Annotated in this window: 58 protein-coding genes, 2 tRNA genes and 1 pseudogene; 56 read left to right on the forward strand and 5 right to left on the reverse strand. The window is 40.8% G+C overall.

What is annotated here, in order from left to right; all coding sequences use genetic code 11:
* Positions 1 to 231: hypothetical protein (locus KP78_RS20395; RefSeq protein ID WP_041085286.1), on the forward strand; the 231-nt coding region annotated here is incomplete at its 5' end.
* A gap of 279 nt (positions 232 to 510) precedes the next feature.
* Here the strand turns inward: KP78_RS20395 and KP78_RS20400 are convergent.
* The gene (locus KP78_RS20400) at positions 511 to 735 is read right to left on the reverse strand and encodes a hypothetical protein (protein WP_235420788.1); all 225 of its coding nucleotides are present in this window, start codon (positions 733 to 735) and stop codon (positions 511 to 513) included.
* 81 nt (positions 736 to 816) lie between these two features.
* Positions 817 to 1,089: a hypothetical protein gene (locus tag KP78_RS20405; protein ID WP_235420789.1), complete on the reverse strand. Its 273-nt coding sequence runs from the start codon at positions 1,087 to 1,089 to the stop codon at positions 817 to 819.
* 687 nt (positions 1,090 to 1,776) lie between these two features.
* On the opposite strand from KP78_RS20405, the gene KP78_RS18845 reads away from it, so the two are divergent.
* The 11 genes from KP78_RS18845 (at position 1,777) to rsmI (ending at position 9,858) form a co-directional block, all read left to right on the forward strand.
* Positions 1,777 to 1,926, forward strand: coding sequence for a sigma factor G inhibitor Gin (locus tag KP78_RS18845; RefSeq protein ID WP_157841408.1), 150 nt, complete (start codon positions 1,777 to 1,779; stop codon positions 1,924 to 1,926).
* Positions 1,927 to 2,055: 129 nt separating this feature from the next.
* Complete coding sequence (locus KP78_RS00120; protein ID WP_052474419.1) at positions 2,056 to 3,516, forward strand: aminotransferase class I/II-fold pyridoxal phosphate-dependent enzyme; 1,461 nt, start codon at positions 2,056 to 2,058, stop codon at positions 3,514 to 3,516.
* Complete coding sequence (tmk, locus tag KP78_RS00125; RefSeq protein WP_041085288.1) at positions 3,513 to 4,139, forward strand: dTMP kinase; 627 nt, start codon at positions 3,513 to 3,515, stop codon at positions 4,137 to 4,139. Before KP78_RS00120 ends, tmk begins: the two co-directional genes overlap by 4 nt.
* 646 nt (positions 4,140 to 4,785) lie before the next feature.
* Entirely contained in the window at positions 4,786 to 5,115 is a 330-nt protein-coding gene (locus tag KP78_RS00130) for a cyclic-di-AMP receptor (protein ID WP_041085290.1), read from the forward strand.
* Between the two features lie 21 nt (positions 5,116 to 5,136).
* Positions 5,137 to 5,577, forward strand: coding sequence for a YaaR family protein (locus KP78_RS00135; RefSeq protein ID WP_041085292.1), 441 nt, complete (start codon positions 5,137 to 5,139; stop codon positions 5,575 to 5,577).
* A 13-nt stretch (positions 5,578 to 5,590) separates the two neighbouring features.
* On the forward strand, positions 5,591 to 6,595 hold the full coding sequence (gene holB / locus KP78_RS00140) for a DNA polymerase III subunit delta' (RefSeq protein ID WP_041085294.1): 1,005 nt from the start codon (positions 5,591 to 5,593) through the stop codon (positions 6,593 to 6,595).
* Positions 6,588 to 7,415, forward strand: a complete 828-nt coding sequence (locus KP78_RS00145) for a PSP1 domain-containing protein (protein WP_041085296.1) — start codon at positions 6,588 to 6,590, stop codon at positions 7,413 to 7,415. Before holB ends, KP78_RS00145 begins: the two co-directional genes overlap by 8 nt.
* 13 nt (positions 7,416 to 7,428) lie before the next feature.
* On the forward strand, positions 7,429 to 7,806 hold the full coding sequence (yabA, locus tag KP78_RS00150) for a DNA replication initiation control protein YabA (protein ID WP_041085297.1): 378 nt from the start codon (positions 7,429 to 7,431) through the stop codon (positions 7,804 to 7,806).
* A gap of 172 nt (positions 7,807 to 7,978) precedes the next feature.
* Entirely contained in the window at positions 7,979 to 8,722 is a 744-nt protein-coding gene (locus KP78_RS00155) for a tRNA1(Val) (adenine(37)-N6)-methyltransferase (RefSeq protein WP_041085298.1), read from the forward strand.
* A complete protein-coding gene (locus KP78_RS00160; RefSeq protein ID WP_041085299.1) occupies positions 8,706 to 9,002 on the forward strand; it encodes a GIY-YIG nuclease family protein in 297 nt (98 codons plus the stop codon). Before KP78_RS00155 ends, KP78_RS00160 begins: the two co-directional genes overlap by 17 nt.
* Positions 8,953 to 9,858 (forward strand): 16S rRNA (cytidine(1402)-2'-O)-methyltransferase, encoded by a 906-nt coding sequence (gene rsmI / locus KP78_RS00165; protein ID WP_041085301.1) that lies wholly within the window; start codon positions 8,953 to 8,955, stop codon positions 9,856 to 9,858. The genes KP78_RS00160 and rsmI overlap by 50 nt, the downstream gene beginning before the upstream one ends.
* 58 nt (positions 9,859 to 9,916) lie before the next feature.
* Here the strand turns inward: rsmI and KP78_RS00170 are convergent, their stop codons facing one another.
* A complete protein-coding gene (locus KP78_RS00170) occupies positions 9,917 to 10,204 on the reverse strand; it encodes an AbrB/MazE/SpoVT family DNA-binding domain-containing protein (protein ID WP_200889191.1) in 288 nt (95 codons plus the stop codon).
* Between the two features lie 452 nt (positions 10,205 to 10,656).
* Between KP78_RS00170 and metG the strand changes: the two genes are divergently transcribed.
* The 28 genes from metG to KP78_RS20410 all read left to right on the forward strand — a co-directional run bounded on the left by metG (position 10,657) and on the right by KP78_RS20410 (position 37,960).
* The gene (gene metG / locus KP78_RS00175) at positions 10,657 to 12,645 is read left to right on the forward strand and encodes a methionine--tRNA ligase (protein WP_041085304.1); all 1,989 of its coding nucleotides are present in this window, start codon (positions 10,657 to 10,659) and stop codon (positions 12,643 to 12,645) included.
* A gap of 460 nt (positions 12,646 to 13,105) precedes the next feature.
* Positions 13,106 to 13,870 (forward strand): TatD family hydrolase, encoded by a 765-nt coding sequence (locus tag KP78_RS00180; RefSeq protein ID WP_041085306.1) that lies wholly within the window; start codon positions 13,106 to 13,108, stop codon positions 13,868 to 13,870.
* 244 nt (positions 13,871 to 14,114) lie between these two features.
* The gene (locus KP78_RS00185) at positions 14,115 to 15,359 is read left to right on the forward strand and encodes a G5 and 3D domain-containing protein (protein WP_235420791.1); all 1,245 of its coding nucleotides are present in this window, start codon (positions 14,115 to 14,117) and stop codon (positions 15,357 to 15,359) included.
* Positions 15,360 to 15,767: 408 nt separating this feature from the next.
* Positions 15,768 to 16,328, forward strand: coding sequence for a ribonuclease M5 (gene rnmV / locus KP78_RS00190; protein ID WP_041085307.1), 561 nt, complete (start codon positions 15,768 to 15,770; stop codon positions 16,326 to 16,328).
* Entirely contained in the window at positions 16,321 to 17,199 is an 879-nt protein-coding gene (gene rsmA, locus KP78_RS00195) for a 16S rRNA (adenine(1518)-N(6)/adenine(1519)-N(6))-dimethyltransferase RsmA (protein ID WP_041085308.1), read from the forward strand. The genes rnmV and rsmA overlap by 8 nt, the downstream gene beginning before the upstream one ends.
* A gap of 136 nt (positions 17,200 to 17,335) precedes the next feature.
* Positions 17,336 to 18,196: a sporulation peptidase YabG gene (yabG, locus tag KP78_RS00200; protein WP_041085309.1), complete on the forward strand. Its 861-nt coding sequence runs from the start codon at positions 17,336 to 17,338 to the stop codon at positions 18,194 to 18,196.
* Between the two features lie 147 nt (positions 18,197 to 18,343).
* Complete coding sequence (veg, locus tag KP78_RS00205) at positions 18,344 to 18,613, forward strand: biofilm formation stimulator Veg (RefSeq protein WP_041085311.1); 270 nt, start codon at positions 18,344 to 18,346, stop codon at positions 18,611 to 18,613.
* A 97-nt stretch (positions 18,614 to 18,710) separates the two neighbouring features.
* Positions 18,711 to 18,890, forward strand: coding sequence for a small, acid-soluble spore protein, alpha/beta type (locus KP78_RS00210; RefSeq protein WP_041085313.1), 180 nt, complete (start codon positions 18,711 to 18,713; stop codon positions 18,888 to 18,890).
* Between the two features lie 679 nt (positions 18,891 to 19,569).
* The gene (ispE, locus tag KP78_RS00215) at positions 19,570 to 20,439 is read left to right on the forward strand and encodes a 4-(cytidine 5'-diphospho)-2-C-methyl-D-erythritol kinase (RefSeq protein ID WP_041085315.1); all 870 of its coding nucleotides are present in this window, start codon (positions 19,570 to 19,572) and stop codon (positions 20,437 to 20,439) included.
* A gap of 62 nt (positions 20,440 to 20,501) precedes the next feature.
* A complete protein-coding gene (gene purR, locus KP78_RS00220) occupies positions 20,502 to 21,347 on the forward strand; it encodes a pur operon repressor (protein WP_041085359.1) in 846 nt (281 codons plus the stop codon).
* A 24-nt stretch (positions 21,348 to 21,371) separates the two neighbouring features.
* Positions 21,372 to 21,749 (forward strand): RidA family protein, encoded by a 378-nt coding sequence (locus KP78_RS00225; protein ID WP_041085317.1) that lies wholly within the window; start codon positions 21,372 to 21,374, stop codon positions 21,747 to 21,749.
* 294 nt (positions 21,750 to 22,043) lie between these two features.
* The gene (gene spoVG, locus KP78_RS00230) at positions 22,044 to 22,340 is read left to right on the forward strand and encodes a septation regulator SpoVG (RefSeq protein ID WP_041085319.1); all 297 of its coding nucleotides are present in this window, start codon (positions 22,044 to 22,046) and stop codon (positions 22,338 to 22,340) included.
* A gap of 253 nt (positions 22,341 to 22,593) precedes the next feature.
* Positions 22,594 to 23,967: a bifunctional UDP-N-acetylglucosamine diphosphorylase/glucosamine-1-phosphate N-acetyltransferase GlmU gene (gene glmU / locus KP78_RS00235; protein WP_041085321.1), complete on the forward strand. Its 1,374-nt coding sequence runs from the start codon at positions 22,594 to 22,596 to the stop codon at positions 23,965 to 23,967.
* A gap of 13 nt (positions 23,968 to 23,980) precedes the next feature.
* Positions 23,981 to 24,940: a ribose-phosphate diphosphokinase gene (locus KP78_RS00240; protein ID WP_041085322.1), complete on the forward strand. Its 960-nt coding sequence runs from the start codon at positions 23,981 to 23,983 to the stop codon at positions 24,938 to 24,940.
* Between the two features lie 507 nt (positions 24,941 to 25,447).
* Entirely contained in the window at positions 25,448 to 26,068 is a 621-nt protein-coding gene (locus tag KP78_RS00245) for a 50S ribosomal protein L25/general stress protein Ctc (protein ID WP_041085324.1), read from the forward strand.
* Between the two features lie 113 nt (positions 26,069 to 26,181).
* Positions 26,182 to 26,745 (forward strand): aminoacyl-tRNA hydrolase, encoded by a 564-nt coding sequence (gene pth / locus KP78_RS00250; RefSeq protein ID WP_041085325.1) that lies wholly within the window; start codon positions 26,182 to 26,184, stop codon positions 26,743 to 26,745.
* Between the two features lie 67 nt (positions 26,746 to 26,812).
* The gene (locus KP78_RS00255; protein WP_041085326.1) at positions 26,813 to 27,043 is read left to right on the forward strand and encodes an anti-sigma-F factor Fin; all 231 of its coding nucleotides are present in this window, start codon (positions 26,813 to 26,815) and stop codon (positions 27,041 to 27,043) included.
* A 63-nt stretch (positions 27,044 to 27,106) separates the two neighbouring features.
* Positions 27,107 to 30,655, forward strand: a complete 3,549-nt coding sequence (mfd, locus tag KP78_RS00260; RefSeq protein ID WP_052474420.1) for a transcription-repair coupling factor — start codon at positions 27,107 to 27,109, stop codon at positions 30,653 to 30,655.
* Positions 30,656 to 30,980: 325 nt separating this feature from the next.
* Positions 30,981 to 31,517 carry a stage V sporulation protein T gene (gene spoVT / locus KP78_RS00265; RefSeq protein ID WP_041085328.1) on the forward strand — a complete coding sequence of 179 codons (537 nt, stop codon included), beginning with the start codon at positions 30,981 to 30,983 and terminating at the stop codon, positions 31,515 to 31,517.
* A gap of 144 nt (positions 31,518 to 31,661) precedes the next feature.
* The gene (locus KP78_RS00270) at positions 31,662 to 33,269 is read left to right on the forward strand and encodes a putative polysaccharide biosynthesis protein (protein ID WP_162835559.1); all 1,608 of its coding nucleotides are present in this window, start codon (positions 31,662 to 31,664) and stop codon (positions 33,267 to 33,269) included.
* Between the two features lie 72 nt (positions 33,270 to 33,341).
* Positions 33,342 to 34,808, forward strand: coding sequence for a bifunctional methyltransferase/pyrophosphohydrolase YabN (yabN, locus tag KP78_RS00275; protein ID WP_041085332.1), 1,467 nt, complete (start codon positions 33,342 to 33,344; stop codon positions 34,806 to 34,808).
* Positions 34,809 to 34,823: 15 nt separating this feature from the next.
* Complete coding sequence (locus KP78_RS00280; protein ID WP_041085334.1) at positions 34,824 to 35,090, forward strand: RNA-binding S4 domain-containing protein; 267 nt, start codon at positions 34,824 to 34,826, stop codon at positions 35,088 to 35,090.
* A 99-nt stretch (positions 35,091 to 35,189) separates the two neighbouring features.
* On the forward strand, positions 35,190 to 35,480 hold the full coding sequence (gene yabP, locus KP78_RS00285; protein WP_041085363.1) for a sporulation protein YabP: 291 nt from the start codon (positions 35,190 to 35,192) through the stop codon (positions 35,478 to 35,480).
* Positions 35,477 to 36,022, forward strand: coding sequence for a spore cortex biosynthesis protein YabQ (yabQ, locus tag KP78_RS00290; protein ID WP_041085336.1), 546 nt, complete (start codon positions 35,477 to 35,479; stop codon positions 36,020 to 36,022). The genes yabP and yabQ overlap by 4 nt, the downstream gene beginning before the upstream one ends.
* 61 nt (positions 36,023 to 36,083) lie before the next feature.
* On the forward strand, positions 36,084 to 36,518 hold the full coding sequence (locus KP78_RS00295) for an FtsB family cell division protein (protein WP_041085338.1): 435 nt from the start codon (positions 36,084 to 36,086) through the stop codon (positions 36,516 to 36,518).
* Positions 36,519 to 36,613: 95 nt separating this feature from the next.
* Positions 36,614 to 37,057: a S1 domain-containing RNA-binding protein gene (locus KP78_RS00300; RefSeq protein ID WP_041085340.1), complete on the forward strand. Its 444-nt coding sequence runs from the start codon at positions 36,614 to 36,616 to the stop codon at positions 37,055 to 37,057.
* Positions 37,058 to 37,225: 168 nt separating this feature from the next.
* Positions 37,226 to 37,696, forward strand: coding sequence for a DinB family protein (locus KP78_RS00305; RefSeq protein WP_052474421.1), 471 nt, complete (start codon positions 37,226 to 37,228; stop codon positions 37,694 to 37,696).
* 51 nt (positions 37,697 to 37,747) lie between these two features.
* Positions 37,748 to 37,960: a hypothetical protein gene (locus KP78_RS20410; RefSeq protein ID WP_235420793.1), complete on the forward strand. Its 213-nt coding sequence runs from the start codon at positions 37,748 to 37,750 to the stop codon at positions 37,958 to 37,960.
* Between the two features lie 366 nt (positions 37,961 to 38,326).
* Here KP78_RS20410 and KP78_RS00310 read toward each other — a convergent pair.
* Positions 38,327 to 38,398, reverse strand: a tRNA-Glu gene (locus tag KP78_RS00310).
* A gap of 9 nt (positions 38,399 to 38,407) precedes the next feature.
* Positions 38,408 to 38,481 (reverse strand) — tRNA-Met (locus KP78_RS00315).
* 379 nt (positions 38,482 to 38,860) lie between these two features.
* Here KP78_RS00315 and spoIIE point away from each other — a divergent pair.
* The 16 genes and pseudogenes from spoIIE to lysS all read left to right on the forward strand — a co-directional run bounded on the left by spoIIE (position 38,861) and on the right by lysS (position 57,270).
* Entirely contained in the window at positions 38,861 to 41,308 is a 2,448-nt protein-coding gene (spoIIE, locus tag KP78_RS00320; protein WP_041085341.1) for a stage II sporulation protein E, read from the forward strand.
* Between the two features lie 104 nt (positions 41,309 to 41,412).
* Positions 41,413 to 42,837 carry a tRNA lysidine(34) synthetase TilS gene (gene tilS / locus KP78_RS00325; RefSeq protein ID WP_052474422.1) on the forward strand — a complete coding sequence of 475 codons (1,425 nt, stop codon included), beginning with the start codon at positions 41,413 to 41,415 and terminating at the stop codon, positions 42,835 to 42,837.
* Positions 42,831 to 43,379, forward strand: a complete 549-nt coding sequence (hpt, locus tag KP78_RS00330; protein WP_235420792.1) for a hypoxanthine phosphoribosyltransferase — start codon at positions 42,831 to 42,833, stop codon at positions 43,377 to 43,379. The genes tilS and hpt overlap by 7 nt, the downstream gene beginning before the upstream one ends.
* 122 nt (positions 43,380 to 43,501) lie before the next feature.
* Positions 43,502 to 45,529 (forward strand): ATP-dependent zinc metalloprotease FtsH, encoded by a 2,028-nt coding sequence (gene ftsH / locus KP78_RS00335; RefSeq protein WP_041085344.1) that lies wholly within the window; start codon positions 43,502 to 43,504, stop codon positions 45,527 to 45,529.
* Between the two features lie 123 nt (positions 45,530 to 45,652).
* Entirely contained in the window at positions 45,653 to 46,420 is a 768-nt protein-coding gene (locus KP78_RS00340; RefSeq protein WP_041085346.1) for a type III pantothenate kinase, read from the forward strand.
* A gap of 16 nt (positions 46,421 to 46,436) precedes the next feature.
* Positions 46,437 to 47,315 carry an Hsp33 family molecular chaperone HslO gene (gene hslO / locus KP78_RS00345; RefSeq protein ID WP_041085347.1) on the forward strand — a complete coding sequence of 293 codons (879 nt, stop codon included), beginning with the start codon at positions 46,437 to 46,439 and terminating at the stop codon, positions 47,313 to 47,315.
* Between the two features lie 9 nt (positions 47,316 to 47,324).
* Positions 47,325 to 48,227: a peptidyl-prolyl cis-trans isomerase gene (locus KP78_RS00350; protein WP_041085369.1), complete on the forward strand. Its 903-nt coding sequence runs from the start codon at positions 47,325 to 47,327 to the stop codon at positions 48,225 to 48,227.
* Positions 48,228 to 48,401: 174 nt separating this feature from the next.
* A complete protein-coding gene (gene cysK, locus KP78_RS00355) occupies positions 48,402 to 49,328 on the forward strand; it encodes a cysteine synthase A (protein ID WP_041085348.1) in 927 nt (308 codons plus the stop codon).
* A 476-nt stretch (positions 49,329 to 49,804) separates the two neighbouring features.
* Positions 49,805 to 51,229 carry an anthranilate synthase component I family protein gene (locus KP78_RS00365; RefSeq protein ID WP_041085350.1) on the forward strand — a complete coding sequence of 475 codons (1,425 nt, stop codon included), beginning with the start codon at positions 49,805 to 49,807 and terminating at the stop codon, positions 51,227 to 51,229.
* Complete coding sequence (pabA, locus tag KP78_RS00370; protein WP_041085351.1) at positions 51,226 to 51,825, forward strand: aminodeoxychorismate/anthranilate synthase component II; 600 nt, start codon at positions 51,226 to 51,228, stop codon at positions 51,823 to 51,825. The genes KP78_RS00365 and pabA overlap by 4 nt, the downstream gene beginning before the upstream one ends.
* A complete protein-coding gene (gene pabC, locus KP78_RS00375) occupies positions 51,822 to 52,694 on the forward strand; it encodes an aminodeoxychorismate lyase (RefSeq protein WP_041085352.1) in 873 nt (290 codons plus the stop codon). The genes pabA and pabC overlap by 4 nt, the downstream gene beginning before the upstream one ends.
* A gap of 72 nt (positions 52,695 to 52,766) precedes the next feature.
* Positions 52,767 to 53,540, forward strand: a complete 774-nt coding sequence (gene folP / locus KP78_RS00380) for a dihydropteroate synthase (protein WP_084219586.1) — start codon at positions 52,767 to 52,769, stop codon at positions 53,538 to 53,540.
* On the forward strand, positions 53,533 to 53,895 hold the full coding sequence (folB, locus tag KP78_RS00385; protein WP_041085354.1) for a dihydroneopterin aldolase: 363 nt from the start codon (positions 53,533 to 53,535) through the stop codon (positions 53,893 to 53,895). Before folP ends, folB begins: the two co-directional genes overlap by 8 nt.
* Before the next feature lie 2 nt (positions 53,896 to 53,897).
* Complete coding sequence (gene folK, locus KP78_RS00390; protein WP_052474423.1) at positions 53,898 to 54,425, forward strand: 2-amino-4-hydroxy-6-hydroxymethyldihydropteridine diphosphokinase; 528 nt, start codon at positions 53,898 to 53,900, stop codon at positions 54,423 to 54,425.
* Between the two features lie 177 nt (positions 54,426 to 54,602).
* Positions 54,603 to 55,591: pseudogene (gene dusB, locus KP78_RS00395) on the forward strand (tRNA dihydrouridine synthase DusB).
* Positions 55,592 to 55,782: 191 nt separating this feature from the next.
* The gene (lysS, locus tag KP78_RS00400) at positions 55,783 to 57,270 is read left to right on the forward strand and encodes a lysine--tRNA ligase (protein WP_041085355.1); all 1,488 of its coding nucleotides are present in this window, start codon (positions 55,783 to 55,785) and stop codon (positions 57,268 to 57,270) included.
* The last annotated feature ends 401 nt before the right edge of the window (positions 57,271 to 57,671 follow it).

Below are 57,671 nucleotides of genomic sequence, written 5' to 3' on the forward strand. Positions count from 1 at the left end.
AAAGGACCGTTACCAAAAAAGGTAGCGGTCCTTTTGTGTTTGAATTTAAAACGATTTATTTACAATAAAAGCACTGCAAGGGAAGGGAGGAACAAGGAGATCAAGGAAGCGAGGGAGAGAGACCCGGAACGTGTGAAGCTGATGCTAAAGATCCGACGTTCATCCTTTTCCGAGCGCCAAACACGGAAGAGAAGCTCGCGCGCCGATGGTAGTTGCGGATTCCCTCTTTGAGAATAAGAAGCCGCCAGGCACTGAAAAAACTTATTTAAAAATGAGAACTTAATAAATATGGGATTTCGTTCTCTCATTCCAGTTCCCGCTTTATTTGAATAAAGAGTTCAATTCAAAATACTCTGTTAAGGATACTTTTCTACCTTCTCTATCCCGACTATGGCATTCCTCAAAAATCAACTCTAGATCGTTATTAGCGCGAACTTCTACTGAGAACCTCACTGCAAGATAACCACGTCAATAATCAAACATTATACTGGTTAAGATGGTGCCTTGATACTAATTAGTACCGAATTTATCTAATGAATGTTTCCCATATTTCCCTTTGTGCACTTTAACTAATTCTAACTTTATATTTGTTATTTCTTTAAACGCCGTTTCATCTAATACTATTTTTCTCGGTAAATAGCCGCACATACCTTTTTCAAACCAAATACTATCTTTTCTTTCATCTTCGAACTTATCTACAAATAAATCTGAATGGTGAGCTAACTCGTGAGCCAATACCGTAAATAAATAATTCTGGTTAAAATTTTTAATGACCAGAATATTGTATTCTTCTAATTGTTTTAGAAATAACCTTCTCTAAGCTGATAGATCAGGGGAAATATAAATTAAATCTTTATTTGTAAAAGCTGGTATTGGTACATCAGACAAAACAGATGTAGCCAAACTTTCTGTTGTCCAACCGATTCCTTTTGGCAAACTTATTAATGCGAATTTTTCTTTCGATATAAGTTGGTAATCCTGTAATTTTTGACTGTGCCTTTCAATTATAGGGTGATATTTTTTATGATCTTCTTTTGATTCAAAAGCATATATTTGTCTCATTTCAGATTTTCCCTCTTGTAATATCAAGAATCCGATTTGCTCTGTTCATCAATTCTGCCCTTTTCTTGAATAAGTATAATTCTCAATCTGGTAAATTTTTATAGTATAAACTGAACATATGTCGCAGCTGTACAGAACAGGGGTATCCCATTATCAATTTACTTACTATCGTCTCATCGCTTCAATACTTGATGATATCGAAGAACTGGAATCACTCAACTAATGTCGCGATACTTGGTTATCATGCGAGTGAAACGTTCTATTCTTCTATCAGACGACCGTGAAGCAAGGGGGATAAAGAAGGAACGAGTGAAGTTGACTCGCATTACCAGCTTCGTGTGAGGTAGACATTTCTAAGTGTGGGAAAGAGCCGCTATTGAAGGTAGCGGTTCTTTTTTATAAGGAGATAGAATCAGGAATTTTATTTTTTAGCTATGTTAAAGTCCATTGTTGATTTTTGCACAGCGTTGATTTTAGCGGAACGCGAGCGCGTGCGTGCGTGCTGCAATCAATAGACACGTTTAATAAAGCCTATATTCAGAAAAATGATTCTACGCATCAAAAAAAATTACTTAGCTATGTGTTTAATTTATTTGCAACTCTATTTACATAGGAACTGTTTCCATTTTTTTGAATAAGATAAAAGTGGATTAGAAATCTGTAAGCGTGTCCATACTTGGTGATAGGGAACATCGAGAAATGGAGGAGTGGGGAATGAAGGTATGTCAAGCTTGCCGTAGAAGATCAAAAAAAGGAATTCGTGTTTTTGATAAGTTGATTTGTGTGTGGTGTGAGCAGGCATTAATCTCTTTGCATGCAGAGGATCAAGCATATGATATATGGGTTCGCCACTTAAAAAATTAATTTATGCAAGTTTGTTAAAGATATGAATAAAGCTTTTATCACCAAGTATATAGCTGCACACTTGGTGATTTTTTTGTTGCAATGGTACAATCGAGATTGAATGTTGTTAACAAAAGGTGGCTAGTAACGATGGATCAGTCAAAAAGGCCCTTGGTACAAGCATTGAAACAGTTTAAAGAAAGAAATCCTGTGACGTACCATGTGCCAGGTCACAAATCAGGTTTGCTTGACGAAACCGGTTTGCTTAAAGGGATTGGAGAATACGATGTAACTGAGCTTAGTTTATTGGATGATTTGCATGCGCCAGAGGGTGCGATTAAGGAAGCAATGAACCTTCTTGCCTCTCATTATGGTTCACAGTCAAGTTATTTTTTAGTAAATGGAACAACCGTCGGCAATTTAACTATGATGCTCGCATCATGTAATCCTGGAGATACTGTGTTTATTGCGAGAAATAGTCATAAATCAATCATCCATGCTTGTATGTTGAGCAAGGTTCACCCGGTATTTCTAGATCCCTCTGTGCATCCAGATTCTTTGACGCCGGAAGGAATTTCTTTAGAGGTGTTAAAGGAAGCACTGCGCCGCTATCCAGATGCCAAGGCGCTGGTTTTAACCTATCCAACTTACTATGGTCATACGTATGGTATTCAAACATTAATGGAGGAAGCTCACGGTCAAGATCTGATCGTATTGGTGGATGAAGCACATGGTGCCCATTTTACGCTCGGCGTCCCATTTCCCGAGTCCGCGCTTGCATTAGGAGCAGATGTGGTTGTTCAGTCCGCTCATAAAACATTGCCTGCTATGACGATGGGCTCTTTTTTACATATTGGAACTGATCGTGTGAAACAGAATAAAATCGAAAAGTATTTAGGGATGCTGCAGTCTAGCAGCCCATCTTATCCTATTATGGCGTCTTTGGATGGTGCTAGGTCTTATTTGGCCACGATTAGGCAAGCTGATGTGGAATATCTGCTGGCACTGCGTCAGCAACTAATCAAGGAGCTTATAGCTATCCCTAATGTAACAGTCATTGAAGCAGATGACCCGTTGAAGCTGATGATAAGGGTGCACCCTCTGTCTGGCTTTATGCTGCAGGAAGAGCTTGAAAAATATGCTATTTATGCGGAACTATCGGATCCTCAACAGGTGCTATTTATATTACCGCTATTAAAACAAGGGATAGCTTTTTCAATTGACCGGACAATTGAAGCGATAAAGAAAATTGCAAGTAAATCAGATGTAGAAGCAGATGAAGAAATCTTGATCAAAGAACTCCCTTCAATAGAAAAACCGGTTATGGAGCTTGCTGTTTCTCTTAGTGAGATGGAAGTGACAGAATCCAAATGGATAAGTCTTTCACAGGCGGAGGGCAAAATTTCAGCCGCTGCTATCATTCCATATCCTCCAGGGATCCCATATCTTTTAGCGGGGGAAAAAATAACGAGAAATAAAATTGATCAGCTTCAAAAATGGAATAATCAAAAAGTAAGATTTCAAGGCGAACAGCGAATTGCAAATGGGCTTATTAAAATAGTAGATTCAGCTTACTTTGAAGCGGAACATCATAATGGAGGTGTACAATGAAAAAAGGGTTGTTTATTACAGTAGAAGGACCAGAGGGAGCAGGTAAAACTTCTGTTATAAAAAAAATAGAAGAGACTTTGCAAGAACGCGGGCAAACAATCTTGCTTACAAGAGAGCCCGGAGGAATTGAAATTGCTGAAAAAATTCGTGAGGTTATATTAAATCCTGAACATAAAGCGATGGAAGGTCGGACGGAAGCACTGCTATATAGTGCAGCAAGAAGACAGCATTTAGTAGAAAAGGTTTTGCCTGCTTTAGAACAAGGAATAACGGTTCTCTGCGACCGCTTTATTGACAGCTCACTCGCTTACCAAGGACACGCTAGGGGCTTAGGAATAGATGAGGTTTGGGGCATTAATCAGTTTGCTATAGGAGACATGATGCCAGATTGTACGCTATATTTTGATATTGATCCGGCCATCGGGATGGCCCGTATTGCCCAAAATAAAGGACGCGAAGTGAATCGACTTGATCTTGAGGGAATGAGCTTTCATCACAAAGTACGAGAGGGATATTTGATGCTTCTGGAGCGATTTCCGGAAAGAATACATTCAATTGATGCCAGCCGTTCATTCGAAGAAGTATATGAAGAAGCACTTTCTATTGTACAATCTCTTCAATAGCATTGTGTTAGACAAGTTGTGTGGAATCCCGCAGCTTGTTTTTTTTACTGTAAGAATAAAAAGTGTCTTTCAAATTAAAGGCTATGGTAAAGATAATTGTTGATTTTTGCACGATGTTGATTGGAGCGGATACGTGAGACTCCTGCGGGAAAGCGAGTCAAGGGGAGAACCCACAGGCGCATAGCGAGGGCACTGAAAAAGTAAGGTTTTCAAAAACAGCGAAAAATTAACCCCTACTTTATCTCTCTTTTTTCATAATAATGTAGTGGTTATGTCCCACAATCAATCGTAAAACCAATGTTATTTTGGGAATTGACTTTACGAATTTGAAAATGAGCGACTTTTTCAGCAGCCTACGCATAGCGCCGAGGAGCGTCGGACCGCCCGCGGAAAGCGAATGCTCTTCGCTCCAATCAACAGGCAAGTTTAACAGAGGCTATTTAAAAATAATGTAAAAAATTAATTAAAGGAATCTGTAGGATAAACAACGAATATTAAGGATAAGGATTTATATTTCTCAAGCTCAGCACAAGCAGTATTGTTGAATATGCATAGGCTATAAAAGGGAATGTAGAATGCCTTAGTAATGCGTTCTTATTCTTGTTATAATGGAGATAGATAAACTAAAAAGAAGAGGGTGGCATGGATGAAACTAGTTGTCGCTGTAGTACAAGATCAGGATAGTAACCGTCTGTCCACTGCACTGATGAAAAAAAATTTTCGTGCGACAAAATTAGCCAGCACGGGTGGATTTTTAAAATCTGGCAATACGACATTTCTTATCGGTATAGAAGATGCGCTTGTTGACAAGGTTTTACAGGTAATTAACGATAGCTGCCGATCCCGGGAACAAATGGTGGCACCTGTATCGCCAATGGGAGGAAATGCAGACTCGTATATTCCTTATCCTGTAGAAGTAGAAGTAGGCGGAGCAACTGTATTTGTATTACCGATTGAACAGTTCCATCAATTTTAATTAGTGGAGTGATAAGACAGCATGAAAATCAACCAAGACCTTCGTTTAAGCTCAGACCAGCGACCAAAGGGTCAACAGCAATCATCTGTTGGACAATTAAACTTTGGAAATATTGTTCAAAAACAGGGACAAAAAATGCAGGTGGAGCAGCTAACACGTCTTATGGGAGACGTAACGAAGGCTGGCGAACGCCTTGCACGCTCTCGTAATTTTAAAGATCTTGCAAAATTTAAAACACTTGTGCGCCAGCTTGTTAAAGAAACCGTTGATTTTGGAATGGGGTTAAAGGAATCTCATTCATGGAATCAATATGGTGAGGGGCGCAAATTGAGAATTGTTGAAACGATAGAAGAAAGCTTGGTTAATCTAACTGATGATTTAATGAAAAATGAAAAGCAATCCATTGATATTTTGGATCAAATTGGTGAAATCAAAGGCTTACTCATTAATCTATATACGTAGAAGAGGGATAGACGTGACCGCAACATGGACTGAGCTTCAACAATGGCAGCCGCTTGCTGCGAAAATGCTGGTCAACGGTTTAACAAAGCAACGGATTGCCCATGCTTATTTATTCGAAGGAGCAAGAGGAACAGGGAAAAAGGATATGGCGATCTTTTTAGCGCAGGGCCTTTTTTGCCGTGTTCCTTCCGAAGGTCTACCTTGTGGAGAGTGTGATCAGTGTCAGCGGATTGCCCACGGAAACCATCCTGACGTTCATCTAGTGGAACCAGATGGCTTATCGATTAAAAAGGATCAAGTTCGAGCGCTTCAAGAAGAGTTTAGCAAGACGGGGATGGAGTCGCGTCGGAAAACCTATATTGTTAACTTTGCCGATAAAATGACAGTACAGGCAGCAAACTCCTTACTCAAATTTTTGGAAGAACCTCATCAATCAACGACGGCAATTCTTATAACAGAGCAATCGCACAACATGCTTCCTACGATCCTGTCAAGGTGTCAGCTGATTTCATTTCACTCCCTGCCGCCTCTTATTTTTAAGGAGCGACTGGTAGCAGAAGGTGTCCATCCAACAATGGCTGCCTTGCTTTCGAAAATAACGAATCAATTAGAAGAAGGAATTACGCTAAGTACAGATGAGTGGTTTGTACAAGCTCGAAAAATCGTGTTAAAATTATATGAAGTGCTTAAAGAACATCCTTTTGAAGCCATGACGCGTCTTCAAGTTGATTTTTTTAGCCACTTTAAAGAAAAGTCACAAATAGAATTAGCTTTAGACTTGTTTCTTTTTATATATAGAGACCTCCTTTACATCCAAATGGACAAGTTTGACCATTTATCATTTCCTGACCAACGTCATATTTTTGAGTCCGATGCTCTTCAGACATCCACGAAGCAACTGTCTGAACAATTGACCACCATACTGGAATCGAAAAGACATTTGAATCGAAACATGAATGCACAGCTATTAATGGAGCAGCTGATGCTTAAATTGCAGGGGGGATCTATGCTTGTATGAGGTAGTAGGAGTTCGCTTTAAAAAAGCAGGTAAAATATATTATTTTGATCCAAATCAGCTAGACATTGAAAAGAATAATTATGTCATTGTTGAAACGGTCAGAGGGGTTGAATACGGAAAGGTAGTTGTAGACATCAAGCAAGTAGATGAGAATGATGTCGTACTGCCGCTGAAAAAAGTAGTCCGTATCGCCGACCAAAAAGATCGTTTAGCGGTGCAAGAAAATAAAGAAGAATCCACACTTGCTTATGATGTATGCTCAAAGAAAATAAGTGAGCATGAATTAGATATGAAGCTCGTGGATGTAGAATATACATTTGATCGAAATAAGGTCATCTTTTATTTTACCGCAGATGGACGCGTTGACTTTAGGAATCTTGTAAAGGACTTGGCATCTGTTTTTAGAACGCGCATTGAATTAAGACAAATCGGAGTACGTGATGAAGCGAAAATGTTAGGCGGTATTGGTCCTTGTGGTAGAATGCTTTGCTGTTCAACATTTTTGGGGGATTTTGAACCTGTTTCAATTAAAATGGCGAAAGATCAAAATTTATCACTTAACCCTTCAAAAATATCGGGTCTTTGTGGAAGACTTATGTGTTGCTTAAAGTATGAAAATGATGAATATGAGGCTGCGAAAGAAGAAATGCCTGATTTAGGCCAATCTGTACAAACGCCGGAAGGTAAAGGGAAAGTCATTGGCCTTAATATGCTAGAACGTGTCCTTCAAATTGAAATGAAGGGGCAAGATCGAGTATTAGAATATACGCTTGAAGAAATCATGAATAACGATATCGCATCAATTCAAGCCACAGAGTAATGAGGTGGAGTTCGTGGATAAGAAAGAGTTCTTTGATTCCGTCACCAATATGGAGCAGCAAATTGGCCACTTATATCAGCAACTTGGTGAATTAAAACAGCATCTTGCTGAAATAATGGAGGAAAACAATTCGCTCCAAATCGAAAATGACCATTTACGCCGGCGGCTGGAACAGCTTGAGAACTCTCGCAAAAATGTCGGCAGGGGACGAGGTCGTTTGGCATCAGTGGACCCTGCTGGTGAAGAAGGACAGGTCGCAGATATTGGAGAAGGATATGATAATCTGGCCAGGTTGTATCAGGAGGGATTCCATATTTGTAACATTCATTTTGGAAGCCCGAGAAAAGATGAGGATTGTCTATTTTGCCTATCGTTTTTGAACAAAAAATAAGAGGTACAGGATCGAGGGCTGACGCTTGAGGGACCGTGTCGATTTCCAACCTGCAAAAGTAGTTACAGTTCTGTTAAAGGACAAAAAACTCTTTTTCAAAGGTTGGAAACACCGTCCTGAGCGATCAGCTCTTTTCTGTGCAGGTTTTTACCTAATATGATGGAGGGATCTCATGCAGTTGGTGGGAGATGAACGATTAGATTATTTGTTGGCTGAGGATTTGAAAATTATCCAAAGCCCATCTGTTTTTGCATTTTCATTAGATGCAGTATTACTTGCCCGATTTGTCCATGTCCCTATTCAAAAGGGAAGTATTATTGATTTGTGTTCTGGCAATGGTGTAATTCCGCTGCTTCTTAGTACGCGTACAAAAGGATCAATCGTCGGTGTTGAAATCCAAGAAAGATTGTATGATATGGGCATACGAAGTATTGCTTATAATCAGCTGGATCACCAAATTTCCATGATTCATGGTGATATTAAGACCATTGCTCCTTCACTCGGGTACACTGGTCATGACGTGGTTACCTGTAATCCGCCGTATTTTCCAACTCCTTCTGATAAAGAAAAAAATGAAAACGAGTATTTGGCTATTGCCCGACATGAAATCATGTGTACACTAGAGGATGCTATAAAAGCAAGCAGCGAATTGCTAAAGCAAGGTGGAAAAGCAGCATTTGTGCACCGGCCTGGACGGTTAGTAGATCTTGTAACATTAATGAGAAAATATCGATTAGAGCCAAAACGAATTCAGTTTGTCTATCCGAAACATGGAAAGGAAGCAAACACTATATTAATAGAAGGAATTAAAGATGGAAAGGCAGATGTGAAGCTCCTGTCGCCGCTTTATGTATACCAAGAGGATGGTCAATATACACCCGAAGTAAAGGAGATCCTGTATGGAGATAAAGGATAATCATTTCTTTTATGTCCTTCAGTGTGGAGATGGTTCTTTTTATGGCGGATATACAATTGATTTAGTGAGACGATTAGGGCAGCATAATAAAGGTATCGCATCAAAATACACTCGCACACGGCTGCCTGTACTATTTTTACATGCAGAGCGATTTTCAACAAAACGAGCAGCGATGCAGACAGAATATGCCTTTAAGCGGCTTTCTAGAATAAAAAAAGAACAGTTCATTCATGAAAGGAGAGACCGCTGTGTTAAAGACACAACAAAGTTTTTCGGATGATAAGCAAGGAAAGTTATATCTTATTCCAACCCCGATTGGCAATTTGGAAGACATTACATTTCGGGCGATTCGGCTGCTAAAGGAAGCTGATATCATTGCTGCGGAGGATACACGAAATACGAAAAAGCTATGCAATTATTTTGAAATCACGACTCCTATTGTAAGCTACCATGAGCATAATAAAGAAACAAGCGGCAAAAAAATGGTGGAGCGTTTGCATAGAGGAGAACAGGTGGCACTAGTCAGTGATGCTGGGATGCCGTGTATTTCAGATCCAGGATTTGAGCTTGTGCAAGCGGTACTGGAGGCAGATATTCCTGTTGTCCCGCTTCCAGGAGCCAACGCAGCCCTTACATCCCTTATTGCTTCAGGACTTATCCCACAACCGTTTTATTATTATGGGTTTTTATCAAGAGGCAAAAAAGAAAAGCGTGAAGAGCTTGATTTTCTTGCGACCATTCCTGCTACCTTTGTCTTGTATGAGTCACCACATCGACTAAAAGAAACATTAAGAGAAATGGTCAATCACATTGGACCTTCACGTAAAATGGTCATTTCTAGAGAACTCACGAAAAAATTTGAAGAGTTTATAAGAGGAACGATCCAAGAAGGATTGGATTGGTCAGAAGCAAATGATCTTCGCGGTGAATTTTGTTTAGTAATAGAAGGAGCATCAGCGGAGAACTGGCAGCAGGAGGAAACGTATTGGTGGGAGCAGCTTTCCATTTTACAGCATGTTGAAACCTATATTGAACAAAAGGGCTTAACATCAAAAGAAGCAATTAAGGAAGCGGCGAAGGATCGTTCTATCTCCAAACGTGATGTGTATCAAGCTTACCATGTTGAAGAGGAATAATCGTATAAAAAAGCCTGTTTGAGCGAATGCTCGAACAGGCTTTTTTATTGTTTTATGCTTATGCGTCTTGAAGATTACTTTGAATCTCTTTAATTAGCAACTCTGCACCTTCACGGCTAAGAACAAGTTTGCCGCCAGCAAGTTTAAGATTATCATCAGATACTTCACCAGTAATTTGGCAAGTCATGCTTGGCTTGTATTTCTTAAGGATGATTTTTTCGTCATCTACATAGATTTCTAATGCGTCTTTTTCTGCAATTCCTAGTGTACGGCGAAGCTCGATAGGAATAACGACCCGGCCTAACTCATCTACCTTACGAACGATTCCTGTTGATTTCATGAAAATTCCCCTCTCAAATAAATGATGTGTTTTTTCGTCATTTTTCGACAAATTTCTCTCTATGAGATTATCATACCAACGTTTCCCATATCCGTCAATAAATAAATTTTATAAATATGATCTTAAATTTACTAGTCTAAAAACCTTGCTATAATGGGAAATAGATTAAATTACCTTTTATTTACTACTACATAATCCACTATAACATGAAATTTATGTAAATGTAAATAAAACAGTTTGAATTCAAACTATTTATCATTTCGACAAAAATAAGTCGATTATGTCAAAAATTCGACAAACTAAATAAATTTCATTATAGGCCTTTGTTTTGTTATTTTATGGGCGGTACGTGTGCGGTTGCATTCGAGTGTTATTTCGGGTATATTTTTTAGCATATGAACGCTTGTCAGCAGTGGTTTTTCTGCCTGTAAAGTGAAGAGATGTGAGGGGGATTTTCGGTGAGCAAGTCCAACAATTCGTTTTATATTACAACACCAATTTATTATCCAAGTGGAAAATTGCATATCGGTCACGCTTATACAACAGTAGCAGGCGATGCGATGGCAAGATACAAAAGATTGCGCGGCTTTGATGTAATGTATTTAACCGGGACAGATGAGCACGGACAGAAGATCCAAGAGAAGGCGAATGAAAAAGGAATCACTCCACAGGCGTATGTGGATGAAATTGTAGTAGGAATACAAAATCTTTGGAAGACGATGGAGATTTCCTACGATGATTTCATTCGTACGACAGAAAAACGCCATAAAGATGTAGTAGAAAAGATTTTCAAGCAGCTCTTGGATCAAGGAGATATTTATCTTGGAGAATACGAAGGCTGGTATTCAATTCCAGATGAAACCTTTTACACAGAAACTCAGCTTGTTGATAAAGAGATGGATGAAGCTGGCAATGTATTGAAAGGTAAGAGCCCGGATAGTGGACATTCGGTTGAAAAGGTTCGTGAAGAGTCTTATTTCTTCCGTATGGGCAAATATGCAGATCGTTTGATGGACTACTATAAAGAAAATCCTGAGTTTATTCAGCCGGAATCACGAAAAAATGAAATGATTAACAATTTTATTAAACCTGGACTTGAAGATTTGGCTGTGTCACGAACGACATTTGACTGGGGTGTAAAGGTACCTGGAGATCCGAAGCATGTTGTCTATGTTTGGATTGATGCACTATCCAACTATATTACCGCACTTGGATATGACTCCGAAAATGAGGACCGTTTTAAGCAGTTCTGGCCAGCTGATGTTCACTTAATGAGTAAAGAAATTGTTCGCTTCCATACAATCTATTGGCCAATTATGCTAATGGCCTTGGATTTACCGTTACCGAAGAAGGTTTTTGCTCATGGTTGGCTGCTAATGAAGGACGGGAAAATGTCGAAGTCTAAAGGGAATGTAGTGGACCCAGTGACGTTAATTGAACGCTATGGCCTTGATTCTCTTCGTTATTACCTTCTTCGTGAGGTACCATTTGGTTCAGATGGGGTCTTCACACCAGAAGGGTTTGTAGAGCGCGTTAATTTTGATCTTGCAAATGATCTTGGCAACCTATTAAACCGAACAGTAGCGATGATAAATAAGTACTTTGATGGCCATATCCCGATTTATAAAGGATCGAACGGATCATTTGATCAGCAGCTTCTAGATTTAAATCATGAAACAGTGCATAAATATGAAGATGCAATGGAAAAAATGGAGTTTTCAATCGCTTTATCGACAGTTTGGCAACTGATCAGCCGTACAAATAAATACATTGATGAAACACAGCCATGGGTGCTTGCAAAAGATGAAGCAAAAAAAGATGAGTTAGGCAACGTAATGAATCATCTAGCAGAAACGCTTCGTCGGATTGCAGTAATGCTTCAGCCGTTCTTGACTCAAACACCAGCAAATATTTTAAAACAGCTTTCGCTTACAGAAGATCGCTTTTTATCATGGAATAGTCTGAAGGAATTTGGAGTGATTCCTTCAGATACAAAAGTTGTAGAAAAAGGAGAGCCAATCTTCCCGCGACTTGAAGTAGAGGATGAAGTGGCTTACATTCAGGAGAAAATGACTGGGTCTGTAAAAGCTGAGCCTGAGCAAGAAGAAATCGTCGAGCTTGAAGAGGAAATTGCCATCGATGATTTTATGAAGGTGGATTTGCGCGTTGCGACTGTGATTGAAGCCACACCAGTTAAAAAGACAGATAAGCTCATGAAGCTTCAGTTGGATTTAGGATTTGAAAAACGCCAGGTCGTATCTGGAATTGCGAAATTTTACACACCTGAGGAGCTTGTTGGAAGAAAGGTGATTTGTGTAACAAACCTAAAGCCTGTTAAGCTCAGAGGAGAATTATCGCAAGGAATGATTTTAGCCGGTGAAAAAGACGGAGTCCTTGCGTTGGCCCAGGTGGCCGAATCACTACAAAATGGAGCGCGAGTTAAGTAATTCGTATTTACTTAAATAGACTAAAGCAAAAGGGGATGAATCTCATTAAAGATTCTCTCCTTTTGTATTTTAAAAATAGATGTTTTATATTACAAAATGATGTCAAATAAATGACGTTATTTATTTCGGTGAATATATTCCTGTATTTTGGTTATAACGTTGAGAATATAGGCCCCTTGGATTACCTATATACTTTTCTTTTAGTATGTATATTGCAATAATATTATATAGAAGAAAAAAATAAGAATCTGTTTTTAATCAAAGGTTTCACCCTTTTTAGTAATTCTAAAATAATATTGTATAAGTCATATTATCTAGTTGATTAAAAATGAGTCTGTTTCTTGTGAATAAATCACAAGATTATTGTGACTAATTTGTCATATTAATGTTACACAATTGAGAAGCTTGTCATCAGAATTTTTTATACACTAAATTTGTTGAACTAAAGGAGAGACCTTGTATGTTGTTTGATACACATTTACATTTAAATGCTGAACAGTTTGAAGATGATTTGCCGGAAGTAATCACTAGAGCCAGGGAAAATGGCGTTGAATGGATGGTCGTTGTAGGATTTGATCGGCCGACGATTAAAAAGGCAATGGAGCTTATCGATGAATATGATTTTATCTATGCAGCTGTGGGTTGGCACCCAGTAGATGCCGTTGACATGACGGATGAGGATTTAGCATGGATTGAAGAGCTTGCAGATCATCCAAAGGTTGTAGCAATTGGCGAGATGGGGCTGGACTATTACTGGGATAAGTCACCAAAAGAAGTTCAAAAGGAAGTCTTCAGAAAACAGATTAAACTGGCGATAAAAGTAAACTTGCCGATTATCATTCACAACCGGGATGCGACTCAAGATGTGATTGATATTTTAAAAGAGGAAGATGCCGTTCAGGTTGGAGGAATCATGCATTGCTTCGGCGGAAGTGTTGAAACAGCCAGGGAGTGTCTGGATTTAAATTTCATGATTTCACTTGGTGGACCGGTGACATTTAAAAATGCCAAAAAACCGAAGGAAGTAGCAGTAGAAATACCGTTGGACCGTTTGTTAATCGAAACAGATGCTCCGTATTTGGCGCCTCATCCATATAGAGGAAAGAGAAATGAACCTGCATATGTAAAACTGGTTGCTGAACAAATTGCCGAACTTCGTGGGATCACTTTTGAAGAAGTCGGAAATCAAACGACACAAAATGCTAAAAAAATTTTTAAACTATAAATTAGCGCAGCGGTTTATAAATAGTTGTATGATACATAAATTGTTCGATCTGCATGTGACAAATTGCTTAAAAATTCATCATGTTGGTAGCCGGATATGTCGAAGAAAAAACCTTTTCAACCGCCATCCGGGTATGCATAATGGGACATATCACCTTCGCGAAGGAATTGAATTAATAGTTTCAAAGGTTGACAAGTCATATCAATAGTCTTTATAATCACTCGGAGTAAAGGAGGAGTTTTTCATGAAAACCAATAAGAACATGAAAAACCTGTTTCCGAAGTCTATGAGTAAAAAGAATTGGGTATATAGTTTGGTGACAATTGCTGTTTTTATATTAGTAATCAGCGTCTTGTTCCATGAAGTAACAAAGAAGACAATTGCCCTTTCTTTGAATGGTGAAGACCAATTAATACGAACACATGCTAGTACTGTAGAAGATATATTTACAGATTTAGAATTAGATTTAAACACTCAAGACTATCTTTATCCCTCGGGCGATTCGCCTGTCTTTCATGATATGAAAGTTCGTTGGGAACCCGCGAAACAGGTATCACTGATCATTGGGGAGGATACCCAAGAAGTGATGACCACAGCAAAAGACGTAGGAGAATTTCTGCGTAAAGAAAAAATAGAAGTTGGTGAACAGGATAATCTGTCCCATGATTTACAAGCAGAGATTAAGGAGAATATGGTAATCTCTTTAGAGCAGGCTTTTGCCTGGACGTTAGTAGATGGTACAACACAGCAGGAGGCATGGTCTACTTCGATCACCGTCGCTGACTTTTTAAAACAGCAAGATATTAAGCTGAATAAAGACGATCGCACCGAGCCGGGACTTGACACGAAACTGGCGGAGGGTGCTACTGTTAAGATCGTCCGTGTTGAAAAGGTCACCGATGTGCTGGAAGAACCAAAAGACTTTGCCGTTGAATCGAGAAAAGATAATGATCTTGCCGAGGGGACGGAACAAGTTATTCAAAAAGGTGAAAAGGGCCTTATTGAAAAAACCTATGAAGTCGTAAAAGAGAACGGGAAAGAAGTTTCCCGTGAACTGAAAAGCGAAAAAACGCTTAAAGAAAGCCGTAATGAAGTCGTCGCAGTAGGAACGAAAGTATATGTTGCTCAAGTTTCTCGCGGACAACAATCTACTCAAGCATCACAAACGTCAAACACATCGTCTGCTGAACCTAGCGGCGGAAAAGAAATGTATGTGACATCAACGGCATACACGGCTTATTGCAATGGCTGCTCAGGCATCACAGCAACAGGAATTAATCTAAAAGCAAATCCTAACTTAAAAGTTATTGCTGTAGATCCATCTGTTATTCCGCTTGGATCTAAAGTATACGTAGAAGGTTATGGATATGCTGTAGCCGGTGATACTGGTGGAGCGATCAAAGGAAACAAAATCGATGTTTTCCTTCCGACAAAAGAGGCTGCATATAGTTGGGGAAATAAACAAGTGAAAATAAAAATCTTGCCATAATATAAAAAGCGAAAGAATGTTTTAGATTCAGTCATTGCGTAAGGGAGTATGTAAGGAGGTATTTTTCTCCTCGTCAAGAAGCGACTTTTAACCGCAATGAACTCAGCATTTTTTTGAAGTCTATATAAAAAGAAAGCAGGGGGAGAAATCCTCCTGTTTTTTGTGTGTTTCTTCTCACTTTGATTTATACTAAGAAGAAAAGCGGAAACGGCTCGTTCAGACCCGACAAGTGTAAGGAACGATGGGGGTGTTGACGTTGTTTTTCAACAAACCAATCGGACCTTACAACCTAGAGGGTCTAGCCGTTGGAGCTGGACAAGAAGAAAAGCGGAAACGGCTCGTTTATCTGTGAAAATACTAAAATGCGAATAATTATAAAAGAAATATTATATAGAGCTGGAGGAAATAATGAAAATAAAAGAAGTAATTATAGTGGAAGGGCGAGACGATACAACAGCGATTCGACGTGCTGTTGATGCAGATACAATAGAAACAAATGGTTCAGCTATTCCACCGAGCGTGCTCGAGCGTATTCGACATGCACAAGATAAACGAGGGGTAATTATTTTAACTGACCCAGATTATCCAGGACAGCGTATTCGCCAAATTGTTCAGGATCACGTGCCTGGGTGTAAACATGCTTTTATTGATCGTCAGGATGCCTTGAAAAAGAACGGTCGCGGAATAGGTGTTGAACATGCATCACCAGAAGTAATTCGTGAAGCACTTAAACAAGCCCATCACATGGTTGAAGAGGTAGTGGAGCAGATCAGCAAAGAGGATTTATTGGAAACAGGGTTGATTGGCGGCCCGAAGGCAAAGGAACGCCGGGAGAAGCTTGGTGCCCGCCTTCGAATTGGTTATGCGAATGGCAAGCAGCTTTACAACCGACTGCTGATGTTCCAGATCTCACATGAAGAGTTTGTTCGAGAGATGACAGCTATACTACAGGAGGAACAGAATGTCTAAAGATATTGCAACGCCAATACGTACAAAAGAAATCATGAAAAAATATGGCTTTTCATTCAAGAAAAGTCTGGGACAGAATTTTTTAATTGACCCAAATATTTTACGGAATATCGTTGATCAAGCTGGATTAACAAAAGAAAAAGGAGCAATTGAGATCGGACCGGGTATTGGGGCTTTGACTGAACATCTTGCTCGTTCTGCAAAAAAAGTGGTCGCATTTGAAATTGATCAACGGCTATTGCCAATTTTAAAAGATACACTATCTCCATATGATAATGTGAAAGTTCTTCACGCTGATGTTTTAAAAGCAGATGTTTCTACAGTCATTGCAGAGGAGTTCAAGGAAATAGAGGATGTAATGGTCGTTGCAAACCTTCCTTATTACGTTACAACACCAATTATTTTGAAGCTTCTAACAGAAAAACTGCCAATTAAGGGGCTTGTTGTCATGCTGCAAAAAGAAGTTGCAGATCGGATTGCTGCTGATCCTGGTTCAAAAACCTATGGTTCTCTATCTATTGCCATTCAATATTATACAGAAGCTTCTTTAGTCATGACGGTTCCTAAGACGGTTTTTATGCCTCAGCCTAATGTGGACTCTGCTGTTATCCGTTTGATTAGGAGAGAAGAACCAGCGGTAAAAGTAAAGAATGAGGACTTTTTCTTTACTATAACGAGATCCTCTTTTGCTCAACGAAGAAAAACAATCTTAAATAATTTAACAAGCCAACTCCCGGGCGGCAAGGAAAAGAAAGAACAAATCCTTACAGCTCTAGCAGAAGCGGAGATTGAGCCGACTAGACGTGGTGAAAGCTTATCTATCGCTGAGTTTGGTGCTCTTGCAGATGCGCTATACCCACATTTTCAGTGATGCATAAATAGTTTTTAGCCTGGTTGTGAAGAATTCAATTCCCTTCATAACCAGGCTTTTTTAAATGATGATATGAACCGGTTTGTAGGTAGAAGCATAAAGTAAAGTATCGTCACCAATGACAGGGGGCTGTCACATGGATTGGATTGGAAATCTGGTTGGGCGCAAATCCTATAGTTGTGATGTGGTTTTTCGTGTGGTGGAAATTGTGAATAGAGAAGGTGAAGAGTTTGCTGTTTTATATGGGGCTGAGGTTAGACTTGTAGCAGACGCCCCTGTCTCCGACTTAGTTCTCATAACGGATAAAGAATTGGAACGTATTGAGGAAGAGTGGAAAAGCCAGGAGAGTGAGTCCTATCGTTCATTTACAAATGATACGCATAATGTGGATGAACGAAAGGGCTCATCTTCTGAGTCTTCATCCTTTCATTTGCCGGGCAGAGTCTTACATCTCGACGGTGATCCTCAGTACTTGAAAAAATGTCTTGCTACCTATGCAACCCTTCACGTGCCTGCTATTGGGATTCATTGCGCAGAAAGTGAAATGCCCGCAAGAGTAGCTGCGTTAATTGAGAAATATCTGCCGCATATACTTGTTATAACAGGTCATGATGCGTACCTGCCTTCCCGTGGCAAGCGGACAGATGTACATTCTTATCGTCATTCAGCCTACTTTGTGAAAGCAGTTCAGGAAGCTCGGAAAAAAATGCCCAGTCTAGATCAGCTCGTTATTTTTGCAGGGGCTTGTCAATCTCATTTCGAGTCGTTGATTCATGCAGGAGCAAATTTTGCTAGTTCCCCTCTACGTGTGAATATACATGCGCTGGACCCAGTCTATACGGTTGGGAAAATAAGCTATACGTCTTTTAAAGAATCGGTGGTTGCTTCAGACATATTAAAGCATACATTGGCAGATGAAAAAGGAATCGGTGGGATTGAAACAAAAGGAGTTTTACGGATTGGAACGCCATATCGAGCAGAAATGTACACTGAATAATGAGTGAGAGGTTAATTGTGGCGAAAAACAGAGTATTTTGGGGAATAAAATATATTGACATTCTTATCAAAAGATTGATAAAATAATTATTTTATTTGACCTCGCAAAACCAATGTGTTATACTAATGGCAGTGAGGTGGAAGCGAAATGCCAAAAACTTTAGCCGACATTAAAAAGGCACTTGATTTAAATCTTGGTAAACGTCTAATGTTAAAAGCCAATGGTGGAAGACGCAAGACAATCGAGCGTTCAGGAGTTCTTACTGAAACGTATCCGGCCATTTTCATCGTGGAACTGGATCAGGATGAACACGCTTTTGAGCGGGTATCGTATAGCTACACCGATGTATTAACTGAATCAGTGGAGTTAACCTTCATTGATGAAGGTGCAGAAGCTTTGACCGTAAGTCAGCAGTAGACACCCAGTTTGCTGCTTTTTTATTTGGGCGGGTATATTCTAACCGCCTACGTACATACTATTTGCAGGCGGTACTCCGGATAGGGGGACGACTGAAATGAGTAGACGAAAGGGCATTATGTCCCATCAACTCAAAGAAGAAATCGCCAAAGAACTTGGTTTTTATGATGTGGTTCAGCAGGAAGGCTGGGGCGGCATAAAAGCAAGGGATGCCGGAAATATGGTGAAACGAGCCATCGAAATGGCAGAGCGTCAGCTACCGAATAATAACTTGTAGTCATACCAATGAATAGAAATATTCGGTAATGTAGATTCTGTATGTTTAGGTGCGTATAGATTCATCGATCGTATACAATACGAGTACTTGCCTAGAAAAAGCCAGAGAAGACAACTTCTCTGGCTTTTTTGTGTACAAAACGATAACTGGAAAAAGTATAAGGAAGTATTTTAGACATATGCGGGAGCGGTTATGGTTTGATTAGTCAGCGAATACAATGTTTTACTCGCCAAACTATGACGTTTTTTTTCCAAATTCATCAACTTTCTATTCAAAACAGCAATCGCAACTATTTTATTTTCTATAGTAGAAAAGGGAAGTCTCTATTGGAAACGACTTACACATATTGTCGCTAAACAGAGGTGCTTTTTATTTTCTAGTCTATCTGCGCAGGCGACTAGCCCCTCGAGATCATTAGACATACTGACTATGCTAGCAAAGAACGCCAACTCCGGCATTGCGTCATATGCTTGTCGGGTCTAAACAGGCGCTTCCACTTTTCATTGTCCAGATACAGCAGGTAGACTCTCGGGTCGTAAGCCACCCAGCCCTAATCGACAAAGAACACCGACCATGGCAGGTCGTCTTATGCTAGTCGAGTCTAAACACCTGCTTCCACTTTTCTTCATTTATGCTACAATAGCTTCATTGAATGATTGTTGTGATTGAGGTGAGTTGGTTGAAAATGTTGGTTAAGGCACCTGCAAAGATTAATTTATCTTTAGATGTGCTACACAAGCGGCCAGATGGTTTTCATGAGGTAGAGATGGTGATGACGACGGTGGATTTAGCTGACCGTATTGAGCTTGAATTAATGAATGATGGCAAAATCCATATTCTTTCTCATGATCGCTTTGTTCCTGGGGATCATCGAAACCTGGCGTATAAGGCCGCGGCATTGTTACGTGAGCGGTACAAGATAAAACAAGGAGTAGCCATAACGATTCATAAGCAGATTCCTGTTGCGGCAGGGCTGGCCGGTGGAAGCAGTGATGCTGCTGCAACACTGCGCGGGCTTAATCAGCTTTGGAAGCTAAACATTCCATTAGATGAGCTGGCCGCGCTTGGTGCGCAAATCGGCTCCGATGTCTCTTTTTGCGTGTACGGCGGAACAGCGCTTGCCACTGGCAGGGGAGAAATTATACAAGAGCTTCCTGTTCCTCCGAACTGCTGGGTGATTTTGGCTAAGCCGACGATTGGTGTATCAACGGCAGATGTATATCAAAACTTGCGTATTGATAAGATAAAGCATCCAGATACAAACGCTATGGTCCAAGCAATCAAAAAGCAAGATTATCAAGCGATGTGTGAGAATCTCGGTAATGCGCTCGAATCTGTCACCCTTAAGATGCATCCAGAGGTAGCGCATATTAAAGAACAAATGGGGCGCTTTGGGGCGGATGCCGTTTTAATGAGCGGCAGTGGACCAACGGTTTTTGGTTTGGTTGAATATGAATCAAAGGTAAATCGAGTCTATAATGGTCTGCGTGGCTTTTGTGATCAAGTCTTTGCTGTTCGCTTGATTGGTGAGCGAAACCCTCTTGCTTAAATCCGTATAATAATGATATAGTAACTTTAAATTATTCGGGTTTTGGGAGGTATTTGGCAGAAATGAAGTTTAAGCGCAGTGAACGGCTTATTGATATGACGCATTATCTTATGGAGCATCCGAGAGAATTGGTTTCTCTTACTTTTTTTGCGGATCGATTTCAATCCGCTAAATCTTCAATTAGTGAGGATTTAGTCATTGTAAAAGAGACGTTTGAACATAGAGGTGTCGGTACACTTCAAACCATTCCAGGTGCAGCGGGTGGAGTGAAATACATACCCGGTATTCAGCGAAAGCAAGCGGAAGAATTAATTGCTTCTTTACGTGAGCATGTCTCTCATTCCGATCGCTTGCTTCCAGGTGGTTATTTGTACATGACAGACATTCTCGGTGATATCCATTTAATGAATCATGTTGGAAAGCTTTTTGCCGCGGCTTTTGCAAATAAAGAAATTGATTTCATTATGACCGTAGCCACAAAGGGGATAGGCATCGCTCATGCCGCAGCACGATACTTAGGTGTACCTGTCGTAGTAGTTAGAAGAGATAGCAAGGTTACTGAAGGATCAACGGTAAGCATTAACTATGTATCGGGTTCTTCAAGAAGAATACAAACAATGGTGCTTTCAAAGCGCAGTTTACCTCAAGGTGCGCGCGTATTAATTGTAGATGATTTCATGAAGGCGGGAGGAACAGCTGCCGGAATGAAAAATTTATTGGAGGAATTCTCTGCAACAGTGGCAGGGACTGCGATCTTAATTGAATCCGATCATGTGGAAGAACGCCTTGTAGAACAATATACTTCTCTTCTTAAATTATCAAATGTGGATGAAAGAGAAAAAACAATTCAAGTAACAACTGGTAATTATTTTGATCAAGTGTACTCATTTTTACCTGAAATAGAATAATCGAACTTTTAGGAGGATGAAATGATGAAATTGGTTCAAACAAACTTAGCACCGGCTGCAATTGGTCCCTACTCTCAAGGTGTCGCAGTAAATAATCTTTTTTACAGCTCTGGTCAAATTCCGCTGACTCCAGAAGGCGTTTTGATTGAAGGAAGCATTGAAGAACAGACTCACCAAGTTTTTCGTAATTTGAAAGCGGTCTTAGAAGAAGCGGGTGCATCACTATCAACTGTAGTAAAATCAACCGTTTTTCTTTCAGATTTACAAAACTTTGATCAAGTGAATACGATTTATGGAGAATATTTTGGTGAGCATCGCCCAGCAAGATCCTGTGTAGAAGTGTCTAAGCTTCCAAAGGGTGCTGGAGTCGAAATAGAAGTGATCGCACTTATAAAATCATAAAAAGTGTCCCTAGCGAATTTAAGCTAGGGGTTTTTTATTTATAAAAAATGGATGAGAACTTTTATTTAAGGCATATGTAAAATAAAAACCAATGAAAAAATTTTAATTTTTAAAAATATATGGGATGATAGAAAATAACTTATTAAAAGTATATTGTAAGTTTGGTAGATGATAAAATTTTTAAATTCGTGAAAAATATTTTACTAATAATTTCATTTTTATGCAGGAAACATCACGATCGTTAGGGAACTAGTAATAGGGCGAGTTATCTAGCGGGAAAGGTGGTGAAATTCAATGGAAGTTACTGATGTAAGAGTGCGTCGTGTGAGTACTGATGGCCGAATGCGTGCTATCGCTTCCATTACACTGGACAATGAATTTGTTGTACATGACATCCGGGTGATTGACGGAAATAATGGATTATTTGTAGCGATGCCAAGTAAAAGGACACCAGATGGAGAATTTCGCGATATTGCGCATCCAATTAATTCGGGCACACGTGAAATGATTCAAGAATCTGTTCTTGAAGAGTATATGCGAGTAGGAGAATTAGAAGAGATTAATGAACTTGAGGAAGCTGGTGCTTCTTAACCAATCTCATCTGTTAAAGGAAACCTGGCTGAAAATCAGCTGGGTTTTTTTCTTTATTAGAGATAATAGTGATAAAATGAATAACGTTGATTATAACCATCTAAAAAAAGCTTCCCTCTTGCTAAAATAAGGAGATGACTGGTAGTTTCATGACAAATGCGTGACAGATTGTTCTGAAATCCATAGTTTCCTTGAAATGATGGGCTTTTTAATATATATTCGAAGGGGAAAAATGTTAACTGGAGGACCGACTATGTCGAATCGATATGCCATTATTTTGGCTGCGGGTCAAGGAACTCGCATGAAATCAAAGCTATATAAAGTATTGCATCCAGTATGTGGAAAGCCGATGGTGGAGCATGTACTGAATCAAATTATGGCAGTAGGTATGAATGAAGTGGTAACGGTTGTTGGTCATGGTGCTGAACGAGTTCAAGCACAGCTTGAGGGGCGTTCAGAATTCGTATTGCAAGCGGAGCAATTAGGGACAGCTCATGCAGTTATGCAAGCGAAGGATCGTTTACAAAATAAAGAAGGAATTACATTGGTGGTTTGTGGAGATACACCGCTAATCACAGCAGATACAATGGCATCCCTCATTCAGCATCATGAGGAACAACAGGCCAAAGCAACAATTTTGACGGCTCACCAAGAACAACCTGATGGGTATGGCCGTATTATTAGAGATGGATCAGGCTTTGTTCAACGTATTGTTGAGCATAAAGATGCAAATGACGTAGAACGAGGAGTAAAAGAAATAAACACAGGAACATATTGCTTTGATAATAAGGCATTATTTGAGGCACTTGAAAAAGTAAATAATGATAATGTTCAGGGTGAATACTATTTACCTGACGTTATCGAAATTCTCCAATCACAAGGGGATACAATCGGTGCATTCCAGACTCCGTTAGCGCATGAAACACTTGGTGTTAATGATCGTGTAGCACTCTCTGAAGCGGAGCAGCTCATGCGTGTACGAATTAATGAGCAGCATATGCGAAATGGCGTAACATTGATTGATCCTGCAAGTACGTATATAAGCAGTGATGCATCTATTGGACAAGACACGGTTATTTATCCTGGAACTGTAATTGAAGGGAAATCAGTGGTAGGAGAAGACTGTACGATTGGTCCAAATACAGAGCTAAAAAATAGTACAGTTGCTCATCGCACATCGATTCGGCAATCTGTTGTACATGATAGTGCAATTGGATCGGATGTGACCATTGGTCCATTTGCCCATATACGCCCGCAATCAACGATTCACGATGAGGTTAAAATCGGGAACTTTGTTGAGATAAAGAAAACGAACTTTGGTAAAGGCAGTAAAGCCTCTCACTTAAGCTACATTGGGGATGCGGAAGTCGGGGCTAATGTCAACCTTGGCTGTGGTTCCATTACTGTTAATTATGACGGTCAAAATAAGCATTTAACAGTGATTGAAGACAATGTGTTCGTAGGCTGCAATTCAAACCTCGTGGCTCCTGTAACAATTGGTAAGGGCGCATATGTTGCTGCTGGTTCAACCATTACTGAAGATGTGCCAGGTGAAGCTCTTTCAATTGCCAGAGCACGTCAAGTAAACAAAGAAGACTATGTAAAGAAGATTCATACAAAAAAATAATTGGAGGACAATAATGTCTAGAGAATATGCCGATTCGAAATTGAAAATTTTTTCCTTGAACTCGAACGAAGAGTTAGCGAAAGACATAGCACAAGCGGTAGGGTTAAAGCTTGGTAAATGTTCGGTATCTAGCTTTAGTGACGGGGAGATTCAAATAAATATTGAAGAAAGTATTCGTGGCTGTGATGTATTTGTTGTACAATCGACTTCACAACCTGTTAATGAAAATCTGATGGAACTGTTAATTATGGTTGATGCACTTAAGCGTGCCTCTGCGAAGACGATCAATATTGTCATGCCATACTATGGATATGCTCGTCAGGATCGCAAAGCACGTGCGCGTGAGCCGATTACAGCAAAATTGATTGCTAATCTTCTTGAAACTGCTGGAGCAACACGCGTCATCACACTAGACCTGCATGCTCCTCAAATTCAAGGATTCTTTGATATTTTAATTGATCATCTTCGTGGTGTTCCAATTATTGCGGATTACTTCCTGGGAAAAAACTTTTCGCCAGACGAAATTGTTATTGTTTCTCCAGACCACGGTGGCGTTACACGTGCACGTAAATTGGCAGAGCGCCTAAAGGCACCGATTGCTATTATTGATAAACGCCGCCCTAAACCGAACGTAGCAGAAGTTATGAATATAGTAGGGAACGTCGATGGCAAAATTGCGATCCTGATTGATGATATTATTGACACAGCGGGTACAATCACCATTGCAGCTAATGCATTAATAGAAAGTGGAGCAAAAGATGTATATGCCAGCTGTACGCATCCGGTATTGTCTGGACCAGCGATGGAACGGATTAATAATTCTCCGATTAGAGAGCTTATTGTTACAAATTCAATTGCCCTTAGTGAAGAGAAAAAAGGAGGCAAGATTGTACAGCTATCAGTAGCCAGCCTTCTTGCTGAAGCCATTATTCGCGTATTTGAAGAAGAATCTGTTAGCACATTGTTTGATTGATTTTGAAAACCGATTCCATTATGGAGTCGGTTTTTTCTGGTTGTTGAAATTAAAAAACCGTGCCGGCCGATTCCTTCGCTTTCCGCGGACGAACGTTCGAGCCTCCTCGTGCAGAAGAACGCTGCACTGCGGGGTCTCTCTCGATCGTTTTTCCGCAGGAGTCTCAGGAATGGGCCGGCACTTTATTTCCCTTCCTCCTTACAGCTATTAATAAGAACAAATCAGGAGTATGATAGAAATAAATGGAAATTAACGACCCGTCATGATGGGACAACCCAAAAACGCCCGTCGCAATCGTCAAATTAAATGGATCGATAAGTTTTAATTTTTTTTCATATCAAAGGACCATCATAAAAGGCTTTATATCAGTGCTTGGAGGGTGATGTAAAGCCTTATAGTGAGGGAGCGTGCTCCAATGTAATGTTTAATGGTTAAGCAGAGTGGGAAAGTTTATAGTAGTCTAACAACGAAAACTATAACGAAAACTATTCGGAAGGTGATTATATTATGAGCTCAATACTTAAAGCAACGACACGAAAAGGGTTTAAAAAATCTGACCGCAATGGGTTGCGCAAAGAAGGTAAGCTCCCCGCAGTAGTATATGGTTATAATGTTAATAATACTTCAATTGCAATAAATGAAATGGAACTTATAAAAACAATTCGTGATGTAGGCCGTAACGGTATTATTGATTTAGATATCGAAGGAAATAAACAAAAGGTAGTTCTAAGTGATTTCCAGTCCGATTTCTTAAAGGACCAAATAGTTCATGCAGACTTTTTAGCTGTAAACCTGTCTTCAGAGCTTGAAGTCGATGTATCGGTTAAATTAATTGGAGAATCAGCTGGTGCTAAAGAGGGCGGCGTTGTTCAAATGATTCTTCATACCCTGTCTGTGTCTGCAAAGCCAAATGATATTCCAGATTCTATTGAAGTGGACATCAGCAAGCTTGAAATAGCAGAATCTATTTCAGTCGGAGATATTCGTGACCAATTCCAGTTCACAATGAATCATGAGGATGATGAAACTATTGTGACCGTCCTTACTCCTCGGGTAGAAGAAAAGTCTGAAGAGAATGATGAAGCAGATGGGACAGAATCTAAAAAAGAAGAAACAGAAACAAATTAATATTTATTATTTTAGGCGCAACCTTTTGGAGGTTGCGCCTAAAATGGTTTATGATGATGTTAACAGGTGAACAACGGGTTCAACCGGTAATGGACTAAAGAGGTGTAGATGGAATGAAATTGATTGTCGGACTAGGGAATCCTGGTAAACAATATGACGGCACTAAACATAATATTGGGTTTAAAGTAATCGATGAACTGGCTACTAGATGGAATGCACCACTTATGCAAAGTAAATTTAATGGGGCATTTAGTGCGATTCATAAAAATGGTGAGAAAGTCATACTACTTAAGCCGCTCACTTATATGAATTTGTCAGGTGAATGTATTCGACCAATGATGGACTATTATAATATGGAGGCTGAAGATCTGGTGGTGCTTTATGATGACCTTGATTTACCAATGGGCTCAATAAGGCTTCGGAAAAAAGGCAGTGCAGGTGGTCATAATGGCATTAAAAGTACAATTGCTCATGTGGGAACGGCGGAATTTAATCGCATTAGAATTGGAATTAGTCGTCCTCCGCAAGGAACAAAGGTGGTCGATTATGTGTTAAGTCGTTTTTCTGATGAAGATTGCACAATGATGGAGACCGTCGTTAAAAAAAGTGCTGATGCCTGTGAATCCTGGCTTGAAAAGCCGTTTTTAGAAGTTATGAATGAATTTAATGGCAGCTAAATGAATATCTCTTTTCGTAACGGCTTATACTAAGTTATCAAGCCTAGTGAAAGGAGAGGATATTTGAATGGCTATACACTATGACTGCCGACATTGCGGGAATTCAGTTGGTAAACTTGAAATGCCGTCAATTCATGCGGAGAAGCTCGGAATTCACAAACTGTCAAACGAAGAGCGACAAAATATGGTATCCTATACTTCAGAGGGGCACGTTAAGATTCAGACAATTTGTGAAGATTGTCAGGAATCATTGGAGCGAAACCCCGATTACCATGAGCTAGACCAATTTATACAGTAAGAAAGCTTTGGATGGCTTCATCCAAGGCATTTTTCTGTTTGAATATAACAGGAGGAGAGACGCTTGAATTCACTTTTAAATGGGCTACTGAACGACACACAAATCTCTTCAGCAATCAATGATTTAAAAATGGGACCCCGGGAGCAACTTATTTCAGGATTATCGGGCTCTGCACGCAGCGCTTTTATGGCAGGAGTGTTTCAGCAGCTTGATCGCCCAATGATGGTTGTAACGCATAATCTTTTGCAGGCCCAGCGACTTTATGATGACCTTTCACAATTTGTATCAGAAGAGCATTTATTTTTATATCCTGCAAACGAATTGATAGCAGCAGAAATGAGCATTGCGAGTCCTGAACTGCGTGCCCAGCGTTTAGAAACAATGAATCATCTCGCTATGAATGGAAGAGGACTTTATATCGTGCCGATGGCGGGTCTTAGAAAAATCGTTCCGCCAAAGAAAACTTGGACCGTTCATCAGTTTACATTGCAAGTAGGAGACGAACTTGATCTGCAGGACGTACTTTTATCACTGGTGAAAATTGGTTATAACCGTTCGGAAATGGTTAATAGTCCAGGCGAATTTAGTGTGCGTGGCGGCATATTGGACGTTTATCCACTGACCTCGTCACATCCCGTTCGTATCGAACTTTTTGATACAGAAGTAGATTCCATTCGTCTGTTCTCAGCCGATGATCAGCGGTCAATGGAGACATTACAATCGATCTCGATAGGACCTGCAAGTGAACTGATTGTTGAGCCTGAGCATCTTGAACGAATCGCGGTGGAATTAGGTAACCGGTTGAAGCAAAGCTTAAAAAAGGTTAAAAAAGAGTCGATTAAAGACGCAATGGCAGAACAAGCAGAATATGAGATTGGTTTATTGAAAAATGGCCAAAAGCCCGATCAGCTATTTAAATATATATCCTTAGCTTATGAAGAAGACGCAAGTTTAATAGAATACTTGCCGCAGGATGGAATGCTGTTTTTTGACGAGATGAGCCGTATCCATGAAATGGATGAGATCTTAGAAAAAGAGGAAATGGAATGGTATCTCTCTCTTTTAGGAGAAGGGAAAATTATTCATGATGTACCGGTTTCTCATAGTCTTGCTCGAATCATGGCTCGCGGGAAGCAGCAAAAAGTGTATTTTTCTTTGTTCACAAGACAAATTCCGCACACAAACCCCAAACAGGTTCATACCTTTTCATGTAAGCCGATGCAAAGCTTTCATGGTCAAATGCACGTGCTAAAAGCGGAAGTGGACCGTTGGAAGAAAGGAAAGTATACGGTTGTCCTGCTTGCTCCAGATGGACAGCGCTTGCAAAAATTCGAACGGGTGCTAGCAGATTATGAGATTGATGTGGCAATTGTTCAGGCTGGACAACCGCTTATTCCGCATGCGGTACAAATTATTAACGGAAGCCTTCAGGGCGGGTTTGAACTTCCTATGCACAAACTAGCCGTCATGACTGAAGAAGAGTTATTCCGTCAGAAAGTAAGAAAGAAGAAGCGTCATCAAAAACTCTCAAATGCTGAGCGGATTAAAAGCTATTCTGAACTCAAAGTTGGTGACCACGTCGTCCACGTTAACCATGGAATTGGGAAATATCTCGGGATTGAAACGTTAGAAATCAATGGTCTTCATAAGGACTATTTAAATATACGTTATCAAGGTAATGATCAGCTGTATGTTCCGGTTGATCAGATTGAGCTTGTGCAGAAGTACGTAGGGTCAGAAGGGAAGGAACCGAAGCTCTATAAGCTCGGCGGGACTGAATGGAAGCGTGTTAAGAGCAAGGTTCAATCTTCTGTAGCGGATATTGCGGATGATTTGATTAAGCTTTACGCTGAAAGAGAAGCGGCTAAAGGCTATGCTTTCATGGAAGATACGAATGAGCAGCAAGAATTTGAGGCAGCCTTTCCTTACCAAGAGACAGAAGATCAACTTCGTTCAATCGAAGAAATTAAACAAGATATGCAGCGCGACCGCCCGATGGATCGTTTGCTTTGTGGAGATGTTGGCTATGGAAAAACCGAAGTGGCTATTCGTGCAGCTTTCAAAGCGGTTATGGATGGAAAGCAGGTAGCGATTCTTGTACCAACTACGATTCTTGCACAGCAGCATTATGAGACATTAATGGAGCGCATGCAGGACTTTCCAATCAATATTGGCTTGCTTAGCCGCTTTCGCACTCGAAAACAGCAGCAGGAGACGATGAAAGGTCTAAAGGATGGAACGGTTGATATTGTTGTTGGAACACATCGTTTACTATCAAAGGATATTAAGTACCGTGAAATCGGTCTATTAATTATTGATGAAGAACAGCGTTTTGGTGTAACGCATAAAGAAAAGATCAAACAGCTGAAAACAAACATTGATGTCCTTACCTTAACGGCGACACCAATCCCGAGAACACTTCATATGTCCATGCTGGGTGTACGGGATCTATCTGTCATTGAGACGCCGCCTGAAAATCGTTTTCCAGTTCAAACGTATGTTATGGAGTACAATGGCGCGTTAGTTCGTGAAGCGATTGAGCGGGAGCTGGCTAGAAATGGACAGATTTATTTCTTATACAACCGGGTAGAAGATATTACGAAAAAAGCAGACGAAATATCGATGCTTGTACCGGAAGCGCGTGTTGCGGTCGCACATGGACAAATGACGGAGACAGAGCTGGAATCTATTATTCTGCAGTTTTTAGAAGGTGAATATGATGTCCTTGTAACGACAACTATTATCGAGACAGGTGTTGATATACCGAACGTGAACACCTTGATTGTTTTTGATGCTGATCGAATGGGGCTGTCACAGCTTTATCAGCTGCGCGGTCGAGTTGGCCGTTCGAATCGAGTGGCATACGCCTATTTTACCTATAGAAAAGATAAGGTGCTGTCAGAAGTGGCAGAAAAACGGCTTCAGTCAATCAAAGAATTCACAGAGCTTGGCTCAGGTTTTAAAATTGCGATGAGAGATCTAACCATCCGAGGAGCAGGAAATTTACTCGGCTCACAACAGCATGGATTTATTGATTCTGTCGGTTTTGATCTGTATTCTCAAATGCTCAAAGAAGCAATTGAAGAACGCAAGGAACTTTTGCCGAGTACTGAGAAAGGGAAGGAAGACGCTAAGCCTGCTGTTGAGATTGATCTCGATGTTAAACTGGATGCTTATATTCCTGAGAGTTATATTCCCGACGGTAATCAGAAGATTGAAATGTATAAAAAATTCCGAGCTGTTACTGCTATCGAAGAGGTTGAAGAATTGAAGGATGAAATGATCGACCGGTTCGGAGATTATCCAGTTGAAGTGCTTACTTTGTTCCAAATTGCTGAAATAAAAGCATATGGAAATCTTATTGGTTTAGAATCCATTCAACAGACAAAGGATGAAATAAAAATCCAGCTAAGTGAGCTTGGGACAAGGCTCATAGATGGAGCGAAGGTATTTGAGATCGGTAATCGGCACGGCCGGGCAGTGGGTCTTGGAATGGATAACAATCGATTGAAAATTACTGTACAAATAAGAAATATGAAACCTGAACAATGGTTCCAAGTTGTTCACGATATTATCGGCCGATTGCCTGAAGCGCTTAGAGAAACAGCTTAAAAGAAACGTAAATAAAAAAATTGTCTGAATCTCCGGTGTTTGTTATTATATGGTAATGGTTGCATGCTGATCCTGGCATGGTTTAAATGAGCGTTTACTCTCTCTTTAGCAGTGTTTGATCATCTTCAGCTTTCCTTCATTAAAAATAGGAAAATAATCTAACCGATACATGACATTACCTAAAGTTAGAGATTGAAGATATTATTTGGTGAAAATGAGCGGAAAAGGTATAAACACGACCATTTATAAAATACTAACAGTACGTAACAATCTGTAACGACAACTAAGAAGAATAATTCGTTTTAGGAAAGCGAGGCCCTAGAAGATGAAAGCAACAGGTATTGTACGTCGAATTGATGATTTGGGACGTGTTGTAATTCCGAAAGAAATTAGACGAACGCTTAGAATTAGAGAAGGCGACCCACTCGAGATCTTTGTCGATCGAGAAGGAGAAGTAATACTAAAAAAGTATTCGCCGATTAGTGAGCTTGGCGACTTTGCAAAAGAGTACGCTGAGGCATTATTTGATAGCCTGGGGCATCCCGTGCTTATCTCTGACCGTGATAACATCGTCGCAATTGCCGGCGTGTCGAAAAAAGACTATCTAGATCGTCGGGTTGGCGAGGGGATTGAAAGTATAATGACGGGTCGAAAAAGCGTACTTATACAAAAACAAAGCTCGCTATCTATTGTTGAACACCAAGAAGAGGATCTCTCGTCCTATGCAGTGGCTCCAATTGTAGCATCTGGTGACCCGATTGGAAGTGTGATTATCTTTACAAAAGAGGGCACACTGGGTGCAGTAGAGCAAAAATCAACTGAAACAGCGGCGAGCTTCTTGGCAAGGCAGATGGAACAATAAGAATATCTGAATATGAAAAAACGCAGCCTTTTCGGTTGCGTTTTTTCTATATACAGTTAGTGGGGGATTGAACAGAAAAGACAGCTTCAAAGCAGTTTGTTATAATTACCTGTAACTATGTGTAAGAGGGGAAATGAAAGGCGAGTGGGTAGGTTAATGGAGCGGTCATCTAATGAAATGATCAAGGGAGCGGCTATTTTAACTTTGGCAGCTTTTTTCTCGAAAATATTAAGTGCATTATATCGCGTTCCCTTTCAAAACATAGTGGGAGATACAGGTTTCTACATTTATCAGCAGGTTTATCCTTTTTATGGTATTTTACTTGCTCTTTGTACATACACATTTCCTGTCATGATTTCAAAAATGGTGGCTGAACAGATCGATACGGGAAAAAAAGAGGATGTTAGTCGAATCCTGCAGGTCTCATTTCTTTTTTTGACAGCCGTTGGTCTAGGATGGTTTTTAGCCCTTCGTTTTGGAGCTGAGGCGCTTGCTGTATGGATGGGAGATCCTTCACTGGCCCCGTTAATTGGCCTCATGGCATACCCTTTTTTATTATTGCCTATATTGTCAACAGGCAAAGGTTGGTTTCAGGCGAATCAGAATATGGTTCCATCTGCCCTATCACAAGGCTTAGAGCAATTTGTACGCGTAGTGGTCATATTAGTCCTGTCGATCGTTTTAATGACAGCTGAGGCGGGGTTATATGCTGTTGGTATGGGGGCTGTTGCGGGATCAATTGCCGGTTCGTTTACTGGTGTTGTTGTTCTCACCTATTTCGTGTGGAAGCAAGGGGTTCGTATTGAACGGGTTCAAAGTTTGAAATTTTCACGTTTTGACTGGATGATTGTACGAAAGCTGACGATTATGGGAGGCGCTATTGGCATGGGGAGCATGATGCTGGTGCTCTATCAGCTTGTCGATGCACTTAACGTCTATGCCATGCTGGTAGCGGGTGGGGTGGAACAGGAAGCAGCAAAAGAGATTAAAGGGGTATACGATCGCGGACAGCCTCTAGTACAAATGGGCATTATTGTTGCTACCTCATTGTCCTTGACCGTAGTGCCGATGATATCATCGGCTTATGAAAAAAACCAGCATGAATATGTGAAAGAAAAAGCAAAACTTGCGTTGAAAATAGGTATTATATTTGGAGCTGCAGCAGCTGTCGGTTTAATCAATATCATTATACCGTTGAATATAATGCTGTTTCAGGATTCATCGGATTCTCATGTGCTCGCTGTATTTGTCTTGTCTGCGTTAATGGCCTCGATCATCTTAACGATCAGTGCGGTGCTGCAGGGGATGGGAAGCTTTCATTTGGCTGCTTGGTCGATCGTCGCAAGTCTTGCAGTAAAATACGGTTTAAACCAATGGCTCGTCCCATACTTTGGGACACTTGGGGCAGCGATCGCAACTGTGCTTGCAATGCTACTGGTCTTGATTGTTGTTGTCATGAGACTTCGCCGGCGCGTCGGAAGATTATTAGAACGATCTTTTTATCGCGTGCTTGCTGTCAGTTTATTCGGAATGACAGCAGCGATTCAGCTTCTTATGGTTTTTGGAGGTATGATCCCTCCAGAATTGGCCAGTACAAGGGTACAGGCAACCTTGATGGCGTTGTTGGGAGCCGCACTAGGAGGGTGGGTTTTTATGTTTGTAACATGGAAGCAAAGGTTGTTTACCAATGAAGAAGTAAAGCAAATTCCGCTGGGCAAAAAGCTGGACCGGATTTTTGGTTCTAGTGTTTAAAGAAAGCGAACATCATAAAGAATGTGTGAATTTATATAAATTGATGATATTGATACAGAGGAGACAGGTGAGATGACACTTCGAATAGAAATTATTGGACTTGGCGCAGGTGATTTAGATCAGTTGCCTCATGGTGTATATAAAAAACTCAAAAGCGCTTCACATATTGTGGCTCGAACACTCTCACACCCAGTTATATCGGCACTTCAGGAAGAAGGCGTTATTTTTTCATCGTTTGATCACATTTATGAGGCTCATGATCGCTTTGAAGATGTTTATGCTTCAATCGTCGCTTTGTTAATGGAGCAAGCGGAGGAAGGCCCTGTGATCTATGCTGTACCAGGTCACCCGTTAGTCGCTGAACAAACTGTACAGCTATTATTAGATTTGGAAAAAAAGGGGGAAATATCAATTTCCGTTGTAGGCGGTCAAAGCTTTTTAGATGATCTCTTTACTGCTGTAGGAATCGATCCGATTGAAGGATTCCAGCTTCTTGATGGAACAGCATTGCGTCGAGATCACATTCAAGTGGCGCAGCATTTAATTATTGGACAGGTGTATGATGCACTTGTAGCATCTGAAGTGAAGTTGACCTTGATGGAAAAGTATCCGGATCATTACCCAGTTACGATCGTAACTGCAGCTGGAAGTTCAGAAGAGAGAATTACAACGGTACCTCTATATGAACTAGACAGAGAGATGGAGCTAAGTAATCTGACAAGTCTTTATGTCCCCCCTATGCAGGATCAGTCTCAGGCGTATGGTGAATTCTTTCAGCTTCGTCAAATTATCGCTGCGTTAAGAGGCCCAGACGGATGTCCATGGGACAAAGAGCAGACGCATGAGTCATTAAAGCGATATTTGATCGAAGAGGCATACGAGCTTCTGGAAGCGATAGACAGCGGTGATATTGATCATATGATTGAAGAGCTTGGAGACGTGTTATTGCAGGTCATGCTTCACGCGCAAATTGGAGAGGACAGTGGGTATTTTACCATTCAGGATGTTATTTTCGGCATTTCTGAGAAGATGGTGCGCAGACACCCTCATGTTTTTGGAGACGCTACAGCGAATAGTACTGAAGAAGTTGTTCAGAGTTGGCAGGCGATAAAGCAGCAGGAAAAAGGTGGATCTCAGGAAGGAAAATCGCTGTTGAAGGGTGTTGGAGCTGGTAAGCCCGCATTGATTCAAGCATTCGAGATTCAGAAAAAGGCTGCAAAGGTAGGGTTTGATTGGGATGATCCTTCTGGTGCCTGGGATAAATTTGAGGAAGAGTGGCAGGAATTTCAGGATGAGATCGCTAATGGAGACAAGGAAGCGAGTTTAGAGGAATTTGGTGATTTATTGTTTGCCCTTGTTAACGTATCTCGTTTTCATAATATTTTTCCTGAGGAAGCCCTTATTAGGGCAAATCAAAAATTTATGGCACGTTTCTCTTATGTAGAAAAAAGGGTAAGAGAATCAGGTAATACGTTTCAGTCGTTTAGCTTGACTGAGTTGGATGAATTTTGGGATGAAGCAAAAAATAAAGGAATGTAGAAAGTAGGTATTCATATGAGACTCGATAAGTTTTTAAAGGTTTCAAGGCTTATTAAACGCAGAACACTTGCAAAGGAAGTAGCTGATCAAGGGCGTATTTCAATCAATGGTCAGCAAGCGAAAGCAAGCTCGACAGTCAAAGTTGGCGATGAATTAACGGTCCGCTTTGGCCAGCGGATTGTAACGGTTCAAGTAGATCGTTTGCAGGAAACCATGCGCAAAGAAGAAGCAATGACCATGTATAGCGTAATCAAAGAAGAACGCCTAGGAGCAACTGAATAGCTCATATAAAAAAGGATAAGTGAATGGCGTCATACCCTCTTTAGGTTGTGCATACAATGTATTGAGTAAATGCTTGTACAACAAAGCGGGGTGGATGAAATGCCGTATACTGATCCAAGACAGGAAAGGCCAGAGCATGAGATTGTGATGAGCAAAAGAGAAACACTGTCCATAACCGGTGTTCGCCATGTGGAAAGTTTTGATAACGAGGAATTCTTATTAGAGACTGTACAAGGATATTTGTCTATAAAAGGAAAACAGCTTCAAATGGTTAATCTTGATGTTGAGAGAGGACATGTATCGTTAAAAGGACGGATCGATGACTTGTTATATATTGATGAACCGGGTCCACAAGAAACAAAGGGGCTCTTTAGTAAGTTATTTCGATGATTTTAGATGCACAGCTTCTCGTAATGGCTTCAATGATTGGGGCAGGCTTGCTGATCGGCTTTAATCTAACACTGTATGATAGATATCTGAGTCCCCGAAAATCATCAAACTGGCGTTGGATTACAGATGGCTTTTTTTGGTGCCTGCAAGCGATCATTGTTTTTCTTCTGCTATTCCAGGTGAATGGCGGAGAGTGGCGTTTGTATGTACTGATATCCATTATTTGCGGATTTTCTGCCTATCAAGCATTGATCAAAAGAATAATCATCCGTGTGCTTACATTAATTGAGAAGATCATTAAATGGGTGAGCCGCGTTCTAATCATTACTTTTACTATTGTAGTTGTTACCCCGTTAAGATGGGGATGGCGAATTTTTATGCTGGTCATGGCGGGTCTTTTATCTCTTGTTTGTCGCTTGTTGTCGATCTTCTGGTGGATACTATCGAGGCCATTCGCCCCTTTTTTATCAAAAATTCCTAATTACAGGATTTTAATTGCGAAAAAGGTAAAAAAGTGGCTGAATCTGTTATATAATAGGTGATAATAAACCAGTCATAGATAAACGCATAGCCAACAGAGACCAGAAGGGAGAAGGCCACCATATGGGGAAGCCACATAAAGCGGTTACTTCGCTAGACAATCAGTACACAGTAAATCAACAGCAGATTGAGCACCGTAAAGCCCTGCACAAAAAAAGACTTATTCGCAGATTATCATTTTTTATCATTTTTGCGGTCATTATTAGTGGTGTATTAGTGTCTTCTATGGTTTCTCGAGCAAACGTTTTAGAAGCGAAAGAAGCACAAAAAGAAATATTACAAAATCAGGTAGTAGAGCTTCAAGCAAAAGAGGAGAGGCTTAAACTTGAAATTGAAAAGCTTAATGATGATGAGTACATAGCCAAGCTTGCAAGGAAAGACTACTTCCTTTCCGAGGATGGAGAAATTATTTTTAATATTCCAGAAGAAGGCAATGAAAGCTTGTCAAACCTAAAGAATGATGAAAAAAAAGATTCACAAAATGATAATAATGATTAATATGGGGTGTCGGTATGTTGACACTCTTTTTTTATGTTGGCTATAATGGACAGTAAGCTCTATTTTTTATTTTTCTAAGGAGGATCATTTTTTTTATGTCAATCGAAGTAGGCAGCAAAGTACAAGGTAAAGTGACAGGCATCACTCATTTCGGGGCATTCGTTGAATTGCCTGGAGGTTCAACAGGGCTTGTGCATATCAGTGAAGTTGCGGACAACTATGTCAAGGATATCAACGAGCATTTAAAAGTAGGCGACGAAGTAGAAGTCAAGATCTTAAATGTTGAAAAGGATGGCAAAATTGGTTTGTCTATTCGTAAGGCAAAAGATCAACCACCGCAACAGACTACACAGCAGCAACGTCCGCGCAGTAACCGAGGGACCGATCAACGTGGTGGCCGTAATAATAGTGGCCCGGTAGGAAGAGAGACATTTGAACAGAAAATGGCTCGTTTCCTAAAGGATAGTGAGGATCGCCTGACTTCTCTAAAACGTAATACGGAATCAAAACGTGGGGGTAGAGGAGCTAAAAAAGGGTAACTAGCTGTCGTTTCGTACATCCGGAAGACATGGATAATCTTGATCAGTCGATATAACAATACGTTTAAAGTGGGGCCAATTATGTAGTTGCGGCTCCGCTTTTTTTATTTATAAAGGAGTATAGGTGGAGGATGTCGTAATGTAATAGGTAGATCAAGAGAGGAGTGATTGATTATCTTAAAGGTTACTTGGTTATCTCATTGTGAACAGTATTTATCTTGGCTTTTGGAATTAAAGGAAATGGAAGACTATGTTTGGTTCGCACCAATTGAAGAAGGTAAATGGTCCACTGCCGCCATTATTTCGCATCTTCAAGCCTGGGATGCTTATACCATAAATGAAAGGCTTTCATTTATGAAAGAGGGCGCCTTGTTGGAGAATTTCCCTGATTTTCAAGAATTTAATGAAAAAGCGAGAACCGAAGCACATAATGGACAATCAAAGGAAATGCTAATCGATCTTGCATACATAACAAGAGTAGACTTAATGAATCTGATAAGTGACCTGGCTGATGAGACATTGTCTGCTTCATTTTCTATCGGAGACCATTCTTTAACCATTGAGGAATACTTAAGAGATTTTATGGAGCATGACCTTCACCATCAGGAACAAATAGAAATGATGAAAAAAAGTTTGTGAAAAGCTCCGGATTTATGAAGTCCTTGGAAAAAGATCAGTCCTCTTGAAAGTTTGAAAACTCATTTAGAAGACGGTTCTTTCTATGGAAGACAGGAAAAACCGGAAATCTTAATTTCGACAGTCAGATTCTACCCTATGTTGTATACTAAAAATCAACAAATGAAATCAATCAAGGAGGGATCGTGTATGACTGGAACAATCGCGGCCGTTATGACTTTATCGATTCCGGTTATTGCGATCATAACAACCCATTTAGAAAAATAGACTAGAATGAAACGTGATATGTTGAAAGATGATCTGGAACTCGAAAGGCTTAAGCAAGAAAATTATCTAATCGAAACATAGAAGCTTAGGCTCGAACTTGAACAAAGGCAGCTTGAGGATTCATGATAAGAGAACAAGCCGCTCTATTTTTAAATATTGTCGATCATATAAACGCTAGCAGGAATGTTCATGGTCCTGCTAGCGTTTTTTTTTTTGTGTGTATGGAAATGATGAAGTTTCATTGTTTGATGGATAAAGTTGATGTCGATCGAGATGAAGATAAGTAAAAGAGGGATTGGAGTTTTACTCCAATCCCTCTTTTACTTATGCTTGTTGCAGCTAAAAGAACCATTCTTTATTATGTAATGACCCGTACGGGATTCGAACCCGTGTTACCGCCGTGAAAGGGCGGTGTCTTAACCGCTTGACCAACGGGCCTAAAAGTAGTGGCGGCAGAGGGGATCGAACCCCCGACCTCACGGGTATGAACCGTACGCTCTAGCCAGCTGAGCTACGCCGCCATATAAAAGTATTCTCTGTGCTATTTATAAGATGCTCCAACGACTCTCAAGACTATACAATCGCCTTTTCTTTCTTATTAAGCACAAGTTCTATAATACATAGCTGTGGAACGAGTGTCAATCATATTTTGATTTTTTTAAAAGAAAAAAAACAGAGAAAACAAACGTCTTTTTCTTCCTCTATTTCTGAGACGAATGAGCACTTTTCGACGTGTTGTCTGAGGGGAAACAGGCGAAAACAAGAAAGGTTTCTCGAAATGATGATCTTCTCAAAAAAACGTCGAACGATTTTATTGTTTTGTCCCTGAATTATGACAAACTCCCGTGGAACTTTTCTTTTATAATTACTCGCAACGAGAAGAGATAAGGGGTGGAGTAAATGGCCAAAATACAAGAGGCTAACTTAGACGTGACGAACTCGATTTCAATGTTTCACTCGAAAAAAAGAATACCTCTTTGGAAAAGTCGTCTAAAAGTAATGTTCGCTCAGTGGATGTTTCAACGAGGTGTTCTCCATCTAATCGTAAGCGTTTTACTAGGACGAGCATTATTTCTATCGCAATTTACTCCTTTTGCCCTGCCGATGTTTGCTGTCATCTTTATGGTCAGTCGAGATAAATCCCTCCTTGTAGCGGTCGGTTTAGCGGCAGGTGCTTCTACACTCGGTGTTTCTCAAGGTCTCTATACGCTAGGCTCAATCCTTCTCTTTTGTTCAATACAATTTATATTCAAAAAGTGGTTATCGTCAAAACGACTTTTCCTTGCATTGACAGTCATATTGTCTGTCGTGATTTCAAGGTTTGTCTATCTCGCTATTCAATCTTCTGTACCACTCAATTGGGTGGATGGAGTGATGGTCGCATTTGAAGCGTTATTAGCTGGCGTATTAACGCTTGTTTTTCTACAGGGCATTCAACTGGTGATGACAAAAGCAAGAAAAAGAACATATGAACCAGAAGAACTGGTCGCGATCGCGATTGTAGTGGCCTCTGTTGCTACTGGATTTATTAGTTTTACCGTCGGAGGTTTGGCGGTTGATCATGTCATTACTCGTTACGTTGTTATTGCGGCAGCACTTGTTGCGGGGGCAATGATTGGGTCCACCGTGGGCATAGTGACGGGACTCGTCTTCTGCTTGGCCTCTGTTATTCATTTACCAGAGGTAGCGATCTTGGCAGTGGCGGGTCTTCTTGGGGGTTTGTTGAAAAGTGGAAAAGCTACCGGTGTATCTCTTGGATTAATGATGGCAACGCTCCTCATGGGTCTTTTTTATGGCCAAGGGGCTGCGCTTGAATATTCCCTTTATGAGTCAGCTGTGGCGGCGCTGGCTTTATTCCTCACGCCGAAGAGTTGGTTAGCGGCAATCGGGAGACATATCCCTGGGTCAGATGCTCATGAGAATGACCAGCAACTATACGCAAGAAAGGTGCGTGATGTAACGGCAGAAAAGGTGCAAAAATTCTCTGATATGTTTGATACATTATCCAAAAGCTTTGAATGCAAGGAACAAGAGCCGGGTCTAAAGGATATGTCTATTTCAATTGACGAAACGCTAGGTCGTGTTACAGAACGAACATGTCAAATGTGCTTTAAAAAGGATTACTGCTGGTCTGCCCATTTTGATCGAACCTATGATTGGATGACCCAATTGACCCTTCCAGACAAGGAACCGCTTATACAATGGAAAAGCTTATGTGTAAAAGCAGAGCAGGTGCAAGAGGCCTTTGAGCAGGAGTCTGCGAAACGTGAAGTGCATCTTCATATGAAAAAGCAGATGCTTGAGAGTAATCAGTTTGTATCCACTCAGCTGCAAGGTTTATCCGCTGTCATGAAGGATTTTGCATACGACCTGCAGCGGGAAAATGAAAAGCATGAAAAACAAGAGGAGGAGATGCTGCAGGCACTAAGAGAATTCGGGATTCATGTGGACCAAATAGATGTTCATAGCCTGGAGTATGGTCAAATTGACGTGGATGTCATGCTGCCGTTCCAGGAAATACATGGTGAATGCGAAAAATTAATTGCTCCGATGCTTTCATCTATTTTGAAGGAAACCATTATTGTTTATCAAAAAGTGGATATTCCTTCGCCTTATGAGGGAATGGTTGTTACATTCCGTTCTTCTAAAGCCTTTAAAGTAAATATAGGGATTTCACATGCAGCCCATGGGGGAGGGCTGATTTCTGGGGATAGCCATGCAGCTGTACATCTTCATGGCGGGAAATATGCAGTTGCGATTAGTGATGGGATGGGCAATGGCGAGAAAGCACAAAAGGAGAGTGAAGAAACGCTGCAGCTGCTAAGACAAATGCTCGAGGCAGGAATCGAAGAAGAATTAGCCATTAAATCTGTTAACTCAATCCTTACCGTTAAACGCACAGGGGACATGTATTCAACAGTAGACCTTGCAATGATTGATTTGCAAACGGGTAAAGCAAGATTTTTGAAAGTTGGTTCTGTACCAAGCTATATAAAAAGGGGAAAACAGGTTAAAACAATTGAAGCAAGCAATTTGCCAATGGGCTTTTTTAGAGATCTTGATATGGATATCCTTGAAGATCAGCTAAAAGCAGGTGACCTATTAATTATGCTTAGTGACGGTGTGCTTGAAGGGACGAGGTTTATTGAAAATCCGGAAAGGTGGATTAAAAGGCAAATTTCAGAACTGAAAACATCAGATCCTCAGCAAGTAGCCGATATTTTAATGGAAGCCGCTGTTCGAACATCCGGCGGTGAGATTGAAGATGATATGACCATATTAACCGTGCAGTTCCAGCATCAATTGCCAAAATGGGCAGCTATTCCTTCTGCTGTTAAAACAGGTTAAATAATTTTCGTCGTATATGAGTATGGATTACGCGGAAGAATTGGTACAATAAAACCATATCTTCCTTTGATCATCGGGGGGAAGTAAGGAAAAGGAGAACCAATATGCAATCCTTCAAAGCGAAAATCCGTTCATATTGCGAACAGCATGAGCTTTTTACACCGGGTGAAAAGGTAGTGGTGGCTGTTTCTGGAGGACCAGATTCCATGGCTATACTCCACTATCTTATGCATGAGTCTCTTTATTATGTAAATATTGAGGTAGCGCATGTCGATCATTTATTAAGGGGCGAAGAATCGGCAGCGGATTGCACCTACGTGAAAACTTTCTGTCAACAGCATGGATTGCCCTTTCATGCTGCGACTCTTCATATAAAAGAACGGATGCAACAATTGAATAAGGGGCTTCAAGAGACAGCTAGAGAGGAGCGTTACGACTATTTAGCTGAAGTAGTAAGGAAGACAGGCGCCAAAAAGCTTGTCTTGGGTCATCACGCGGATGATCAGGTAGAGACGATATTGTTCCGTTTAATCCGCGGTTCAACGATGAAAGGGCGGGCTGGTATTCAAGCGAAACGTCCTTTTCATAAATCGATGCTCGTACGCCCCTTTCTTCCTGTTACAAAAAATGAAATCGAACAATATTGTGAACACTATCAGTTGAAGCCTCGTCGTGACAAGAGCAATGAGGCTGATTATTATATGCGAAATCGCTTGAGACATCACGTAATTCCCCTGCTGAAGGAAGAAAATCCAAGGCTTCATGAACACTTTCTTCGCTACAGCGAAGAAATAACAGAGGATGAAGATTGGATGACAGCTGAGGCGGAAAAGCGGCTTGCCCGGCTGATCATACTGCAGGAGCCTCAAAATATTAAGGTGAATCAGGAAAATTGGAACCTCGAGGCTCTTCCTTTACAAAGAAGAATGATTCATCTAATATTGAATTATCTTTATGCGAAAGTACCTATTTCCCTTTCTTCTGCACATACGGTAGCGATTAATAAGTTATTCAAACAAAATCATCCATCAGGAGTCATTCATTTGCCAGATGGATTACTCGTTACGCGCTCCTACTCAACCGTTTCCTTTTATTTTCAAAATGAAAGAGAAGCGCTGCTTCCCTTTCATTTTGAATTAGAAATCGGGCAGGCCATTTACTTGCCGGATGGATCGACAATGGAATTGGTAGGGGATGCAGAAGGTGAATCTGGAAACTTTCCCTTTGACCTGCTTAAACTGGATTCTGCTCAAGTGGAATTGCCGTTAATTGTTCGTACACGACACAAGGGCGACAAAATTCAACTTAAGGGGCTGACTGGTTCTAAAAAGCTAAAAAGCTTGTTCGTAGATGAGAAAATTCCACTTGAACAGCGGGATCAATGGCCGATTGTGACCGATGCAAACGGAAGGGTGCTTTGGGTTCCTGGCTTACGCACTGCGAATGGTGTTAACGAGCCGAAGAACGGTGCCCAGGCATATACGCTAATTTACAACAAGGACTACCTAGGGGGACATATTTCGTGTTGAATCAAGATATTGAGAAAGTACTGTATACGGAAGAACAGCTGCAAGAAAAAATTAAAGAGCTTGGCAGCCAGCTAACAGAAGAGTATAAGGACAGTTATCCGCTTGTAATCGGTGTCTTAAAAGGAGCACTTCCTTTTATGGCTGATTTAATTAAGCGAATGGACGTTTACCTTGAGATGGATTTCATGGATGTGTCAAGCTATGGGAACTCAACAGTCTCATCAGGTGAGGTTAAAATTATCAAGGACCTTAATACGAAAGTAGAAGGCAGAGACATTTTGATCCTCGAAGATATCATCGACAGCGGTTTAACTCTTAATTATTTAGTCGATTTGTTCCGCTACCGCAAAGCAAAATCCATTAAAATTGTCACATTGCTTGATAAACCATCTGGAAGAAAAGCGGATGTGAAAGCTGATTATGTTGGTTTTGTCGTACCAGATGCATTTGTGGTAGGCTATGGATTAGATTATGCAGAACGCTACCGCAACCTCCCATATATCGGAATTTTAAAGCCTGAAATATATACGGATGCTGAATGATGTATGACTCAAAAAAAGTACGGCGAATGAAGTGTGCAGCCGCAGTTGTAAATGGTTGTAATGCTTTCTTTCTCTATGATACTATTGTTATTAGTTTCTTTGACTGTGGGAGGAGGTAAGGGATGAACAGGATATTCCGCAATACCATATTTTATTTATTAGTATTCTTGGTTATCATTGGGATAGTTGGTTTGTTTAACAATGGAAACCAGCCGAACCAAGAACTCACATACGGGAAATTCATTAATGAATTGAATGAAGGTAACGTAAGTGAAATTGACATACAGCCCAACCGAAGCGTGTATAACGTACGCGGAGAGTTGAACGGTTATGAAGAGGGCGAATTTTTTGTAACAAACATTCCGTTAGAGGATACTGAGGTATTAGACACAATTCGCGAGATTGCTGCGTCTACTGATACAGTTGTTAACTATCTCGAAGCTCCTGAAACAAGCGGATGGGTGACATTTTTAACAACCATTATTCCTTTCGTAATTATTTTCATCTTATTCTTCTTCTTATTGAACCAAGCTCAAGGTGGCGGAGGCCGCGTGATGAACTTTGGTAAGAGTAAAGCTAAGCTTTATACAGAAGAAAAGAAAAAGGTTCGTTTTAAAGATGTAGCAGGGGCTGATGAAGAGAAGCAGGAGCTTGTAGAAGTTGTTGACTTCCTTAAAGACCCTCGTAAATTTACCGAAGTTGGTGCACGCATACCAAAAGGGATCCTTCTTGTAGGACCTCCTGGTACTGGTAAAACATTGCTTGCTCGTGCAGCAGCTGGAGAAGCTGGAGTACCATTCTTCTCCATTTCAGGTTCTGACTTTGTTGAAATGTTTGTCGGGGTCGGAGCATCTCGTGTGCGTGACCTTTTTGAAAACGCAAAGAAAAATGCACCTTGTATCATTTTCATTGATGAAATTGATGCGGTAGGCCGCCAGCGTGGAGCAGGTCTTGGTGGTGGTCACGATGAGCGTGAGCAAACCTTGAACCAATTGCTTGTTGAAATGGATGGATTCGGTGGAAATGAAGGAATCATTATGATTGCTGCTACCAACCGACCAGATATTCTTGATCCAGCACTGCTTCGTCCAGGTCGATTCGACCGTCAAATCACGGTTGATCGTCCCGATGTAACAGGTCGTGAAGCAGTTCTTGAGGTCCATGCTAAAAATAAACCACTTCATGACAATATTGACTTAAAAGCAATTGCACAAAGAACGCCAGGATTCTCGGGTGCTGATTTAGAAAACTTATTGAACGAGGCTGCTCTTGTAGCTGCGCGTCGTGACAAGAAAACAATCGATATGAGTGATATTGATGAAGCGACGGATAGAGTAATTGCCGGCCCAGCGAAGAAAAGCCGCGTCATTTCTCAAAAAGAGCGAAAAATTGTCGCGTTCCACGAAGCGGGACATACCATTATTGGTGTTGTTCTTGATGAAGCGGATATGGTGCACAAAGTAACAATCGTTCCACGTGGTCAAGCAGGCGGATATGCTGTTATGCTGCCAAAAGAAGATCGATACTTTATGACAAGACCTGAACTGCTAGATAAGATTACTGGCTTGCTCGGTGGTCGTGTTGCTGAGGATATCATTTTTGGCGAAGCCTCTACTGGTGCTTCAAACGACTTCCAGCGTGCAACAGGAATTGCTCGACGTATGGTTACCGAGTTTGGTATGAGTGAAAAGCTTGGTACACTTCAATTTGGTCAATCTCAAGGACAAGTGTTCTTAGGTCGTGACTTTAACAGCGAGCAAAATTATTCGGATCGTATTGCATATGACATTGATACTGAAATTCAAGCGATTATTAAAGAATGCTATGAGCGTGCAAAAACAATTCTTACAGAAAATCGTGAAAAGCTTGAGCTTATCGCAGAAACACTGTTAAAAGTTGAAACACTTGATGCTGCTCAAATTAAGCACTTGGTTGATCATGGTACATTGCCGGATCGTGTTTATGACAGCTCTATTGACGAGAATTCGACCCTAACGAATGAAAAAGACGTTGTTGAATCAAAGCCAGTAGAAGTGAAAGACGAAACTTCTGATGTTTCACCAGCTGAAAAAATTTCTGATGAGGCAACAAATGATGCTCCAAAGAAATTTGGACCAACACCAACAGAAGATCGTAAAAAAGAAGATTAAAAAAAGGCGCCGAATTACCGGCGCCTTTTTTTAATGAAAATAAAAGCTCGAGTAACAGCTTGAAAAAAAGAATTATGATATGATGTTTTCAGTGTGAATAATACGATGAGCGTGGTGACAAATATGATTTTTGTGGTGGATGTTGGAAATACGAATACGGTTTTAGGGGTTTATGAAGAAGATCGTTTAAGCCATCATTGGCGTATGGAGACAAATCGTCATAAGACAGAAGATGAGTATGGCATGATGGTGAAAAATTTGTTTGAGCATGTTGGTATAACGTTCGATCAAGTTGATGGTATTATTATTTCTTCTGTAGTACCACCAATTATGTTTGCGTTAGAAAGAATGTGCCAAAAATATTTTGATTTGGGACCGTTAGTGGTAGGGCCGGGAATAAAGACTGGTCTTAACATTAAATATGACAATCCGAAAGAAGTAGGCGCTGACAGAATTGTCAATGCTGTCGCTGGGATTCAGGATTATGGCGGTTCACTTATTATTGTCGACTTTGGTACCGCAACTACCTATTGCTACATCAACGAAAACAAAGAATATATGGGTGGTGTCATTGCACCGGGGATTGGGATCTCAACAGAAGCGTTGTACTCAAAGGCGGCCAAGCTTCCTCGTATTGAAATAGCTCGTCCAGACCACATTATAGGTAAGAGTACTGTAACAGCCATGCAAGCGGGTATTGTTTATGGCTATGTGGGGCAGGTTGAAGGAATTGTTTCGAGAATGAAAAACGAGGCGCAAAGTCAAGTGAAAGTTATTGCAACTGGGGGATTAGCCTCTCTTATTGCAAACGAGTCCAGTGTAATCGATCACGTTGATCCGTTTTTAACGTTAAAAGGACTTCAACTTATTTATAAACGCAACATGGAATAGCGGAGGGAGAATTTATATGTCTGATTATATGATTCGCGCACTAGCCTACGATGGTCAGGTTCGTGCGTTTGCGGTTAATACTACTGAAACAGTGAGTGAAGCACAAAGACGCCATTATACGTGGCCAACTGCATCAGCTGCGCTAGGGCGTACCATGACTGCTGGTGTGATGATGGGAGCTATGCTTAAAGGGGAAGAAAACCTTACAATTAAGGTTGAGGGAAATGGTCCGATTGGTCCAATCCTTGTTGATAGTAATGCAAAAGGCCAAGTAAGAGGATACGTTACAAATCCTCAAACACATTTAGATTTAAATGCACAAGGAAAGCTCGATGTAAGGGGAGCTGTTGGTGCAGAAGGAACGCTAACGGTCATAAAAGACCTAGGAATGCGCGAAAACTTTTCAGGTCAGGTGCCGCTTGTCTCTGGTGAGCTAGGTGAGGACTTCACTTACTATTTCGCTTCGTCTGAACAAGTGCCTTCTTCTGTTGGAGTAGGTGTTCTCGTAAACCCGGACAACACAATTTTGGCTGCCGGCGGTTTTATTCTTCAATTGCTGCCTGGAGCAGATGAGGCTGTTATTGAAGCAATTGAACAGCGCTTGGGTATGGTGCCTCCTGTTTCCAAGCTAATTCAACAAGGACTGACACCTGAGCAAATTTTAGAAACCGTTCTTGGAGAGGGAAATGTAAAAGTACTGGATTCGCTTCCTGTAACCTTTCACTGTAAATGCTCGAAGGAACGATTTAGTACAGCGATTATTAGCTTAGGTAAACAAGAAATCAAAGAAATGATTGAAGAAGACGGAAAGGCAGAGGCTCAGTGCCATTTCTGTCACGAGGTCTACCATTACAGTAAAGAAGAACTTGAAAGCTTCCTGGAAGAGGCTAGATAAGTGCTTATGATGACGGATTTGCGAAAAAAACGTCTTAAATCAAAGCCGCTGTTATATATTATTGTTTTATTGTTGTTAACAAATATCATTACACTCATTGCATGGGTTTCTAAGGATAACACTGCAGAATCGTCAGAAGTTGTTGCTACCGTGGGTGATGAAGAAATCACTAGACAGGAGTGGCTGCATGCCATTGAGCTTCGATATGGAAAAGAGGTTCTTCAGCAGCTTGTAAACCAAAGTGTAATGGATCAATCAGCAGAAAAATATAATATTGTTGTTTCAGATGAAGAGCTTGAACAGGAATTTTCATTGCTTCGCTCAGTTTTAAATGTGTATGATCAAGCGTTCTTATCAAACGAAGAGGTATTGAAGGAGCAGCTGAAAACTGAACTCATCCTTGAAAAATTGATTACAAATGATGTTGAATTTTCAGAGGAAGAAGTCCGATCTTATTACGAAGAAAACGAGTCGTTATATGCCATTCCTGCGATGTATCGCATATCACAAATTGTGGTAGCAACGGAAGAGGAGGCTTCTCAGGTATTGGGAGAGCTGGAGGATCAATCTTCTTTTGAAGTGTTAGCAAGGGAGCGCTCCATTGATGAAGTCACAGCTAGCCAAGGAGGAATGCTGGGCTATGTCCCTGAAAATTCTACTTCAATAGAAGAGAAAGTACTTACGGCTGTCCGATCATTGAGCGACGGAGAATGGAGCACTCCGATTTCAACTGATCAAGGATTTGTCATTGCCTATTTACACGAAACAACAGCCGGTGTGTCATTCGACTTTGATGAGGTTAAATCACGTATTGAACGACAATTAGCTCTAGATCAATTAAATGTACCAGTAACACCTGAGTCATTTTGGAATGAATTTTCGATTGACTGGTTTTATGGTGGCATGCAATAAAGTGAACTGAGATACCAAAAAACTCTTACAAACTCTGAACATTTTTTATAATGGACAGGTATTCGTAGAGGAATTGGTATCTTTTTTATCTTATTGGTTGCAATCATTCTGAAAAATTGGTAAATTTGGTATAGAGGAAAACCGATCACATTACTTGGAATTAGGAGTGAAAAAATGGTGCGTATAGCGAATAACATTACTGAATTAGTTGGTCACACACCGATTGTAAAATTAAACCGAATTGTTGAGGATGGCTCAGCAGATATTTATTTGAAGCTAGAGTACATGAATCCTGGCAGCAGTGTAAAAGACCGTATAGCACTGGCGATGATTGAAGCTGCAGAGGAAGCGGGCGATTTGAAGGCAGGCGATACAATTATTGAGCCTACAAGTGGAAACACGGGAATTGGTCTGGCAATGGTGGCAGCTGCGAAGGGCTATCGTTCAGTATTGGTTATGCCTGAAACAATGAGTATGGAGCGTCGTAATCTGTTGCGTGCATACGGAGCTGAGCTTGTGCTAACACCTGGTCCAGATGGTATGGGTGGTGCGATTCGCAAAGCAGAAGAAATTGCAAAAGAAAAAGGTTACTTTATGCCGCAGCAATTTAAAAATATCTCAAATCCTGAAGTACACCGACGCACTACAGGAAAAGAAATTGTTGAGCAAATGGGCGATCAGCTTGATGCGTTTATTTCTGGAATTGGAACTGGTGGAACCATCACAGGTGCTGGGCAGGCATTGCGTGAAAAATATGATAGCATTAAAATTTATGCGGTTGAGCCAGCTGATTCACCGATCCTTTCAGGCGGTAAGCCAGGACCACACAAAATCCAGGGAATTGGAGCAGGCTTTGTACCGGATATCCTTGATACGAAAATATACGATGATGTCATTCAAGTAAAAAATGAAGAAGCATTTGAAATAGCTCGTAAAGTGGCTAAAGAAGAAGGAATCCTTGGCGGGATTTCGTCCGGAGCAGCTATTTCTGCAGCATTAAAGGTCGCTAAAGAGCTTGGGGCAGGAAAAAAAGTATTGGTCATTATTCCAAGTAACGGCGAGCGCTACTTAAGCACACCACTTTATCAATTTGAAGATTAATAATCCAAACAGACCCTTTGTTGAACAAAGGGTCTGTTTTTTTGCGTGAAATAAGTAAGAGAAGGTCAAATGCAGCAGCATGGCATACTCTGCGCTGGAACCGAACAGATTAGAAGTTGTAAGCCCCGACAAGCGCAAGGCGATTTCCAGGGAGGCAGTTCTTAGCCTCCATAGGAAAGAGGCTTGTGACCTCAAGGGGCTAGGCACTGGAACTAGACAGATAGAAAAGTGGAAGTGCCTGTTAAGCCCCGACAAGAAAGAGGTTTGTGACCTCGAGGGGCTAGACACTGGAACTAGACAATAAAAAAATACAAGTCGACCTTCTGCGACATTTCTTGTGAATCCATCGCCGTGATCGTGTATCATGAAGGGGGAAAGAAAAATGAAAGGTGCAGCTTCAGGGTACCTTGCAAACCTTAGCTGATATTAGTTTTAGTTGGAATGGGAAAAAACGTTAGATGGAGAGTGACGTCAACATGGCAAAATATACAGTATCGTACCGTACTATGCGTACAACACACGACACTTTTTTTCATACATATACAAGGATGAGCGCACAAGAAACACGCCATATTTTTTTGGAGAGCGGCCGCGGCGGACGTTATAGCTTTGCGGGTATACACCCGTTTGCTTGGACAGTTGGGAAAGAGAATAGCCTAACGGTTTATGAAAACGAAGAAAAAACACAACTTGAGGGTGATTCGCTACACCAGCTTGTTGAGTGGATGAAGCAATACAAAACAGATAGAAATTCAGAGCTTCCTGACTTTCAGGGAGGTGCTATTGGCTTTATCAGCTATGATTACGTGAGGTCCATTGAGCGCTTGCCATCCATTGCAAAAGATGAACATGGCTTGCCGGATATATGCTTCATGCTTTTTGATCAATGGCTTGCATTTGATCAACACACCAATCAGCTTTACTTTATGATGCTTCACCAAAATGATGTAAGTGTGGAGAATCAATTAGACGAATGGATAAGCGAGTGGGGGAAGCATGAAACTAATTTTGAGGAACATACGGATATGTTCACTACTGCTCAATTAGGTGAACATGCTGATGAAATGTCCGTGTCGATGGATGAACAATCATTTCAATCGGCAGCAGAAGCAATCCGTACATATATTTCTCAGGGCGATGTGTTTCAAGTAAATCTATCAGTTAGACAATCAAAAAAGCTGAAGACATCAGCCTTAGATGTTTATAGAAAGGTTCGCTCGTTTAATCCTTCACCGTATATGGCGTATATGGAGTGGCCTGATTTCAACATTGTCTCTGCTTCACCTGAGCTTCTTGTTAAAAAAGCGGGCCAAAGCCTAAGTACGAGACCAATCGCGGGGACACGCTCTCGCGGCAAGGACGAGGCTGAGGATGAAAAATTAGCAAATGAGCTTATTCAAAATGAAAAAGAACGGGCAGAGCACGTGATGCTCGTCGATCTTGAACGAAACGATTTAGGAAGAGTAAGCCAATATGGAACTGTTGAAGTCAATGAATTTATGGTGATCGAAAAGTACTCTCATGTCATGCATATCGTGTCAAATGTTCAAGGACAATTGAACCCTATTTACAATGAAGCAGATGTAATTCGTGCGGTCTTTCCTGGAGGTACGATCACTGGAGCTCCGAAGGTTCGTACAATGGAAATTATAGAAGAGCTAGAGCCGGTAAGAAGAGGACTTTACACAGGCTCGGTTGGATGGATCGGATTTAACGGGGATATGGAATTAAATATTGTGATTCGTACTATGCTTGTTAAAGATGGAATAGCTCATGTACAGGCGGGAGCAGGAGTTGTGATTGACTCCCACCCGGCCAGAGAATATAAAGAATCGTTAAAAAAAGCACAGGCGCTCTGGAAAGCGAAGGACTTAGCAGAAGGGAAGGAGGAAAACGCATGATACTCATGATCGATAATTATGATTCCTTTACCTACAATCTTGTTCAATTTTTAGGTGAATTGGGAGAGGAGTTGGTCATTCGTCGGAATGATGAGATCACGATAGAAGAAATTGCTGAGCTATCCCCCCGTTATTTGATGATTTCCCCAGGTCCATGCAGTCCGAATGAAGCGGGAATAAGTTTGGAAGCCATTCGTTCTTTTGCAGGCATTATCCCAATTTTAGGCGTATGCCTGGGTCACCAATCTATCGCACAAGTGTTTGGTGGTCGTGTAGTTCGATCGGAGCGGCTTATGCACGGCAAAACATCACGTATTCATCACGATGGAGAAACGGTTTATAAAAACATGCCCAACCCTTTTACGGCTACGCGTTATCACTCACTTATTGTTGAAAAGGAAACATCTCCAGAGGAATTGATTGTAACGGCTTGGACAGAGGAAGGAGAGATTATGGGGCTCCGTCACTGCAAGCTTGCGGTTGAAGGTGTTCAATATCATCCGGAATCGATTATGACGGAGCAAGGGAAAACCCTTTTGCGTAATTTCCTAGAGACCTATCGATCATTCGTTCCGAAGGGAGCAAATGTGAAATGAAGATATGGATAAATGGGGAGGTGATGGCTGCTGAAGAAGCAACCATCTCCCCTTTTGATCACGGATATTTATATGGTCTCGGTGTGTTTGAGACATTTCGGACATACAATGGTCACGCTTTTCTAATTGGTGATCATCTTGATCGTTTGCATGCCTCTTTAAATGAAATGGGCATTCGTTATCATATAAAGAATGAGGAAGTAGCTCAAATGATTGAGAAGCTGCAAACGGCAAACGGAGGAGAGGATGGATACTTTCGGTTGAATGTGTCCGCGGGAGTAAGGGATATCGGCTTGTATCCTGATCCGTATGAAAGTCCAACGGTGATTCTTCTGCAAAAAGCTCTTCCGCCACAAACAACCAAAGGAAAAGAGGGTCGTTGGCTAAAGCTGTCTCGCAATACGCCGGAAACGGATATTCGCTTAAAATCGCATCATTATTTTAATAATCTGGCTGGTCGCAGAGAGATTACGGACGGTACTGTGGTAGAGGGCCTATTTTTAACAAAAGAAGGCTATGTGGCAGAGGGCGTTACCTCCAATCTCTTCTGGATAAAAAATCAAACGCTTTACACACCTTCGATCGAAACAGGTATCCTGCCGGGCGTAACACGGCAGTTTATTTTAGCCATTACTGAAAAAGCAGGCTTGCGCATCGAAGAGGGCCTTTATTTAAAAGAAGCTGTACTAAAGGCTGAGGAAGTGTTTATCACCAATTCTATTCAGGAAATCGTGCCAATTCACAGCATTGACCACCTTCATTTTCAAGGAACAGAAGGAAAATGGACAAACCACCTGAAAGCTATTTACTCCCAGAAGACGAGTACGCTGATCCGGTCAGCTGATTATGTAACAATGAAAGAGCAGTAAAAGGAGGTTTTGGATTTGACAGTGCTGACTTGTGGCAGCCATACGTTTGATTTAAGTAAAAGAACGCTTATTATGGGAATTTTAAATGTAACACCTGATTCCTTTTCAGATGGAGGGCGATTTAATGAGATAGAACGTGCCGTGGCACATGCGAAAGAAATGGTCGCAGCTGGTGCAGATATCATTGATATTGGCGGTGAATCTACTCGTCCTGGTCATGAAGCAGTGCCCGCAGAAAAAGAGATTTTACGAGTTGTTCCGATGATTGAAGCAGTATTGAAGGAAGTGGACGTGCCGATATCGATTGATACATATAAAGCAGCAACTGCCGAAGCTGCTGTCAAGGCGGGTGCATCGATTATTAATGATGTGTGGGGAGCGAAGCGAGAACCAGCCATTGCGGCGGTTGCTGCTCGTTACAATGTCCCGATTATTTTAATGCACAACCGGGAAAACCGAGATTATCAATCCTTTATTGAAGATGTAACAGCTGATTTGCAGGAAAGTATTACGATTGCTAAAAAAGCGGGTGTAAGAGAGAATCAAATCGTGTTAGATCCAGGAATAGGGTTTGCGAAGGAGCATCATCATAATATTGAAATGATGCGGGGGCTTGATCGTATAGTAGAGATGGGATATCCGGTTCTGCTTGGGACCTCAAGAAAATCAATGATTGGAAATGTATTGGATCTGCCTGCTGCTGAACGCACGGAAGGAACAGGTGCAACGGTTTGTTTTGGGATTCAAAAGGGCTGCCATATCATGCGTGTACATGATGTAAAAGAGATAAGCAGAATGGCTAAAATGATGGATGCATTAATCGGAAAGGGTGAGCCGGTTGGATAAAATTAAAGTAAATGACATGGAGTTTTACGGTTATCATGGTGTTTTTGAGGAAGAAAACAAACTAGGTCAGCGCTTCAGAGTCAATGCTACTCTTGAATTAGACTTGTCAAAGGCTGGGACTTCAGACAACGTGCAAGACTCCATTAACTATGCGGATGTTTATAAACTCTGTAAGGAAGTGGTTGAAGGAGAATCTTTGAATTTGGTTGAGTCTGTCGCGGAACGTATCGCTTCTAACATGCTTAATCGATTTGAGAAGCTTCATCAATGTACAGTTGAAGTAATTAAGCCTGATCCGCCGATACCCGGGCACTATAATTCGGTCGCGATTGAAATCACAAGAGGGCGTTCATAAAAATGACGTCTATTGCTTACTTGTCACTTGGATCAAATATGGGTGATCGTCTAACCAACCTGAAGGCAGCGGTTCGCCGGCTGCGGACCTTTGAGGAAATAGACGTTACAGCCGTATCGTCTATTTATGAAACTGACCCAGTGGGATTTACGGATCAGGAAGCTTTCTTAAATATGGTGCTTGAGGTTAAAACCTCTCTCATAGCTGAAGAACTGTTTCAGAAATGTTTGCAGGTTGAAGCGGCACTTGGTCGTGAACGAATGATTAGATGGGGGCCCCGGACTATAGATCTTGACATTTTACTGTATAATGACGACGATGTGGAGTCAGAGAATCTAATTATTCCGCATCCACGGATGCATGAACGCAGCTTTGTTCTCATTCCGCTTCTTGATGTGAATCCGGCGCTTGAACATCCGGTTTTGAAAAAGCAGCTGAAGGAGATCTTTCAAGCTTTAGAGGATCATGAAGGCGTGCGATTATGGAAGTTAACCCAAGGAAGAAGCGTATCGGCCTTTCTTGAAGGCTAGAAGGATTGGATTATCCGTTTAATATAATAGGAATCTGGAGCACTGGCTGTCAGTAGGATCATGCTTGTGAATCAGAAAACCCTGAGTAACTTGAGCCGAGTGAAAAGATTAATTAAGTATGCTTTAACCTGGAAGGGAAGATTAGTCTGGGGAAGCATGCAAAAAGAGGAACTACCGTTGCTTGAAATTGGTGACATTCAATTGAAAAACCGAGTTGCACTTGCCCCGATGGCAGGTGTGTGTAACTCGGCTTTCCGTTTAACAGTGAAAGAATTCGGTGCTGGTTTAGTTTGTGCAGAGATGATTAGCGATAAGGGTATTGTTACTCAAAATGAAAAAACAATGAATATGCTTTACATCGATGAACATGAATAACCATTAAGCCTTCAAATTTTTGGAGGGGAAAAGGAAACGCTTGTCCAAGCTGCTCAATTTGTTGATAAAAACTCAAATGCAGCGATTATTGATATTAATATGGGTTGTCCGGTAAAGAAAATTACAAAATGTGACGCAGGAGCAAAATGGCTATTGGACCCGGATAAAATTTACGAAATGGTTTCAGCTGTTACAGCAGCAGTTGACAAGCCTGTAACAGTTAAAATGCGTATGGGCTGGGATGAGGATCATATCTATGCTGTTCGTAATGCACGAGCGATCCAAAGTGCAGGCGGAGCGGCAGTCGCTCTTCATGGCCGTACACGGGTGCAAATGTATGAAGGATATGCAAACTGGGATATTATCCGTGAAGTAAAAGAATCGGAGGATATTCATGTTATTGGTAATGGGGATGTGCAAACACCGCAAGAAGCATGCTTGATAAAACAGGTGTTGACGGTGTCATGATTGGCCCATCTGCTTTAGGCAATCCATGGATGATCTACAACACCGTTAACTATCTTGAAACAGGCGAATTATCTCCAGAGCCATCAATCCGTGAAAAAATGGATGTTGCGATTTTGCATTTAGATCGTTTGATTCAATTGAAAAATGAGGATATTGCTGTTCGTGAAATGCGTAAGCATGCTTCTTGGTACTTGAAGGAAATTCGCGGAAACGCGAAAGTGAGAAATGGAATTAATGCGTGTGATACACGTGAGGAGCTTGTGAACCTTCTAAACGATTTTGCTGAAGAAGCAACTGCTAAACAAGCAGCGCAAGTGGGTTAATACTATTTTTACAATCAAACTGCCGTTCCAGAGATCGGCAGTTTTTGCGTTTAGCGTGAAGAGTGTGAGACACTCTAGGAACTTTAGGGGTGTAACCCTGCATTATATTGTGTAGAATAGATAAGTAAATGTGTGTGAATCCGGTCTGAGACCTTGATCCATAGAATAATTAATCATAAGGAGTGAACAAGATGAGTCACGAAGAAATGAATGACCAGCTACGCGTGAGACGCGACAAAATGGAATCTATTCGCGAAAAAGGAATGGATCCGTTCGGCAAACGCTTCGATCGTACGCATGGTTCTAACGATATAAAAGCTCAATACAATGAGTATGCAAAAGAACAATTAGATGAAATAGAAACGAGCGTAACTATTGCAGGTCGTATTATGACAAAGCGCGGAAAAGGAAAGGCTGGTTTCGCTCATATTCAAGACCTTCAAGGGCAAATCCAATTGTATGTACGTAAAGATTCGGTTGGTGAGGAAGCTTACGAGTTGTTTAATACAGCTGACTTAGGAGATATTGTTGGTGTTACGGGAAGTGTGTTTCGTACACAGGTTGGAGAACTGTCCGTTAAAGTTAAAAGCTTTGAGCTTTTATCAAAAGCCTTGCGCCCGTTACCAGAAAAATTCCACGGTCTAAAAGATGTTGAGCAGCGCTACCGTCAGCGATATCTTGATTTAATTACAAGTGAAGAAAGTAAAAATACGTTTATTTTGCGTAGCCGTATCATTCAAGCGATGCGCCGCTATTTAGACCAAAACGGCTATCTTGAAGTAGAAACACCGATGTTACACTCGATTGCCGGTGGAGCTGCGGCACGTCCGTTTATCACGCATCACAACGCGCTGGACATGGAGCTTTACATGCGTATAGCGATTGAACTTCACCTAAAGAGACTAATTGTTGGTGGATTAGAGAAAGTGTATGAAATCGGCCGCGTATTCCGTAACGAGGGAATTTCTACACGGCATAATCCAGAATTTACAATGATTGAGCTTTATGAGGCCTATGCAGATTATCAAGATATTATGAATCTAACTGAAAACCTTGTATCTCATATCGCGAAAGAAGTATTAGGTACAACGGTTGTTCCTTATGGGGATCATGAAGTGGAATTAACGCCAAACTGGACTCGTTTGCATATGGTCGATGCGGTTAAACAGGTAACTGGAGTTGATTTCTGGCGGGAAATGAGCAATGAAGAAGCTCATGCCATTGCTAAAGAGCATGGGGTTGAAGTGAAGGATTCAATGGAATACGGGCATATCGTCAATGAATTCTTTGAGCAAAAGGTAGAAGAGACGCTTGTTCAGCCAACATTCATCTATGGTCATCCGGTAGAAATCTCTCCTTTAGCAAAGAAAAATCCGGATGATCCTCGTTTTACTGACCGTTTCGAGTTATTCATTGTTGGTAGAGAATATGCCAATGCCTTCACGGAGCTGAATGACCCGATTGATCAGCGCGAGCGTTTTGAAGCTCAACTGGCAGAAAAAGCAGCCGGTAATGATGAAGCGCATGAAATGGATGATGATTTTGTGGAAGCGCTAGAGTACGGTATGCCTCCAACAGGCGGATTAGGTATCGGTATCGATCGTTTGGTCATGCTTTTAACAAACTCTCCATCTATCCGCGATGTTCTTCTATTCCCATTGATGCGTCATCGTGACTAAGATGTAACCTAGAGACTGCCCTTGATGGGTGGTCTTTTTTTGCTTTCTTCTATTATATAAAAGAGAAACTGAAATTATAGGAAATTGAAGCAGGGTACTTGAACGTCTATTTCCAGTAAAAGAGATTGATCTTGTATAAACCATTCTAGTATTCTGCAATAAAAAATAGCATCAAAAGTAATTTTATATTTTTTTTAAAAAAACTATTGCAACGGTGTTTATAGCGTGATATATTATTATTCGTTGCTAAGGAAATTACAAGCACTGAAAAAACAACAAAAAGAAATTCAAAAAAATTGTTGACATCATATAGTGAAAAGTGTTATGATGAATTGGTCGCTTAAAACGATGCAACGCACAAGAAATACTTTGAACCTTGAAAACTAAACAACCTAAAACGT

This window comes from Jeotgalibacillus soli (genome assembly GCF_000829435.1).
GTDB classification, from domain to species: Bacteria; Bacillota; Bacilli; order Bacillales; family Jeotgalibacillaceae; genus Jeotgalibacillus; species Jeotgalibacillus soli.

What these genes read in the sequence shown, in the direction of transcription:
- tilS (WP_052474422.1), top strand. Translation starts at nt 41,413, where the DNA reads ATGCAATCCTTCAAAGCGAAAATCCGTTCATATTGCGAACAGCATGAG.
- KP78_RS00185 (WP_235420791.1), top strand. Translation starts at nt 14,115, where the DNA reads ATGAAAACCAATAAGAACATGAAAAACCTGTTTCCGAAGTCTATGAGT.
- yabP (WP_041085363.1), top strand. Translation starts at nt 35,190, where the DNA reads ATGCCGTATACTGATCCAAGACAGGAAAGGCCAGAGCATGAGATTGTG.
- KP78_RS00255 (WP_041085326.1), top strand. Translation starts at nt 26,813, where the DNA reads ATGGCTATACACTATGACTGCCGACATTGCGGGAATTCAGTTGGTAAA.
- lysS (WP_041085355.1), top strand. Translation starts at nt 55,783, where the DNA reads ATGAGTCACGAAGAAATGAATGACCAGCTACGCGTGAGACGCGACAAA.
- KP78_RS00225 (WP_041085317.1), top strand. Translation starts at nt 21,372, where the DNA reads ATGAAATTGGTTCAAACAAACTTAGCACCGGCTGCAATTGGTCCCTAC.
- folP (WP_084219586.1), top strand. Translation starts at nt 52,767, where the DNA reads ATGGGAATTTTAAATGTAACACCTGATTCCTTTTCAGATGGAGGGCGA.
- hslO (WP_041085347.1), top strand. Translation starts at nt 46,437, where the DNA reads ATGTCTGATTATATGATTCGCGCACTAGCCTACGATGGTCAGGTTCGT.
- KP78_RS00155 (WP_041085298.1), top strand. Translation starts at nt 7,979, where the DNA reads ATGCAGTTGGTGGGAGATGAACGATTAGATTATTTGTTGGCTGAGGAT.
- folK (WP_052474423.1), top strand. Translation starts at nt 53,898, where the DNA reads ATGACGTCTATTGCTTACTTGTCACTTGGATCAAATATGGGTGATCGT.
- yabN (WP_041085332.1), top strand. Translation starts at nt 33,342, where the DNA reads ATGACACTTCGAATAGAAATTATTGGACTTGGCGCAGGTGATTTAGAT.
- yabQ (WP_041085336.1), top strand. Translation starts at nt 35,477, where the DNA reads ATGATTTTAGATGCACAGCTTCTCGTAATGGCTTCAATGATTGGGGCA.
- KP78_RS00130 (WP_041085290.1), top strand. Translation starts at nt 4,786, where the DNA reads ATGAAACTAGTTGTCGCTGTAGTACAAGATCAGGATAGTAACCGTCTG.
- spoVT (WP_041085328.1), top strand. Translation starts at nt 30,981, where the DNA reads ATGAAAGCAACAGGTATTGTACGTCGAATTGATGATTTGGGACGTGTT.
- KP78_RS00240 (WP_041085322.1), top strand. Translation starts at nt 23,981, where the DNA reads ATGTCTAGAGAATATGCCGATTCGAAATTGAAAATTTTTTCCTTGAAC.
- purR (WP_041085359.1), top strand. Translation starts at nt 20,502, where the DNA reads ATGAAGTTTAAGCGCAGTGAACGGCTTATTGATATGACGCATTATCTT.
- tmk (WP_041085288.1), top strand. Translation starts at nt 3,513, where the DNA reads ATGAAAAAAGGGTTGTTTATTACAGTAGAAGGACCAGAGGGAGCAGGT.
- KP78_RS00300 (WP_041085340.1), top strand. Translation starts at nt 36,614, where the DNA reads ATGTCAATCGAAGTAGGCAGCAAAGTACAAGGTAAAGTGACAGGCATC.
- KP78_RS00210 (WP_041085313.1), top strand. Translation starts at nt 18,711, where the DNA reads ATGAGTAGACGAAAGGGCATTATGTCCCATCAACTCAAAGAAGAAATC.
- KP78_RS00120 (WP_052474419.1), top strand. Translation starts at nt 2,056, where the DNA reads ATGGATCAGTCAAAAAGGCCCTTGGTACAAGCATTGAAACAGTTTAAA.
- KP78_RS00340 (WP_041085346.1), top strand. Translation starts at nt 45,653, where the DNA reads ATGATTTTTGTGGTGGATGTTGGAAATACGAATACGGTTTTAGGGGTT.
- KP78_RS00295 (WP_041085338.1), top strand. Translation starts at nt 36,084, where the DNA reads ATGGGGAAGCCACATAAAGCGGTTACTTCGCTAGACAATCAGTACACA.
- rsmA (WP_041085308.1), top strand. Translation starts at nt 16,321, where the DNA reads ATGTCTAAAGATATTGCAACGCCAATACGTACAAAAGAAATCATGAAA.
- KP78_RS00280 (WP_041085334.1), top strand. Translation starts at nt 34,824, where the DNA reads ATGAGACTCGATAAGTTTTTAAAGGTTTCAAGGCTTATTAAACGCAGA.
- cysK (WP_041085348.1), top strand. Translation starts at nt 48,402, where the DNA reads ATGGTGCGTATAGCGAATAACATTACTGAATTAGTTGGTCACACACCG.
- KP78_RS00160 (WP_041085299.1), top strand. Translation starts at nt 8,706, where the DNA reads ATGGAGATAAAGGATAATCATTTCTTTTATGTCCTTCAGTGTGGAGAT.
- rsmI (WP_041085301.1), top strand. Translation starts at nt 8,953, where the DNA reads ATGAAAGGAGAGACCGCTGTGTTAAAGACACAACAAAGTTTTTCGGAT.
- yabG (WP_041085309.1), top strand. Translation starts at nt 17,336, where the DNA reads ATGGATTGGATTGGAAATCTGGTTGGGCGCAAATCCTATAGTTGTGAT.
- rnmV (WP_041085307.1), top strand. Translation starts at nt 15,768, where the DNA reads ATGAAAATAAAAGAAGTAATTATAGTGGAAGGGCGAGACGATACAACA.
- pabA (WP_041085351.1), top strand. Translation starts at nt 51,226, where the DNA reads ATGATACTCATGATCGATAATTATGATTCCTTTACCTACAATCTTGTT.
- spoIIE (WP_041085341.1), top strand. Translation starts at nt 38,861, where the DNA reads ATGGCCAAAATACAAGAGGCTAACTTAGACGTGACGAACTCGATTTCA.
- KP78_RS18845 (WP_157841408.1), top strand. Translation starts at nt 1,777, where the DNA reads ATGAAGGTATGTCAAGCTTGCCGTAGAAGATCAAAAAAAGGAATTCGT.
- pth (WP_041085325.1), top strand. Translation starts at nt 26,182, where the DNA reads ATGAAATTGATTGTCGGACTAGGGAATCCTGGTAAACAATATGACGGC.
- veg (WP_041085311.1), top strand. Translation starts at nt 18,344, where the DNA reads ATGCCAAAAACTTTAGCCGACATTAAAAAGGCACTTGATTTAAATCTT.
- KP78_RS00180 (WP_041085306.1), top strand. Translation starts at nt 13,106, where the DNA reads ATGTTGTTTGATACACATTTACATTTAAATGCTGAACAGTTTGAAGAT.
- glmU (WP_041085321.1), top strand. Translation starts at nt 22,594, where the DNA reads ATGTCGAATCGATATGCCATTATTTTGGCTGCGGGTCAAGGAACTCGC.
- KP78_RS00365 (WP_041085350.1), top strand. Translation starts at nt 49,805, where the DNA reads ATGGCAAAATATACAGTATCGTACCGTACTATGCGTACAACACACGAC.
- KP78_RS00245 (WP_041085324.1), top strand. Translation starts at nt 25,448, where the DNA reads ATGAGCTCAATACTTAAAGCAACGACACGAAAAGGGTTTAAAAAATCT.
- KP78_RS00135 (WP_041085292.1), top strand. Translation starts at nt 5,137, where the DNA reads ATGAAAATCAACCAAGACCTTCGTTTAAGCTCAGACCAGCGACCAAAG.
- pabC (WP_041085352.1), top strand. Translation starts at nt 51,822, where the DNA reads ATGAAGATATGGATAAATGGGGAGGTGATGGCTGCTGAAGAAGCAACC.
- ftsH (WP_041085344.1), top strand. Translation starts at nt 43,502, where the DNA reads ATGAACAGGATATTCCGCAATACCATATTTTATTTATTAGTATTCTTG.
- spoVG (WP_041085319.1), top strand. Translation starts at nt 22,044, where the DNA reads ATGGAAGTTACTGATGTAAGAGTGCGTCGTGTGAGTACTGATGGCCGA.
- KP78_RS00350 (WP_041085369.1), top strand. Translation starts at nt 47,325, where the DNA reads ATGACGGATTTGCGAAAAAAACGTCTTAAATCAAAGCCGCTGTTATAT.